The 53,992-nt window shown below is 66.6% G+C and carries 61 protein-coding genes and 4 tRNA genes (2 of these 65 running past the window's edge); 37 read left to right on the forward strand and 28 right to left on the reverse strand.

The window, feature by feature from the left end:
- Positions 1-335: the final stretch of a phosphoribosylformylglycinamidine cyclo-ligase gene (purM, locus tag ACRCUN_RS18415; protein ID WP_462143063.1), read on the forward strand. The gene continues 739 nt to the left of window position 1, outside the view; the window shows 335 of its 1,074 coding nt (coding positions 740-1,074); the start codon falls outside the window, past its left edge; it ends in the stop codon at positions 333-335.
- A gap of 30 nt (positions 336-365) precedes the next feature.
- Here the strand turns inward: purM and ACRCUN_RS18420 are convergent, their stop codons facing one another.
- Positions 366-539 (reverse strand): DUF3073 domain-containing protein, encoded by a 174-nt coding sequence (locus ACRCUN_RS18420; RefSeq protein WP_462143064.1) that lies wholly within the window; start codon positions 537-539, stop codon positions 366-368.
- Between the two features lie 88 nt (positions 540-627).
- Here ACRCUN_RS18420 and ACRCUN_RS18425 point away from each other — a divergent pair, with 88 nt between their 5' ends.
- Positions 628-807, forward strand: a complete 180-nt coding sequence (locus ACRCUN_RS18425) for a hypothetical protein (RefSeq protein WP_462143065.1) — start codon at positions 628-630, stop codon at positions 805-807.
- A 39-nt stretch (positions 808-846) separates the two neighbouring features.
- Here the strand turns inward: ACRCUN_RS18425 and ygfZ are convergent, their stop codons facing one another.
- Positions 847-1,917: a CAF17-like 4Fe-4S cluster assembly/insertion protein YgfZ gene (gene ygfZ, locus ACRCUN_RS18430; protein WP_462143066.1), complete on the reverse strand. Its 1,071-nt coding sequence runs from the start codon at positions 1,915-1,917 to the stop codon at positions 847-849.
- A gap of 33 nt (positions 1,918-1,950) precedes the next feature.
- Between ygfZ and ACRCUN_RS18435 the strand changes: the two genes are divergently transcribed.
- Positions 1,951-2,826, forward strand: a complete 876-nt coding sequence (locus tag ACRCUN_RS18435) for an aminodeoxychorismate lyase (RefSeq protein ID WP_462143067.1) — start codon at positions 1,951-1,953, stop codon at positions 2,824-2,826.
- A gap of 318 nt (positions 2,827-3,144) precedes the next feature.
- Here the strand turns inward: ACRCUN_RS18435 and ACRCUN_RS18440 are convergent, their stop codons facing one another.
- The 9 genes from ACRCUN_RS18440 to lmeA all read right to left on the reverse strand — a co-directional run bounded on the left by ACRCUN_RS18440 (position 3,145) and on the right by lmeA (position 7,791).
- Positions 3,145-3,396: a hypothetical protein gene (locus tag ACRCUN_RS18440; RefSeq protein WP_462143068.1), complete on the reverse strand. Its 252-nt coding sequence runs from the start codon at positions 3,394-3,396 to the stop codon at positions 3,145-3,147.
- Positions 3,396-4,052 carry a heme-binding beta-barrel domain-containing protein gene (locus ACRCUN_RS18445; protein WP_462143069.1) on the reverse strand — a complete coding sequence of 219 codons (657 nt, stop codon included), beginning with the start codon at positions 4,050-4,052 and terminating at the stop codon, positions 3,396-3,398. The genes ACRCUN_RS18440 and ACRCUN_RS18445 overlap by 1 nt, the downstream gene beginning before the upstream one ends.
- Before the next feature lie 105 nt (positions 4,053-4,157).
- Complete coding sequence (locus ACRCUN_RS18450; protein ID WP_462143070.1) at positions 4,158-4,505, reverse strand: DUF732 domain-containing protein; 348 nt, start codon at positions 4,503-4,505, stop codon at positions 4,158-4,160.
- Positions 4,506-4,689: 184 nt separating this feature from the next.
- A complete protein-coding gene (locus ACRCUN_RS18455) occupies positions 4,690-4,992 on the reverse strand; it encodes a DUF1416 domain-containing protein (RefSeq protein WP_003884652.1) in 303 nt (100 codons plus the stop codon).
- 1 nt (position 4,993) lies between these two features.
- Entirely contained in the window at positions 4,994-5,827 is an 834-nt protein-coding gene (locus ACRCUN_RS18460) for a sulfurtransferase (RefSeq protein WP_462143071.1), read from the reverse strand.
- A 48-nt stretch (positions 5,828-5,875) separates the two neighbouring features.
- Positions 5,876-6,358: a DUF4395 domain-containing protein gene (locus ACRCUN_RS18465; protein WP_462143072.1), complete on the reverse strand. Its 483-nt coding sequence runs from the start codon at positions 6,356-6,358 to the stop codon at positions 5,876-5,878.
- Between the two features lie 91 nt (positions 6,359-6,449).
- Positions 6,450-6,539, reverse strand: a complete 90-nt coding sequence (locus ACRCUN_RS18470) for an Ms5788A family Cys-rich leader peptide (protein WP_350222965.1) — start codon at positions 6,537-6,539, stop codon at positions 6,450-6,452.
- Positions 6,540-6,568: 29 nt separating this feature from the next.
- Positions 6,569-6,991, reverse strand: a complete 423-nt coding sequence (locus tag ACRCUN_RS18475; RefSeq protein ID WP_462143073.1) for a thioredoxin family protein — start codon at positions 6,989-6,991, stop codon at positions 6,569-6,571.
- On the reverse strand, positions 6,988-7,791 hold the full coding sequence (gene lmeA, locus ACRCUN_RS18480) for a mannan chain length control protein LmeA (protein WP_462143074.1): 804 nt from the start codon (positions 7,789-7,791) through the stop codon (positions 6,988-6,990). The genes ACRCUN_RS18475 and lmeA overlap by 4 nt, the downstream gene beginning before the upstream one ends.
- A gap of 176 nt (positions 7,792-7,967) precedes the next feature.
- Here lmeA and ACRCUN_RS18485 point away from each other — a divergent pair, with 176 nt between their 5' ends.
- From ACRCUN_RS18485 to pstB, 6 genes are all read left to right on the forward strand, one after another.
- A complete protein-coding gene (locus ACRCUN_RS18485) occupies positions 7,968-8,771 on the forward strand; it encodes a winged helix-turn-helix transcriptional regulator (RefSeq protein ID WP_462143145.1) in 804 nt (267 codons plus the stop codon).
- On the forward strand, positions 8,768-9,658 hold the full coding sequence (gene mshD, locus ACRCUN_RS18490; protein WP_462143075.1) for a mycothiol synthase: 891 nt from the start codon (positions 8,768-8,770) through the stop codon (positions 9,656-9,658). Before ACRCUN_RS18485 ends, mshD begins: the two co-directional genes overlap by 4 nt.
- A gap of 121 nt (positions 9,659-9,779) precedes the next feature.
- Positions 9,780-10,904 carry a phosphate ABC transporter substrate-binding protein PstS gene (pstS, locus tag ACRCUN_RS18495; RefSeq protein ID WP_462143076.1) on the forward strand — a complete coding sequence of 375 codons (1,125 nt, stop codon included), beginning with the start codon at positions 9,780-9,782 and terminating at the stop codon, positions 10,902-10,904.
- 48 nt (positions 10,905-10,952) lie between these two features.
- Complete coding sequence (pstC, locus tag ACRCUN_RS18500; RefSeq protein ID WP_462143077.1) at positions 10,953-12,011, forward strand: phosphate ABC transporter permease subunit PstC; 1,059 nt, start codon at positions 10,953-10,955, stop codon at positions 12,009-12,011.
- Entirely contained in the window at positions 12,008-12,922 is a 915-nt protein-coding gene (gene pstA / locus ACRCUN_RS18505) for a phosphate ABC transporter permease PstA (protein WP_462143078.1), read from the forward strand. The genes pstC and pstA overlap by 4 nt, the downstream gene beginning before the upstream one ends.
- A 9-nt stretch (positions 12,923-12,931) precedes the next feature.
- Complete coding sequence (pstB, locus tag ACRCUN_RS18510; protein WP_085141796.1) at positions 12,932-13,708, forward strand: phosphate ABC transporter ATP-binding protein PstB; 777 nt, start codon at positions 12,932-12,934, stop codon at positions 13,706-13,708.
- Position 13,709: 1 nt separating this feature from the next.
- Here the strand turns inward: pstB and ACRCUN_RS18515 are convergent, their stop codons facing one another.
- Positions 13,710-14,684, reverse strand: coding sequence for a quinone oxidoreductase family protein (locus ACRCUN_RS18515; protein ID WP_462143079.1), 975 nt, complete (start codon positions 14,682-14,684; stop codon positions 13,710-13,712).
- Between the two features lie 79 nt (positions 14,685-14,763).
- Here ACRCUN_RS18515 and ACRCUN_RS18520 point away from each other — a divergent pair, with 79 nt between their 5' ends.
- The gene (locus ACRCUN_RS18520; protein WP_462143080.1) at positions 14,764-15,273 is read left to right on the forward strand and encodes a MarR family transcriptional regulator; all 510 of its coding nucleotides are present in this window, start codon (positions 14,764-14,766) and stop codon (positions 15,271-15,273) included.
- A gap of 4 nt (positions 15,274-15,277) precedes the next feature.
- Here ACRCUN_RS18520 and phoU read toward each other — a convergent pair whose 3' ends face one another.
- The 4 genes from phoU to ACRCUN_RS18540 all read right to left on the reverse strand — a co-directional run bounded on the left by phoU (position 15,278) and on the right by ACRCUN_RS18540 (position 20,674).
- A complete protein-coding gene (phoU, locus tag ACRCUN_RS18525; protein ID WP_462143081.1) occupies positions 15,278-15,946 on the reverse strand; it encodes a phosphate signaling complex protein PhoU in 669 nt (222 codons plus the stop codon).
- A 76-nt stretch (positions 15,947-16,022) separates the two neighbouring features.
- Entirely contained in the window at positions 16,023-18,254 is a 2,232-nt protein-coding gene (locus ACRCUN_RS18530; RefSeq protein WP_462143082.1) for an LCP family protein, read from the reverse strand.
- Between the two features lie 243 nt (positions 18,255-18,497).
- Complete coding sequence (gene dusB / locus ACRCUN_RS18535) at positions 18,498-19,673, reverse strand: tRNA dihydrouridine synthase DusB (RefSeq protein WP_462143083.1); 1,176 nt, start codon at positions 19,671-19,673, stop codon at positions 18,498-18,500.
- Entirely contained in the window at positions 19,670-20,674 is a 1,005-nt protein-coding gene (locus tag ACRCUN_RS18540; protein ID WP_462143084.1) for an acyl-ACP desaturase, read from the reverse strand. Before ACRCUN_RS18540 ends, dusB begins: the two co-directional genes overlap by 4 nt.
- Positions 20,675-20,900: 226 nt before the next feature.
- On the opposite strand from ACRCUN_RS18540, the gene ACRCUN_RS18545 reads away from it, so the two are divergent.
- The 3 genes from ACRCUN_RS18545 to ACRCUN_RS18555 all read left to right on the forward strand — a co-directional run bounded on the left by ACRCUN_RS18545 (position 20,901) and on the right by ACRCUN_RS18555 (position 22,504).
- Entirely contained in the window at positions 20,901-21,335 is a 435-nt protein-coding gene (locus tag ACRCUN_RS18545; RefSeq protein WP_462143085.1) for a hypothetical protein, read from the forward strand.
- 143 nt (positions 21,336-21,478) lie between these two features.
- Positions 21,479-21,907: a hypothetical protein gene (locus ACRCUN_RS18550; protein ID WP_067846464.1), complete on the forward strand. Its 429-nt coding sequence runs from the start codon at positions 21,479-21,481 to the stop codon at positions 21,905-21,907.
- 156 nt (positions 21,908-22,063) lie between these two features.
- Positions 22,064-22,504, forward strand: coding sequence for a hypothetical protein (locus ACRCUN_RS18555; protein WP_462143086.1), 441 nt, complete (start codon positions 22,064-22,066; stop codon positions 22,502-22,504).
- A gap of 6 nt (positions 22,505-22,510) precedes the next feature.
- Here ACRCUN_RS18555 and ACRCUN_RS18560 read toward each other — a convergent pair whose 3' ends face one another.
- Positions 22,511-23,095: a TetR/AcrR family transcriptional regulator gene (locus tag ACRCUN_RS18560; protein ID WP_462143087.1), complete on the reverse strand. Its 585-nt coding sequence runs from the start codon at positions 23,093-23,095 to the stop codon at positions 22,511-22,513.
- A gap of 82 nt (positions 23,096-23,177) precedes the next feature.
- Between ACRCUN_RS18560 and ACRCUN_RS18565 the strand changes: the two genes are divergently transcribed.
- Both ACRCUN_RS18565 and ACRCUN_RS18570 read left to right on the forward strand, forming a co-directional pair.
- Entirely contained in the window at positions 23,178-24,182 is a 1,005-nt protein-coding gene (locus ACRCUN_RS18565; protein WP_462143088.1) for an oxygenase MpaB family protein, read from the forward strand.
- Between the two features lie 66 nt (positions 24,183-24,248).
- The gene (locus ACRCUN_RS18570) at positions 24,249-24,572 is read left to right on the forward strand and encodes a hypothetical protein (RefSeq protein ID WP_462143089.1); all 324 of its coding nucleotides are present in this window, start codon (positions 24,249-24,251) and stop codon (positions 24,570-24,572) included.
- Here ACRCUN_RS18570 and ACRCUN_RS18575 read toward each other — a convergent pair.
- The 3 genes from ACRCUN_RS18575 to ACRCUN_RS18585 all read right to left on the reverse strand — a co-directional run bounded on the left by ACRCUN_RS18575 (position 24,569) and on the right by ACRCUN_RS18585 (position 25,649).
- Positions 24,569-24,925 carry a DUF732 domain-containing protein gene (locus tag ACRCUN_RS18575; RefSeq protein WP_462143090.1) on the reverse strand — a complete coding sequence of 119 codons (357 nt, stop codon included), beginning with the start codon at positions 24,923-24,925 and terminating at the stop codon, positions 24,569-24,571. The genes ACRCUN_RS18570 and ACRCUN_RS18575 overlap by 4 nt on opposite strands.
- A gap of 104 nt (positions 24,926-25,029) precedes the next feature.
- Complete coding sequence (locus tag ACRCUN_RS18580; protein ID WP_462143091.1) at positions 25,030-25,530, reverse strand: SRPBCC family protein; 501 nt, start codon at positions 25,528-25,530, stop codon at positions 25,030-25,032.
- A 46-nt stretch (positions 25,531-25,576) separates the two neighbouring features.
- Positions 25,577-25,649, reverse strand: a tRNA-Lys gene (locus ACRCUN_RS18585).
- 156 nt (positions 25,650-25,805) lie between these two features.
- On the opposite strand from ACRCUN_RS18585, the gene ACRCUN_RS18590 reads away from it, so the two are divergent.
- From ACRCUN_RS18590 to ACRCUN_RS18615, 6 genes are all read left to right on the forward strand, one after another.
- A tRNA-Glu gene (locus ACRCUN_RS18590) sits at positions 25,806-25,878 on the forward strand.
- Between the two features lie 35 nt (positions 25,879-25,913).
- Positions 25,914-25,990 (forward strand) — tRNA-Asp (locus ACRCUN_RS18595).
- Between the two features lie 41 nt (positions 25,991-26,031).
- Positions 26,032-26,105: transfer RNA gene (locus ACRCUN_RS18600), tRNA-Phe, on the forward strand.
- Positions 26,106-26,374: 269 nt separating this feature from the next.
- Entirely contained in the window at positions 26,375-26,899 is a 525-nt protein-coding gene (locus ACRCUN_RS18605; RefSeq protein WP_462143146.1) for a YdcF family protein, read from the forward strand.
- Positions 26,900-26,921: 22 nt separating this feature from the next.
- Entirely contained in the window at positions 26,922-27,170 is a 249-nt protein-coding gene (locus tag ACRCUN_RS18610) for a hypothetical protein (protein WP_462143092.1), read from the forward strand.
- A gap of 34 nt (positions 27,171-27,204) precedes the next feature.
- On the forward strand, positions 27,205-27,804 hold the full coding sequence (locus ACRCUN_RS18615) for a TetR/AcrR family transcriptional regulator (protein ID WP_462143093.1): 600 nt from the start codon (positions 27,205-27,207) through the stop codon (positions 27,802-27,804).
- On the opposite strand, the gene car is transcribed toward ACRCUN_RS18615, so the two are convergent.
- Positions 27,801-31,319, reverse strand: coding sequence for a carboxylic acid reductase (gene car / locus ACRCUN_RS18620; RefSeq protein WP_462143094.1), 3,519 nt, complete (start codon positions 31,317-31,319; stop codon positions 27,801-27,803). The two genes, ACRCUN_RS18615 and car, sit on opposite strands and share 4 nt — an antisense overlap.
- A 199-nt stretch (positions 31,320-31,518) precedes the next feature.
- On the opposite strand from car, the gene ACRCUN_RS18625 reads away from it, so the two are divergent.
- The 3 genes from ACRCUN_RS18625 to ACRCUN_RS18635 are packed head-to-tail and all read left to right on the forward strand — an operon-like array spanning position 31,519 to position 34,627.
- The gene (locus ACRCUN_RS18625) at positions 31,519-32,877 is read left to right on the forward strand and encodes a cytochrome P450 (RefSeq protein WP_462143095.1); all 1,359 of its coding nucleotides are present in this window, start codon (positions 31,519-31,521) and stop codon (positions 32,875-32,877) included.
- On the forward strand, positions 32,874-33,779 hold the full coding sequence (locus ACRCUN_RS18630; RefSeq protein WP_462143096.1) for an alpha/beta fold hydrolase: 906 nt from the start codon (positions 32,874-32,876) through the stop codon (positions 33,777-33,779). Before ACRCUN_RS18625 ends, ACRCUN_RS18630 begins: the two co-directional genes overlap by 4 nt.
- On the forward strand, positions 33,776-34,627 hold the full coding sequence (locus ACRCUN_RS18635) for an SDR family NAD(P)-dependent oxidoreductase (RefSeq protein ID WP_462143097.1): 852 nt from the start codon (positions 33,776-33,778) through the stop codon (positions 34,625-34,627). The genes ACRCUN_RS18630 and ACRCUN_RS18635 overlap by 4 nt, the downstream gene beginning before the upstream one ends.
- Positions 34,628-34,630: 3 nt before the next feature.
- On the opposite strand, the gene ACRCUN_RS18640 is transcribed toward ACRCUN_RS18635, so the two are convergent.
- Complete coding sequence (locus ACRCUN_RS18640; protein WP_462143098.1) at positions 34,631-35,107, reverse strand: DUF2834 domain-containing protein; 477 nt, start codon at positions 35,105-35,107, stop codon at positions 34,631-34,633.
- An 82-nt stretch (positions 35,108-35,189) separates the two neighbouring features.
- On the opposite strand from ACRCUN_RS18640, the gene ACRCUN_RS18645 reads away from it, so the two are divergent.
- Together ACRCUN_RS18645 and ACRCUN_RS18650 are read left to right on the forward strand one after the other, a co-directional pair.
- A complete protein-coding gene (locus ACRCUN_RS18645) occupies positions 35,190-35,789 on the forward strand; it encodes a TetR/AcrR family transcriptional regulator (protein ID WP_462143099.1) in 600 nt (199 codons plus the stop codon).
- Positions 35,790-35,841: 52 nt separating this feature from the next.
- Positions 35,842-37,398, forward strand: coding sequence for a phytoene desaturase family protein (locus ACRCUN_RS18650; protein WP_462143100.1), 1,557 nt, complete (start codon positions 35,842-35,844; stop codon positions 37,396-37,398).
- Here the strand turns inward: ACRCUN_RS18650 and ACRCUN_RS18655 are convergent.
- On the reverse strand, positions 37,395-37,742 hold the full coding sequence (locus tag ACRCUN_RS18655; protein WP_462143101.1) for a UBP-type zinc finger domain-containing protein: 348 nt from the start codon (positions 37,740-37,742) through the stop codon (positions 37,395-37,397). The genes ACRCUN_RS18650 and ACRCUN_RS18655 overlap by 4 nt on opposite strands.
- A 32-nt stretch (positions 37,743-37,774) precedes the next feature.
- Here ACRCUN_RS18655 and ACRCUN_RS18660 point away from each other — a divergent pair, with 32 nt between their 5' ends.
- Positions 37,775-38,215: an SRPBCC family protein gene (locus tag ACRCUN_RS18660; protein ID WP_462143102.1), complete on the forward strand. Its 441-nt coding sequence runs from the start codon at positions 37,775-37,777 to the stop codon at positions 38,213-38,215.
- Here ACRCUN_RS18660 and ACRCUN_RS18665 read toward each other — a convergent pair.
- A complete protein-coding gene (locus ACRCUN_RS18665) occupies positions 38,202-39,884 on the reverse strand; it encodes an alpha-keto acid decarboxylase family protein (RefSeq protein WP_462143103.1) in 1,683 nt (560 codons plus the stop codon). The two genes, ACRCUN_RS18660 and ACRCUN_RS18665, sit on opposite strands and share 14 nt — an antisense overlap.
- An 18-nt stretch (positions 39,885-39,902) precedes the next feature.
- On the opposite strand from ACRCUN_RS18665, the gene ACRCUN_RS18670 reads away from it, so the two are divergent.
- The 8 genes from ACRCUN_RS18670 (at position 39,903) to ACRCUN_RS18705 (ending at position 47,384) form a co-directional block, all read left to right on the forward strand.
- Positions 39,903-40,985 (forward strand): CaiB/BaiF CoA transferase family protein, encoded by a 1,083-nt coding sequence (locus ACRCUN_RS18670; RefSeq protein ID WP_462143104.1) that lies wholly within the window; start codon positions 39,903-39,905, stop codon positions 40,983-40,985.
- A gap of 48 nt (positions 40,986-41,033) precedes the next feature.
- The gene (locus tag ACRCUN_RS18675; protein ID WP_462143105.1) at positions 41,034-41,933 is read left to right on the forward strand and encodes a universal stress protein; all 900 of its coding nucleotides are present in this window, start codon (positions 41,034-41,036) and stop codon (positions 41,931-41,933) included.
- Positions 41,933-42,814 (forward strand): universal stress protein, encoded by an 882-nt coding sequence (locus tag ACRCUN_RS18680; protein WP_462143106.1) that lies wholly within the window; start codon positions 41,933-41,935, stop codon positions 42,812-42,814. The genes ACRCUN_RS18675 and ACRCUN_RS18680 overlap by 1 nt, the downstream gene beginning before the upstream one ends.
- 49 nt (positions 42,815-42,863) lie before the next feature.
- Positions 42,864-43,307, forward strand: a complete 444-nt coding sequence (locus tag ACRCUN_RS18685) for an SRPBCC family protein (protein ID WP_462143107.1) — start codon at positions 42,864-42,866, stop codon at positions 43,305-43,307.
- Positions 43,308-43,346: 39 nt separating this feature from the next.
- On the forward strand, positions 43,347-44,261 hold the full coding sequence (locus ACRCUN_RS18690; protein WP_462143108.1) for an LLM class F420-dependent oxidoreductase: 915 nt from the start codon (positions 43,347-43,349) through the stop codon (positions 44,259-44,261).
- Positions 44,262-44,333: 72 nt separating this feature from the next.
- Positions 44,334-45,035: a GntR family transcriptional regulator gene (locus ACRCUN_RS18695; RefSeq protein ID WP_462143109.1), complete on the forward strand. Its 702-nt coding sequence runs from the start codon at positions 44,334-44,336 to the stop codon at positions 45,033-45,035.
- An 82-nt stretch (positions 45,036-45,117) separates the two neighbouring features.
- The gene (locus tag ACRCUN_RS18700; RefSeq protein ID WP_462143110.1) at positions 45,118-46,671 is read left to right on the forward strand and encodes an NCS1 family nucleobase:cation symporter-1; all 1,554 of its coding nucleotides are present in this window, start codon (positions 45,118-45,120) and stop codon (positions 46,669-46,671) included.
- A complete protein-coding gene (locus ACRCUN_RS18705) occupies positions 46,668-47,384 on the forward strand; it encodes an aspartate/glutamate racemase family protein (protein ID WP_462143111.1) in 717 nt (238 codons plus the stop codon). The genes ACRCUN_RS18700 and ACRCUN_RS18705 overlap by 4 nt, the downstream gene beginning before the upstream one ends.
- On the opposite strand, the gene puuE is transcribed toward ACRCUN_RS18705, so the two are convergent.
- The gene (puuE, locus tag ACRCUN_RS18710) at positions 47,381-48,283 is read right to left on the reverse strand and encodes an allantoinase PuuE (protein ID WP_462143112.1); all 903 of its coding nucleotides are present in this window, start codon (positions 48,281-48,283) and stop codon (positions 47,381-47,383) included. The two genes, ACRCUN_RS18705 and puuE, sit on opposite strands and share 4 nt — an antisense overlap.
- Positions 48,284-48,450: 167 nt before the next feature.
- Here puuE and ACRCUN_RS18715 point away from each other — a divergent pair, with 167 nt between their 5' ends.
- Positions 48,451-49,875: an NAD(P)/FAD-dependent oxidoreductase gene (locus ACRCUN_RS18715; protein ID WP_462143113.1), complete on the forward strand. Its 1,425-nt coding sequence runs from the start codon at positions 48,451-48,453 to the stop codon at positions 49,873-49,875.
- A 6-nt stretch (positions 49,876-49,881) separates the two neighbouring features.
- On the opposite strand, the gene alc is transcribed toward ACRCUN_RS18715, so the two are convergent.
- The 3 genes from alc to ACRCUN_RS18730 are packed head-to-tail and all read right to left on the reverse strand — an operon-like array spanning position 49,882 to position 53,247.
- Positions 49,882-50,844, reverse strand: coding sequence for an allantoicase (alc, locus tag ACRCUN_RS18720; protein WP_462143114.1), 963 nt, complete (start codon positions 50,842-50,844; stop codon positions 49,882-49,884).
- Positions 50,837-52,057 carry a DUF6986 family protein gene (locus ACRCUN_RS18725; RefSeq protein ID WP_462143115.1) on the reverse strand — a complete coding sequence of 407 codons (1,221 nt, stop codon included), beginning with the start codon at positions 52,055-52,057 and terminating at the stop codon, positions 50,837-50,839. The genes alc and ACRCUN_RS18725 overlap by 8 nt, the downstream gene beginning before the upstream one ends.
- Positions 52,058-52,074: 17 nt before the next feature.
- On the reverse strand, positions 52,075-53,247 hold the full coding sequence (locus ACRCUN_RS18730) for a pyridoxal phosphate-dependent aminotransferase (RefSeq protein ID WP_462143116.1): 1,173 nt from the start codon (positions 53,245-53,247) through the stop codon (positions 52,075-52,077).
- A gap of 54 nt (positions 53,248-53,301) precedes the next feature.
- Here ACRCUN_RS18730 and ACRCUN_RS18735 point away from each other — a divergent pair, with 54 nt between their 5' ends.
- Positions 53,302-53,992 carry the 5' portion of an alkene reductase gene (locus ACRCUN_RS18735; RefSeq protein WP_462143117.1) on the forward strand. Its footprint extends 425 nt past the window's final position, so 691 of the gene's 1,116 nt are visible here — the first part of the coding sequence; the start codon lies at positions 53,302-53,304; its stop codon lies beyond the right edge, outside the window.

A 53,992-nucleotide genomic window follows, 5' to 3' on the forward strand; every position in this document is an offset into this window, starting at 1 on the left:
TCAGGACGTTCTGCCATGTCACCGGTGGTGGTCTCGCGGGCAACCTCGAACGCGTCATCCCGCACGGGCTGACCGCAGAACTCGATCGCGGTACGTGGACCCCGGCGCCCGTCTTCCAGATGATCGCTCAGCGCGGGCGTATCGAACGCGCAGAGATGGAGAAGACGTTCAACATGGGTGTCGGCATGGTGGCCGTCGTCGCGCCCGAGGACACGGACCGCGCGCTGGCCATCTTGACCGCTCGGCACCTGAACTGCTGGACGCTGGGCACGGTCAAGAAGGGCGGCAAGGACAGTGTGCGCGCCCAGCTGGTCGGCCAGCACCCGCGGTTCTAGGAGAAATCGGGTGCGGGGAGACTGGTCGGCTTAACGCCGCCAGTCGTCCTCGCTGGCCCAGTCGTCGTCGGCGCCGTTGACATCATCGGCGTCGGGAGTTCCCGACAGCTCACGCTGGAGCTGAGAGAAATCGGTCTGCGGTGAGCTGTATTTGAGCTCACGTGCAACCTTGGTCTGCTTTGCCTTAGCCCGGCCGCGGCCCATGGGGGGACCCCCTCGCGCAATAACGGAGCGGCCCAATTACTAGGCGGCTCCGATCTGTGTGTCTTTATTGTCCTGCCAACACTTTACCGTGCCCGCCCGCGAAGTGCTGGCAGGCCCTGCCTCGAGGTATGCGGCGGCGATCGGCTATGTGCCCTGTCACCGCGCCCCGTTGCGCAGCAGCACGACTATCACCAGGATTGCGGCGGTCGACGGGCGTCCGCTCAGCGATTCCGCAGTGATCGTCGTCACGTGTCTGGTGACCGGGTGAGTTTACGCGCCCGCGAGTCGCGGTGCCGGCAACTGCCGCCTATCCGCCGCCGCGCAGGCGCTCCACCGCGACCCGCCCGGCACCGGCGGTGTCCGGCGCCGGCATGGAATCCGGATCGATGGCCGCCGAAACCTCGACGGCGCCGCCCGTGACCAATGCGGTGTCGGCAGGTAGAGCCCGTTTGAGCAGAGCCAACGCGATGGGGCCGTCGTCGACGTGGTCGACGACGGTGCCGAGCCGTCCGACCGTGCGGCCACCGGCCAGCACCGGATCACCGACGGCGGGCCGTTCCGATGCGCCGTCCAGCTGTAAAAGCACGAGCATCCGGGGCGGCCGGCCGAGGTTGTGCACCCGCGCGACGGTCTCCTGACCGCGGTAGCAGCCTTTGTCCAGGTGGACGGCGGTGCCGATCCAGCCGACCTCGTGGGGGATGGTGCGCTCGTCGGTGTCGAGCCCGAGCCTGGGCCGCCGAGCCGCCACTCGGTGGGCCTCGTAGGTCCACACTCCGGCGAGGCGGACCCCGGCCTCGGCCAGGCGGGCCTTCCACGCCTCGATCTGATCCGGCGGAACGATCAGGTCCAACTCGGTGCCAGGGGCCGCGAGCCGCCGGGCGAACCCACCGCCCGGCAGGGCGACGGCCGTCAGCTCATCCGGCAGGGTCGCCAAACCGAGTGCCTTGAGCACCGGACCCTTGGCGACTGCCGGGCCCAGCAGCGACAGGACCGCGAGATCGGCCGGCTCCACCTGCACATCGGCCCAGAACACCATCTTGCGGAGATAAGCCAGTAGCGGCTCGCCCCGCCACGGCTCGGTGTCCAGATACGTCGTGCCGCCGAGCTCGGTCTGCAACCAGTGATCCTCGACGCGGCCCTGCAGATCGAGGCTCAAGTTCTCGGTGACCGCGCCGTCGGGCAGTGCGCTGACGTGTTGTGTGGAGATGCTGTGCAGCCAGGTCTGACGGTCCTTGCCCGTCAAGGTGAGGACTGCGCGGTTCGATCGGTCGACGAGAACGGCATCATCGGCGGCGGCGCGCTGCTCACCCAGCGGATCGCCGTAGTGCCACACGGCACCGGCGTCCGGGCCCGTCTCCGGCGCGGGAACTGCTGACATACCTCCAACTTTACGGCGCTACGCTTTGGGCCCATGGCGAGCCAACCAGCAGTGCTGGTCACCCTTGACGGGCAACTGCACGATCCCGACCTGCCGCTGCTGCACGCCGACGATCTGGCCGCCGTGCGCGGCGACGGTGTGTTCGAGACGCTGCTGGTTCGCGACGGCAGGCCATGCCTGCTGGAGGCCCACCTGGCCAGGCTCGGCCAGTCCGCCAAGATGATCGACCTGCCCGAGCCCGACCTGGCGGCCTGGCGTGCTGCCGTCGCGCTCGGCACGCAGCGCTGGGCGGCCGACCACGACGGCGAAGGCGTGCTTCGGCTCGTGTACAGCCGGGGCCGCGAAAGCGGGGGACCGCCGACGGCGTTCGCGACGATCGGCGCGCTCGCCGACCGCGTGGCCGGTGCCCGACGCGACGGGGTCGCCGCCATCACCCTGGACCGCGGGCTGCCGGTCGGTGCGAGCGAGATGCCGTGGCTGGCGGCAGGCGCGAAGACGCTGTCCTACGCGGTGAACATGGCCGCGCTGCGGCACGCCGAACGCCACGGCGCGGGTGATGTCATCTTCGTCAGCTCCGACGGCTATCTGCTCGAAGGGCCGCGTTCGACGGTCGTGATCGCGACCGAGGAGGGCGGCGAACCGGTGCTGCTGACGCCGCCGCCCTGGTACCCGATTCTGCGTGGAACCACCCAGCAGGCGCTGTTCGAGGTGGCCCGCAGCAAGGGGCTGGATTGCGACTACCGTGCCCTGCGCCCCGGCGATCTGCTTACCGCACAAGGTATTTGGCTGGTGTCGAGCATCACCCTCGCGGCCCGCGTGCACACTCTCGACGGCACGCGGTTGCCTGCCGCCACCGCGGCGGCCGACGTCGCAGGGCTTGTCGACGCCGCGATTCTCAGCGATCGCTGAGGGTGAGAAAAATCGCTGGCAGCCCTTTCCCGGTCGGTGGTAGCTTCGTCTCTACACAGGGAAGGAGGTGGTCCGACAAATTGATTGATTTATGGACATGTGAGGTGGCTGCCCGCTAGCAGCACCGGGTGAATTGCCTGCGCGCGCTGGCGAATTCCCCGCAGCCACCCGGCCCCCGAGCCCCTCGGTCAGTCCAACCAGGATCTACGGCTCGGGGGCCGCCCCATATCTGGGGTCGGCTACCTGGGCTCGATTCGACCTACTGTGGCGGCCTGCCGAAATCTTGTGATGCGGCGGGCATTCCGTGATCCCGCCTGGCTAGCTGGGGCCAGGAGCCAAAGTCGAGCAGGCCTGCATGGCCTGTTGCCAGATGCTCGGGTCGACGCCCGGCGGGGCGCTTGCCGCGGGTCCGGGGGGCGCGGGCACGCCGTGCTCGCTCAGACAATGCGCATAGGAGCCGTGCTCGGCGGGGGCCTCAGAGGTCGGTGCGGGCTCGGGGTCACTCGACGAACACGCGGCCAACGCGGTCGCGGCGGCCAGCGTGGCGGCCGCCATCCAGACACGCCGCATCAGCCGACGAACCTCGACAACCGGGCCGACAGATGCGGCACGAGGCCGCCGTCGGCGTCGACGCGTTCCTCGACGTAACCCAGATCGCCACCCTCGACGATGCCGTAAAGCCGTTTCGCTCCACCGACGAGCACTCCCGACTTGCTGCGGGCCAGTGCATCGGTGACCAGTTCCCACGAGGACTGATTGAGCGGCCGGCCGTAGAACAGCTCGACGTAGCCTGCCGAATGGGCGAGCAGCAGCTCGATCGCCTGCGTTTCCGACGGATCGGCCGGGTCGTTCACGAACCGCCAGAACCCGGTCTCCCGCAGGCCCGGGGAGTCGTAGCCGCCGGATTCGTCCAAGCGCCAGGACCTGGCTTCCCAGTTCAGGTAGTCCCCGCCGTCGTGAGAGACCACGATCTGCTGGCCGAACCGGTAATCGCCGTGCGCGTCACGCCCCTCGCCCTCCCCGCGCCACACGCCGACCAGCGGCAGCAGCGCGAGCAGCGCATCGTTGAGGCCGACGCCATCGCGCAGATTGGCCGTGTCGGCGGGCAACGGAAGATCGTCGAACACGGGGATGTTGCGGGCGCCCGTCTCCTTCGCGCGTTCGGCAGCCGCAGCTACAGCTCGATCGCCGGAGCCAAGTTCAGGGACATCCTCGGAGGACGTCACGACTCGTCGGTGACGAGGCGGTACACCGCGTACAACGCGAACCATGTGATGACCACGACGGCCGCGACAAGCAGGATCTCGAAGAACAGCACCACGAAACGTAGTCTAGCCGCCCAGCGTCTCCGCCTCTGCTATGGCCCGTTCCAAGTGCTGAGGGCAATACTGAGCGGCCGCGGCGCCGAGAAAGAACCCGGTCTGCGTGGGAGTCCAGCCGGTGGCATCGGCTCCCTCGGTGATCACGTCGGCCGCCGAAACGCCGCTCTCGAGATCCGCGCATATGCCGTGCGCGGCGTTGATGAGTATCTGCGCAGCCGCATCGTCGGGCCAGGAGAAGCCCCCGGCTTCGAGCGTGGCGAGGAATTGCTCGTCAGAGTCAGCCATCGCCGGAGTAGCCATTGCCAACGCAATGACCGCAAATGTCGTAGCGGCGAATCCGACGATAGAGGTCTTCATTGTCGGTCCTGATGGAAGAGGTTTCCCGCGCCCGGTTGGCGCGGGAGATAAGTCCATCATTCGCCGCTACAGCAAAGCCCGCAGCGTTTTCACAGCGAAAACGCCGCGGGCTTTGCCTTCGGTCGTCGTTAGGCGCGATCCATGGCCGAGCTCCTCATCGGCTCGTGCCTCGCCTTGATCGTCGCTAGGCGACCTTGACGTCGACCTCGTGAATCCCCGCACCGGTCGGCGCGACGCTCGCGTCACCGTTTCCAGCGGGTGAGAGCGCACGAAGGGTCCAGGTGCCGGGTGCGGCGAAGAACCGGAAGTCACCGGTTGCCGACGCCACCACCTCGGCGGTGAACTCGTCGCTGGAATCCAGCAGACGCACGAACGCGCCGCCGACAGCCTGGCCCGAACCGTCGACCACACGACCGGTGATCACGGTTTCCTTCTCCAGGTCGACGCCGGCCGGCAACGTCAGCCCTTGCTTAGGTGCAGAGCACATATCAACTTCCCAACTCGATCGGGGCCCCAACGAGGGAGCCGTATTCCGTCCAACTGCCGTCGTAGTTCTTGACGTTCTTGTGTCCCAGCAGCTCCTGCAGCACGAACCACGTGTGCGACGAACGCTCACCGATCCGGCAGTAGGCGATGGTTTCCTTCTCGCCGTCCAGGCCGGCGTCGGCGTAGATCTTGGCCAGATCTTCGTCCGACTTGAACGTGCCGTCTTCGTTGGCCGCCTTGCTCCACGGAACGTTGATGGCGCCGGGGATATGCCCGGGACGCTGGCTCTGCTCCTGCGGCAGGTGCGCGGGCGCCAGGATCTTGCCGGAGAACTCGTCGGGGGAGCGCACGTCCACCAGGTTCTTGGCGCCGATCGCGGCGATGACCTCGTCGCGGAATGCCCGGATGTTGTTGTCGGGATCCTTGGCCGTGTAGCTGGTCTGCGGCCGCTCGACCTTGTCGGTCGACAGCGGCCGGGCGTCGAGCTCCCACTTCTTGCGGCCACCGTCGAGCAGCTTGACGTCGTTGTGGCCGTACAGCTTGAAGTACCAGTAGGCGTAGGCCGCGAACCAGTTGTTGTTGCCGCCGTAGAGAATCACGGTGTCGTCGTTGGCGATGCCGCGCTCGGACAGCAGCTTGGAGAACTGCTGGGCGTCGACGAAGTCGCGGCGGACCGGGTCCTGCAGATCGGTCTTCCAGTCCAGCTTCACCGCACCTTCGATGTGCCCGGTGTCGTAGGCGGAAGTGTCCTCGTCGACCTCCACGAATACGGTCTTCGGCGCATTGAGATTGCTCTCGGCCCAGTCCGTGGTGACCAGGACGTCGGAGCGTGCCATGTACGAAATCCTTTCGGTTGCTTGCTTTTTGAGCGGGTAAAGCGGTTTTCAGATGGGGCTTGGGGTGCGGCGGAACCGCACCACGTTGGGGTAGAGCAGGCAACCCAGGCAGATGCCGAAGGCGGCGTTCAGAAACGCGGCTGCCAAGGCGAACGCCGTGGCAACCAGACCCAGAGCGGTGACGCCGAGCGCGAAGCCGACCGCACCGGCGGCGGCGAATACGAAGCCGACGAACTGGGCGAACTTCAGCGGTGCAACGGGCTCGCGGTCCGTGACCGGGCCGAGCCGTGGCGCCACGAATGTGGCGAACACCTGGCCGTAGGGATGCCTGCGCGGACCGGCGATGGCGCCGACGGCGAAGACCACGGCCTGCGCGGTGAGCAGAACCGCCGCGGCCGGGCCGCTGACACCGGATACCAGCAGGATGCCGGCCAGCACCCCGGTGGTGACCCAGGCCGTGAACCGGGGACCGCGCACGTCCACCTGGTCTGGCCGGATCAGGCCCGGCGACCTGGTGATTGACGATGACATGTGCACAAACTCCTGTTGTCGTTGAAGGTCTGGTGGTAGGCAGCCTCGATGCACAGGGCCCGAGCGAGCGCGTCAAAACGCGCGGCTGCGCTCAACAGCAACAACAACAGCAACAACCCGCAACGCGGCACAGATCGACTGCGCGACGCTTGGTGAGCACAAGCTCAAGGCGGGCTGACACGTGCCACAGCTTACCCAATGACCCGGGCCTCAAGCCAACAGCGGTTCCAGCGCCGAGCGCAGGTCAGCGGCACTGGGGACGCCGCTCGTGCGGTACCGCTGGCGTCCCTCGATGTCGAAGATGAACGTCGTCGGCAACGAAAGCACCGAAAGGCGCCGCGCCGCCGTGGGATTGGCGTCCATGTCGATCTCCACATGCGCGACCGCGGGCAGTTCGGCACACACCTGGTTCACCACGCGACGGACCCCGGCGCAGGGGCCGCACCAGACGGCGCTGAAGTGCACGATGGTCGGTCCGGTGGTCGACAGGCCGAGGTCGGTGGTGTCCACCTCGATGGGTTCGGCGGCCGCCTTCAGCATGCCCGCGCGAAGCGTCATCAACCGCCCGACCACGTATCCCAGGCCGAGCACCGCGATCAGGATCGCGATCACCGCCACCATCGAGGAACTCATGTCTGTCTGAACCCTTCGAGGTCGATCGTCGCATCCTCGGCGATGCCCTCGATGATGACATCGGAGCCGCGGGCACCCGCACTGGTCGGCGCTATCCCGAAGGGCAGCTTCTGGCCCGTGATCGTGCTGCTGAACTCGGCCAGCACGGCGGCCGTCTTGTCGGCGGGCACCGGTTCGTCGGCGGTGCCGGGCCCGGTCAGGATGCCGGTGGCGGTGAGCACGAGCGTGGTCTGGTCGGGCCCGGCGATCGACAGGTCCACCGCGACACTGACCCGTTCGTCCAAGCCGGAAGCCCTCGGGGTGCCGGTGAACACCAGACCTTTGTTACTGGAGATTCCCGACTCGGTGGTGCCGCCCGTCGCGTCGTTGGTCTCGCGGGATGGCGCCTCGACCAGTAGGTCCTCGATACCCATGAATCGGCCGACGTGCGTGGAGTCGATGATGATGCGGCTCTCGGCCTTGCTGACCCGCATCGGCGCATCAGGCCGGATCAACCAGGACGACTCGGTGATGTCGATGTCGTGCAGGGTGGCTTCCAGCGAGGCTTTGCCGACGACGGGATGCTCGACCGCACCGGCCCTGATCTCGATCTCCTTGTACTGATGGTTGCGGACCTGCGTGATGAAGGGGAAACCGAGGATCGCCACGGCCGGGTCCCAGGTCAGGCCCGCTGCGCTGCGCACGTTGCGAGCGAGTCGGTATTCGGCGTAGATGGCCGCGCCGAAATCGGTGCCCACCGCACCCACAACGACCGCGGTGACGGCTGCGACAAGCCCGATCAGCAGTTTGCGCACCGGCATATTGTTGCCCACCGCCGAACGGATGAGCCGCTCGGCGCGGCTAATCAGCAGGTGAGGCGCTATCGTTAGATGACTAATAGCCGGTAACGGCTACATGTCAGTCATGAATCTGGGACATCACTAGACACCGGCGTCCGTGGTTTCCCGCCGTGATTCCCGGCGCGCCGGAGGACCCGTTGGATCTACTGCTACTGACCGTCGACCCGCATCCCGAGTCAGTCCTGCCCTCCCTGTCGCTGCTGGCCCACACCGTTCGGACCGCACCGACAGAGGTGTCGTCCCTGCTTGAGGCCGGTAGTGCGGATGTCGCCATCGTCGACGCGCGCACCGATCTGGCGGCTGCCCGCGGCCTGTGTCGCCTGCTCGGCACGACCGGCACATCGGTTCCGGTGGTCGCGGTGATCAACGAGGGCGGGCTCGTCGCCGTCAACCACGAATGGGGTCTCGACGAGATCCTGCTGCCAAGCACCGGCCCGGCCGAGATCGACGCCCGGCTGCGGCTGCTGGTCGGCCGCCGCGGCGGCAGCGCCAATCAGGAGAATGTCGGCAAGATCACGTTGGGTGAACTGGTCATCGACGAGGGGACCTACACCGCACGTCTGCGCGGGCGTCCGCTCGACCTCACCTACAAGGAATTCGAGCTGCTGAAGTATCTCGCGCAGCACGCCGGCCGGGTTTTCACCCGGGCCCAGCTCCTGCAGGAGGTGTGGGGCTACGACTTCTTCGGCGGCACCCGCACCGTCGACGTCCACGTCCGACGGCTGCGCGCCAAGCTGGGCACCGAATACGAGTCACTGATCGGCACCGTCCGCAACGTCGGCTACAAGGCGGTACGGCCGTCGCGCGGGCGGACGCCGGCGGCCACTGCACCAGGGGATGCCGTCGACGACGAGGGCGAGGACGGCGACCTCGATGACGCCTACGACCCGGCACTCGACGACGTCGACGGTCCGCTGGCCGGGCGGCTTCCCACCCAGTGACGGCCATCGATTGGCGCACCGGGCTGTCCGGTGCCGATCACGCGCAGATACGTGAGGTCATCGCGGCGGCTGCCGACCAGGACGGCATCGCGCCCGTCGGCGATCAGGTGCTCCGCGAACTCGCTCACGACCGCACGCGGCACCTGCTGGCCACCGACGACGACCGCGTGGTCGGGTATCTGAATCTCGCTCCGGCCGGGGGAGACGATCCGGCGATGGCCGAGCTCGTCGTGCATCCGCGGTTCAGGCGGCACGGCGTCGGATCGGCGATGGTGCGCACGGCACTGGCCGAAGGGGGCGCCGGGGCCAGGATCTGGGCCCACGGCAACCTGGGGCCGGCGCGGGCGCTGGCGTCGTCGCTCGGCCTGGTTGTGGTCCGAGAGCTACTCCAGATGCGTCGCCCACTCGTCGACCTGCCGCCGCCGCGCGAGGTTCCCGGCGTGCGGATGGCCACCTACTCCGGTCCGGACGACGATGCTGAGATTCTGCGAGTGAACAATGCCGCGTTCGCCTGGCACCCCGAGCAGGGTGGGTGGACCGAACGGGAGATCGACGAGCGCCGCAACGAACCGTGGTTCGATCCCGATGGTCTGTTCCAGGCATTCGACGAGCAGACCGGCCGGCTTCTCGGCTTCCACTGGACGAAAGTTCACGACGCCGATGTCGGTGAGGTTTACGTCGTCGGCGTCGACCCCGAAGCGCAGGGTCGCGGTCTCGGCGCGGCGCTCACACTGATCGGCCTCCACCACCTCGCCGACCGCCTGACAGCAAGTTCACAGCCTACGGTCATGCTTTACGTCGAGGCAGATAACTCGGCCGCGGTCAACACGTACCGAAAATTGGGTTTCGAGGTGTTCGGCGTCGACGCCGCGTACGCCGCCGGTTAACCCGGCTAGCTGTGAAATCCCTGAACCTGTTCACTGCTCGTTCACCTTCTGTCCGCGATCTGTCCACCGTGGCCGAATACGTTGCCGGGGAGTCTGAAGCCGTCAACTGAAAGTGGGACAAGTGAAGCTCTACAGCATCGGCAGGGGTATCGGCACGGCGCTCTCGGCGACGGCCATCGCAGCGCTCACGCTGACCGCGTGCGGCAGCGACAACAACGCCGGAACCTCATCGCCCACCAACGGCGACGCCGCGGCCTCTTCCGCGGAATGCGGCGGCAAGAACTCCGTCACCGCCGAGGGCTCGACGGCTCAGCAGAATGCCATCGCGGAGTTCAACAAGGCCTGGGGCCAGGCCTGCCCGGGCAAGAACCTGTCCTACAACCCGACCGGTTCGGGTGCGGGCCGTGAGCAGTTCATCGCAAAGCAGGTCGACTTCGCCGGTTCCGACTCGGCGCTGAAGGGCGACCAGGTCAAGGCTGCCGCCGACCGCTGCGGTGGCAACCCGGCGTGGAACCTGCCGCTGGTGTTCGGTCCGGTCGCCATGGCCTACAACATCGAGGGCGTCGACAAGCTCGTGCTCAACGCCGACCTGCTCGCCAAGATCTTCCAGGGTCAGATCACCAAGTGGAACGACCCGGCCATCGCGGCGCTCAATGCGGGTACCAATCTGCCCGACGCCGACATCAAGCCGATCTACCGCTCGGATTCGTCGGGCACCACCGACAACTTCCAGAAGTACCTGGCCGCCGCCGCGCCGCAGGCGTGGACCAAGGGTGACGGCAGCGAGTTCAACGGCGGTGCCGGTGAGGGCGCCCAGAAGTCGTCCGGCGTCGTGCAGGCCGTGCAGGCCACCCCGGGTGCCATCGGCTACGTGGAGAAGGGCTTCGCCGAGCAGGCTCAGCTGCCGTTCGCACAGATCGACAGCGGCGCCGGTGCGGTCGAGCTGACCGACGAGTCGGCTGCCAAGGCCATCGACGCCGCCAAGTTCGCCGCCGAGGGCAACGACCTGACGCTGGATCTCAACTCGCTGTACGGCACCAAGGAGGCCGGCGCCTACCCGCTGGTCCTGGCGACCTACAACATCGTGTGCTCGAAGGGGTACGACGCCGACACCGCCGCCGCGGTGAAGTCGTTCCTGACGGTCGCGGCCAACGAGGGCCAGGCCAACCTGTCCGCCGCCGGCTACGTGCCGCTGCCGGACGCCTTCAAGGAGCGTCTGCTGACCTCCGTCGAAGCAATCAGCTAGTCGGCTGGCATATCAGAACGAATCTGGTGAGGATGGATTTCGGACCACATGACCGACAGGGTCCCCGACGGGATAACAGTGACCACACCTAACCCAGCCGACTCAGGGTCCGGCGAAGCGCTCGCTTCGCCGTTCCCCGAGCCGGAACCCATCTCCACCAACCCCTCCAAGGGAGCCAAGGTCCGCCCCGCGGACCGGATCTTCCAGGGGCTTGCCGAGGGCTCGGGCATCCTGATCGTCGCGCTCATCGCGGCGATCGGGGTGTTCCTGCTCTGGCGCGCGATTCCGGCGCTCGCCCGCAACGAGGAGAACTTCTTCCTCTACGGCGGCAACTGGATCACCACCGACACCTCGGCGATGCACTTCGGCATCCTCGACCTGCTGCAGGTGACGGTGTTCGTCTCGGTGTTCGCGCTGCTGCTGGCGATGCCGGTGGCACTGGGCATCGCGATCTTCTTGACGCAGTACGCCCCCAAACGCCTGTCCGGCCCACTGGCCTACATGGTCGACCTGCTGGCCGCGGTGCCGTCCATCGTCTACGGCGTATGGGGCCTGTACGTACTCGCCCCGGTGCTCAAGCCGTTCGCGGTGTGGCTCAACGAGAACATGTCGTGGCTGTTCTTGTTCAAGACGGGCAACGCGTCGGTGGCCGGCGGCGGCACGATCTTCACCGCGGGCATCGTGCTCGCCGTGATGATCCTCCCGATCATCACCGCGGTGACCCGCGAGGTCTTCATCCAGACCCCGCGCGGCCAGATCGAAGCGGCCCTCGCGTTGGGCGCCACTCGCTGGGAAGTCGTGCGCACCACGGTTCTTCCGTTCGGTATGTCCGGCTACATCAGCGGCGCCATGCTCGGCCTGGGCCGAGCGCTCGGTGAGACCATCGCGCTGCTGATCATCCTGCGCGGCACCCAAACCGCGTTCAGCTGGTCTCTGTTCGACGGTGGCTACACCTTCGCGAGCAAGATCGCCGCCACCGCAAGCGAATTCAACGACCAGTACAAGGCGGGCGCCTACATCGCCGCCGGCCTGGTGCTGTTCATCCTCACGTTCATCGTGAACTCGTTGGCCCGCGCCGCGGTCGCCGGAAGGGGCGCGAAATCATGACCTCCACACTCGAACAGCCGGTCAAAGCGCCTGCGTTCCAGGGCGTGAGCTTGCGCCGCAAGATGACCAACAACCTTGCGACGGTGCTCGTCTCGGTGTCCGTGCTGATCGCTCTGGTGCCGCTGCTGTGGGTGCTCTACTCCGTGATCACCAAGGGGCTGGCGGCTATCACGTCGCCGACTTGGTTCACCAACTCGCAGGCCGGCATGACGGCGTTCTCGCCCGGCGGCGGTGTGTACCACGCGATCGTCGGAACCCTGCTACAGGGCATCGTCTGCTCGCTGATCTCGATCCCGGTCGGCGTCATGGTGGCGGTGTACCTCGTCGAGTACGGCGGCGGCACGCGGCTGGGCAAGATCACCACGTTCATGGTCGACATCCTGACCGGTGTGCCCTCGATCGTGGCCGCGCTGTTCATCTACGCCCTGTGGGTCGCGACCCTCGGGTTCGAGCGGTCGGGCTTCGCGGTGTCACTGTCGTTGGTGCTGCTGATGATCCCGGTCATCGTGCGGGCCACCGAGGAGATGCTGCGCATCGTTCCGATGGACCTGCGCGAAGCCAGTTACGCACTGGGTGTGCCGAAGTGGAAGACGATCGTGCGCATCGTGATTCCCACAGCGCTCTCGGGCATCGTCACCGGCATCATGCTGTCGCTCGCCCGCGTGATGGGTGAGACCGCGCCGCTGCTGATCCTGGTCGGCTACGCGCAGGCCATGAACTTCGACATGTTCGGCGGTTTCATGGGGTCGCTGCCGGGCATGATGTACGACCAGATCTCGGCAGGCGCGGGTGCGAACCCGGTCCCCACCGATCGACTCTGGGGTGCGGCGCTGACGCTCATCCTGCTGATCGCCCTGCTCAATGTCGGCGCGCGTGTGCTGGCAAAAGTCTTTGCCCCCAAGAAGGTTTAGGAGCTACCCATGGCCAAACGGCTAGATCTCAAAGACGTCAACATCTACTACGGGGCTTTCCACGCGGTCGCCGACGTCGCGTTGTCGGTGCAGCCGCGCAGCGTGACCGCGTTCATCGGTCCGTCGGGCTGCGGCAAGTCGACCGTGCTGCGCACGCTCAACCGTATGCACGAGGTCATCCCCGGTGCTCGGGTCGAGGGTTCGGTGCTGCTCGACGGCGAGGACATCTACGGCGCGGGCGTGGACCCGGTGGGCGTGCGTAAGACCATCGGCATGGTCTTCCAGCGCCCGAATCCCTTCCCCACCATGTCGATTCGCGACAACGTGGTGGCCGGCCTGAAGCTGCAGGGCGTGCGCAACAAGAAGACCCTCGACGAGGTCGCGGAGCGTTCGCTCAAGGGCGCCAACCTGTGGAACGAGGTCAAGGACCGCCTCGACAAGCCCGGTGGTGGCCTGTCCGGTGGTCAGCAGCAGCGGTTGTGCATCGCCCGTGCGATCGCCGTGCAGCCCGACGTGCTCCTCATGGACGAGCCGTGCTCGGCGCTCGACCCGATCTCCACGCTGGCGATCGAAGATCTGATCTCCACGCTCAAGCTGGATTACACGATCGTCATCGTCACGCACAACATGCAGCAGGCCGCGCGCGTGAGCGATCAGACGGCGTTCTTCAACCTCGAGGCCACCGGCAAGCCCGGCAGGCTCATCGAGATCGACGACACCGAGAAGATCTTCTCCAACCCGAACCAGAAGGCGACCGAGGACTACATCTCCGGCCGCTTCGGCTGAGTCAGGGCGTCAACACCACCCGCGTGCCCGAAGGCCCGGCAGCTGTCCACACCTGCTCGACGTCGGACAGTGGCCGGGCCTGCGTGCGTAATTGGAGTTCGCCCGCCGCGACCATGGCGAACAGCTTCGGCAATGCATCGGCGCGCGTCTGCACCAGCACTTCCGGCGGAATGCTGCCGATACCCACGCCGCACAAGGTGATTCCGGTGCTGCGCAGCACACCCGCATCGAGGTTGAGCGTCGAGCCTGCCATCGAGCCGATCTGGACGAAGCGGGTGGCGTGATGGTGCGCGGCCGGGTGGCTGCTGGCGAGGGCGGTCAGCGTCTGTTCGGCGGGCCGGCCCCACAGATAGTCGAGCACGGCGTCGAATGGCCGTTGCGCGTGTAGCTCGGCCACCCGCGCGCCGAGATCGTCTGTGCCAAGCGCGATCGCGTCGTGTGCGCCTGCGGTTCGCAGCCACTCCAGGCGGCCGGTGTCGCGACCGGCCACCACAACCCTGGCGGCGCCGAACACCGAACCGGCCAATTGCACCGCCACCGAGCCGGTCACGCCGGTGGCGCCGAGCACCAGGATGTGGTCGCCGGGTTTGACCGCGGCGGCGTGCGACAGCGCCATCCATGCCGACATGGCCGGATTCGGAACTGCCGCCGCGAGCACCGAATCGACGTGTTCGGGTATCTCGACACCGCCTGTGGGGTCGACCAGCGCGCGCTGCGCCATCATGCCGTAGGGGGCGAGTGCGCCCGTGTAGATTCGGCGCCCGTCGGCCAGGCGCGCGACACCGTCCACACCAGGGATGGCCGGCAGTTGGATTTCCTTGCTGGCGTAGTGCTTACCGGACATCAGACCCCGCGTCAGATTGGTCAGTGCGGACGCTTCGACGTCGGCAACCTCGGCGCCGTCGCGTGGCTGAGGGTCGGGAACATCGGTGTATGAGGGGGTTTCGCCCCACTGGGTGACTACCGCGGCTTTCATGTCCGCTCCTTGGTTTCCGTAGGTATTGTTTCCATGGAAACGATATACCGGGTCGCGGCGGGGTGGCAATATAGTTTCCATGAAAACCAAGACGGCGCTGGTCGATGACATCACCGGGCTGCTCGCCGCGGTGGCGGACAAGTTCGACGGTGACGAGGACGGCGACGCCGAGCGCGACTTCATGGCGCAGCGGTGCCCGGCCAAGTTGTCAGCCGCCGTGCGGTCGCTGCCGACGCTGTCGATGCATCTACTGGCGGCCATCGCCGACGGACCGGTGAGCGTCGTCGGCTTGGCCGCCAGGTCTGGTCACCTCAAAGGCACGGTGTCCAAACATGTTCAGCGCCTCGTCGAGGCCGGACTGGTGACCCGGACGCCAATCCCGGGAAACCGCAAGGAAATCGAGCTTGCGCTCAGTGCCGATGGCGAACTGGTCGCAGAGCTGCACCGGCAGCTTCACGACGAGATGAACCGGGGATTCGCCGATTTCCTGCTGCGCTACAGCACTGCCGAACTGCAGGTGCTGACGAAGGTGCTGCGTGATCTGGCGGCCGCGCAGAAAGTGGGAGTCCGCCTGGTGCCGGCGGACTGACCCGTCAGTTCTGGTTGGCGACCTTCTCGCCGTCCGGATAGGTTCCGGTGACCTGGAAGATGACTCGGCGGGCCACCTCGACCGCGTGGTCGGCGAACCGCTCGTAGAACCGGCTGAGCAACGTCACGTCGACCGCGGCGGTCACGCCGTGCTTCCACTCCCGGTCCATCAGCACCGTGAAGAGATGGCGATGCAGATCGTCCATCGCATCGTCTTCCTCCTGGATCCGAGCGGCCTTCTCCGGATCCCGGGTGATCAGCACCTCGCGGGCAGCGTGGCCCAATTCAACTGCGACGCGGCCCATCTCCGAGAAATAGCCGTTGACCTCTTCGGGCAGCGCGTGCTGCGGGTGCCTGCGGCGCGCGATCTTGGCCACGTGCAGCGCCAGTGCCCCCATGCGGTCGACATCGGCCACGATCTGAATCGCGCCGACGACCGAGCGCAGATCACCGGCCACCGGTGCCTGCAAAGCCAGCAACACGAATGCGGATTCCTCGGCCTGCGTGCTGAGCACCGTCATCTGGTCGTGGTCGGTGATGACCTGCTCGGCCAGCACCAGATCGGCTTGCAGCAGCGCCTGGGTTGCGCGCTCCATCGCGGTACCCGCCAACTCGCACATCGCGCCGAGCTGGTCCGTGAGTGAATCCAATTGTTCGTGGTACTGGGTACGCATGCACCAAGATTAGGCGGTCAGAGGCCCGATAGTCACGACGCCATGAGTGAACGGACAGTGAATGCCCTTCACTGGACTATTCGCAGGTCGTGTCCGCCGCGTTCGTGACGTTCAGATCCTCCGGCAGATGCGTGGGCGGGCTGTTGGTGCCGTGCACGACGCTCACCTGTACGGCCGAACCGCTCGGGGTGGGAGCGTTCACGGCGTTGAAGTCGCTGCCAAGCACAACCTGAACGACATCGCCCATCCCGCCGACCCGTTCGATGGTCGGATTCGGGAACGAGGACGCCACCGTCGCGGCCGCCTCCTCGTTTCCGGGGGAGAAGAACACCGTGGTCGAGGCAAGCGGGCCCGGGTAGTCATCCGGCGTGTTGACGTTGAATCCATGCTGCTGCAGCTCGGTGGCCGCGGTTGCCGCGAGCCCGCTCTGACCGGTCGAGTTCGAGACCTGGACCGTGACCTGCTGCGGTTCGGTCGTGACGGCGCTGACCAGCTCGGCGGGTTCCGGCGCTGAGGGTGCCGGGGCCTCGGCGGTCGTCTCTGGTGCCTGCGACGCCTGCGCGGACGACGTGGCGGATTCGGGCGTCCCGGGGACAGGCGTGTTGTCCGGGTTCTTCTCGCCGGGCAACGGGTCGTCGTTGATGATCGCGTCGAACAGCGCCTGCATGTCCTCGATGCGGGGCTGCTCATTGCCCCATTCGTCGGCGTACCCGGTGGTCGGGACCGTGACGAAGGTGATCCGCCCGGCATTGACGCCCTGCACCGACTGGCCGAGGTCGACGAGATCCTTGGTCTTGATGTTGTCGACGTAGCTGTCGGCGATGAACATGTTGACGACGTTGTTGAGCTTGTTCAGCGAGAAGAACGTGTCCTTGGAGATCAGCGAACGCAACAGCGACGACAGGAACAGTTGCTGGCGTTTGATACGGCCGTAGTCGCCGTTGAATTCGGTGGTGACCTGGCGCGCACGCACGTAGTTCAGCGCGGTGTGGCCGTCGACGGTCTGGCGGCCTGCGTTCGCCAGGACGGTGCCGAGCTCGTAATCCTCAAGCGGGGTGGTGCTGCACACCTCGACGCCGCCGAGCGCGTCCACCATCTTCGCGAATCCGGCGAAGTCGACGGCCATGAAGCGGTTGATCGACAACCCCGACATCTTCTGAATGACCTTCACGAGGCACTTCGGGCCGCCGAACGCGAACGCCGAGTTCAGCTTCGTCTCGGTATAGACCTGGTCCGGGCCGTATGTGCCGGATTCCTCGTCGTAGAGCGGGCCGTACGTCGCGGTCTCGGCGTTCCACGGCTCGCACTCGATCGGGCTGATCTCCAGGTCGCGGGGGAACGACACCGCGACAACCCGTTCCCGGTTGGCGGGAATGTTGACCAGCATGATCGTGTCCGAGCGCGCTCCGCCTGCGTCCTCGGTGTTGCCCGCACCCATGCCGGCGTTCTCACCGAACCGGCTGTCGACACCGACGATCAGGAAGTTCTCGTCACCGAATTGGGCGTTCGGGTCGATGATGTCGCGCGAGTTCGGGTCGAGCGCGGCGACCTTGTTGAGTGAGTTGTTCTTCGACGTCTGCCACTGCCACGCGCCGCCGGTCAAGACGAGCGTCAGCACCGCGATCAGGGCCGCGATCGCCCGGCCTGCCAACATGACCTTGCGGCGCGCTGCCGGGTCGCGCTCTTCGAAGTCCTCGAACTCGTCGAACTCGTCGGTCGGATCCGCCGCCTGCGGCGACCGGCCGGGCCGCCACGAGGGCCGATGCGTGCCCAACAGGTCGGGCTCGTCGCGGACTGCCGGGATGATCTCGGTGTCCATCGCGTCCGGGTCGCGCACGGGTTCGGGCGCCGGTGCGAACTCTTCGGGCGCGAAGCCCTGGGATTCATCGATGTCGGACGGGTAGTCCTGCGGATAGTCCTCGGGCTCGTACCGCACGGGCTCCAGAACCTGGGTCCGTTCCGCAGGTCGTTCGGGTGCCGGTTCGGGCATCGGCACCGGCACCGGAGCTGGCGTGGGCTCCGGCTCGGGTTCCGGTTCTGGCTCGAGGCGGTGGCGGGATCGCCTTGGCGCAGTCTCGGGCGCGGTTCCGGCGACCTTGGCGATGAGGTCGGCGACGGTGACGCCGTCGGCATGGTTTCCGGTCGGCTCGTCGGGCGTCAGGTCGTCGGGTTGCACGCGATCACTGCGTTCCCACGGCGCGGCGCCTGGTAAAGGCTGGGGAGATCGGGTAATCCATTGGTTGTCGGAGCCGTCCTCAGGGGCACGGTGACGCCGACGGTCAGGAGTGGCGTTGTCGCCGTCACTCATGTCCTATCGGCCTCCGACTCATTGGATGGTGCGCGTCGGTGCGCGTCAATCTGCCTGGCGCTGCTAGTACTTGCCCCTAAGTCTTCTAGCAGCAGTGTGCGTGGCTGCGCTACTTGAGAGTCAAACGTGTCAGCCGCGACAAGATCATCATCGTACTGAGCGATCCTGAGAGACAGCCAGTCACAAGAGATGACAGGCGCGTCTCGAAGTTGTCTCGACGGTCGGCTCGATCGCTGATTTCGATCAGCCTCCCGAGTGCATGACGTCGGCTCCGGCAGGTACCGCGCAGTCGTCGGGGTCGTCGAGCCAGCCCTCCGGCAACGAGACCGACGCGGCCGAGCCCTGCCTGCCCCGCGGGCCGGTGGCGGCGGGCGGGAACGGTGCGTCGCGATCCACTTGGTCGAGCAGTTCGTCGAGTTCGCGCAGTGTCTTGACCAGAGCCAGGGATCGACGCAAGTCGGCACCGGCGGGGAAGCCGTGCAGATACCACGCGACGTGCTTGCGGATGTCGCGCATGCCCTTGTCCTCGCCGAAGTGCTCGCTCAGCAACTCACCGTGGCGGCGAACGATGTCGGCGACCTCGCCCAGTGTCGGCGGAATCGGAATCGGCCGACCGTTGAAGGCCGCGGACAGCTCGGCGAACAGCCAGGGCCGCCCGAGGCAGCCGCGTCCGATCACCACGCCGTCGCAGCCGGTCGCGGCCATCATGGCCAGCGCGTCGTCGGCTTCGAAGATGTCGCCGTTGCCCAGTACCGGAACCGTCGTGACGTGTGCCTTGAGGGCCGCGATCTGGTCCCAGTCGGCGGTCCCGGAGTACCGCTGCGACGCCGTACGGGCGTGCAGGGCGACGGCTGCGGCACCCTCTTCGGCGGCGATCCGGCCGGCGTCGAGATGCGTGTGGTTGGCGTCGTCGATACCGATGCGGAATTTCACGGTCACGGGAATGTCGGTGCCCACGGTCGCGCGCACGGCCGCCGCGACGATCTGGCCGAACAACCGCCGTTTGTACGGCAGGGCCGCGCCACCGCCGCGCTTGGTGACCTTGGGCACCGGGCAGCCGAAGTTCATGTCGATGTGATCGGCCATGCCCTCGTCGGCGATCATCTTCGCGGCCCGGTAGGTGGTCTCCGGGTCGACGGTGTAGAGCTGCAGCGACCGCGGTGATTCGTCGGGCGCGAACGTCGTCATGTGCATCGTCACCGGATGGCGTTCGACGAGCGCGCGCGCCGTCACCATCTCGCACACGTACAGGCCGCTGACGGTGCCCGCGCGTGCCACTTCGAGTTCGCGGCACAGTGTGCGAAACGCAACGTTGGTCACGCCGGCCATCGGCGCGAGGACGACTGGACTGCGCAATGCGATCGACCCGATCTGGAGGCCAGATCGGGTCGTATCGGCAGGCGGTGCCGTCAGCGTCATACCGTCGACGAGGTCGTCACCAACAGGTTCTTCATGGCCTTCTTCTCGGCGACCTTGCGCTCGCGCTCGAGCCGGCGCTCCTTGGCCACCTCGAACTTGTCGCAGGCGTCCTCGAGCTCCTCCACCAGCCGGCCCAGGTCGTCACGCAGCCGCGCGCCTTCGCCGGTGAAGTCCTCGCGTTCGAAGATGCGCCACTTCTTGAGCACCGGCATCACGACGTCGTCGAGGTGAATTCGCGGATCATAGACGCCACCGACGGCGATGACGACGGCCTTGCGGCGGAAGTCAGGGACGGTGTAGCCAGGCATCTTGAAGTTGTCGAGCACCCGGTGCAATGAGGCCATCGCCTGGTTCGGGGCGATGTCCAGGCCGGCCGCGCTGACATCGCGATAGAAGATCATGTGCAGGTTCTCGTCACCGGAGATACGTTGCAGCAGCTGATCGGCGATGGGCTCGTCGCAGGCCTTGCCGGTGTTGCGGTGCGATACGCGGGTCGCGAGCTCCTGGAAAGTCACGTAGATGACGGAGTCGAACAGGCTCTCGGCAAACAGGTCGCCCTGCATGTTCTGGCCGGGCGAGAAGCCGCGGGTGACCTGCTCGACGCGCAGTTCTTCGAGCTCGACGGGATCGACTGCGCGGGTCACGACGAGGTAGTCACGCAGGGCGATGCCGTGCCGGTTCTCCTCGGCGGTCCAGCGGTTGACCCACTGGCCCCAGGCGCCGTCCATGCCCATGTTCATCGCGATCTCGCGGTGATAGGAGGGCAGGTTGTCCTCGGTGAGCAGGTTCTGCACCATCGCGGTCTGCGCGACCTCGGAGAGCTTCGACTGCCCGGGCTCCCAGTCCTGACCGCCGAGTGCGTAATAGTTCTTGCCGTCGGACCACGGGATGTAGTCGTGCGGGTTCCAGTCCTTACGCATCCGCATGTGGCGGTTGATGCTGGACTCGACGACAGGCTCAAGCTCATGCAGGAGCTGTAGGTCGGTGAGTTCCTTCGTCATAGGTCCTTACCCTCCTCGCGTCCGGAGACGCCGCCCAGTTATCTGTACCTGTTGGTTGCAGTCAATATATCTGTGTAACCCGGTGACATCAAGTTACGCCGACCGGCGTCACATCAGCCCTGCGCCACGCGGGGGATGACGGTACGATCCGCGGGAACGTTAAGAGATCACAACCGAACGTTCATCGAACAGACATCGAATACCCAGACTCGGAGGTTGGGCACACGTGAAGAAGCTCATCGTTCTCGGGGCCGGAGCGGCGGTTGCTGCCAGTGCGGCCGTGTCGTCCCTCCTCGGCGCCGGTATTGCCGCCGCGGCACCTGATGTCGTGGGCCAGACCTACTCGGATGCCGCGACGGCGATCGAGGACGACGGCGGCACCCCCAAGGTCGCGGTCACGGTGGGCAGCAAGCTGTCGCAGGACGATTGCATCGTCACCAACGCCTGGGACGCGCCGTTCATGCGCGATGACGGCGGCGAGTTCGCGCACGCCGACGGTGAGGTCATGGTCGCGCTGAACTGCGACGGCGACCACGCCACGGCCACCAACCCCGGTGCCTCGATCGCGAGCCCGGCCGGACGCGAGGCCAAGGCCGCCGCCGACGAGGCCGCCGCCGCTGAGGAAGAAGAACTCGCCGAGGCCAGCACTCCCGACGAGTAGGGCATCGAGCCCGCTCCTCTCGCACTGAGCGTTCACGCACAGTTCCCTTCTGCGCAACCGTCTTTCGTGCGGTCCGCTCGGTAATCTCCTCGCGGACTGCCGTTTGGCGCAGTGGTGGGATTACCGTGAGGAGCCGGGCGCATATGAAGAAGCTCGTCGTTGCCGGGGCTGGAGCAGCCATCGCTTTCGGGGCGGCCGGCCTGTTCGGAGCAGGTATCGCGGCTGCCGCCCCTGATGTCGTGGGTCAGACGTACGAAGACGCCGCATCGGCGATCGAGGATGACGGCGGCGAGCCGAAGGTCGCCGTCACGGTCGGCAGCAAGTTGTCGCAGGACGAGTGTGTGGTTACCAACGCCTGGGATGCGCCGTTCGTGCGCGATGCCGGCGACGAGTACGAGCACGCCGACGGTGAAGTGATGCTGTCCCTCAACTGCGACGGCGGGTACGCCTCGGCGACCAACCCGGGTGCTTCGCTGGCGAGCCCGGCCGGACGTGAGGCCAAGGCCGCTGCCGACGAGGCCGCGGCTGCCGAGGAGGAAGAACTCGCCGAGGCCAGCACACCCGACGAATAAAAGTTCCGGTTCGTCGGCCGTCTCGACGGCTAGAATTCGGTTAGCTCCTGGAGTCCGCGACATTCGTCGCGGGCCGTGGGGCGACTGAAGGCACTATCGAAGGCGCTGGCCGCCCCATTTCCGGGAGAGATCACCGGATGGGGAAGGTCGGGCCAAATGAAGATCGTCAGGGTGCTCGGAAGTGTTCTCGGCACGTCAGCCGCGGGATTCGCAGTCGCAGTGGCCGGAGCGGGTGTTGCGTCGGCAGCACCGGACGTGGTGGGGCAGCCATACGCCGATGCCGCCTCGGCAATCGAGGACAGCGGTGCCACGCCACGCATCGCGGTGACCGTCGGCGGCCGTTTGCCGAAGGACGAGTGCATCGTCACCAACGCCTGGGACACCAGGCCGCTCGTCCCGATGACCGACGATGTCTACTGGGAGTACACCGAGGACGTCGTGCAGTTGTCGCTGAACTGCGCGGGTGACCATGCCACGGCCGTCAATCCTGGTGCGTCGATTGCGAGCCCGCTCGGGCGCGAGGCCAAGGCCGCCGCCGAGGTGGCCGCGTCCGACGAGGAAGGCGAATTGGCCGAGGTCAGCACTCCTGACGAATAGGCCGGCTCAGAAACTCGGTACCCGGCCCAGCAGCATGTCCACGCAATAGTCGATGAACTGCTCGCGGGTGGCCGGCAGCCGGTCGTTGAGATAGGCGGTGAACAGCGCCGTCAGTGCGCCGATGAGGCTGGTCGCGACCATTGCCTGGCGCACCGGGTCGGCGATGCGGGTGAGTTTGCGCTGCAGCAGATCGATGAAGTTCGGCATCCACTCGGCGCCGGATCGCGTCAGCACCGGCTCGGATTCGGGAGCCAGCAGAAGCACCCTGCCCCGCGCGGGGTCGTCGACCATCAGCGCGACAAACCGTTCCACCGCCTCTCTGGGGGTGACCGCCGAGGTCAGCGCCGACATCGCCCTGGCGCAGACGTCGTCATAGACGGCCCGTACGAAACCGTCGCGATCGGTGAAACTCTCGTAGAAGTACCGTTCGGTCAGCTCGGCCTCACGGCAAACCGCGCGAACCGTAAGTGCCGGACCGTCGGCGTCGCCGAGCAATTTCACCCCGGCAGCGATCAGTTCGTCGCGGCGAAGGGCCGTGCGCTCGCGCAGGGGAACGCCCGACCATCGGCCGCGTCGTTGACCGGACGGCACATGTACTCCTAAGCTCTGGGTGACAACGTATGTAGTCAAAATCGGATCAGACTGGCTGACCCTGCCGGCAGAAAGTGCATCTGTGACACAAGATACTTCTGAGACGTGCCCGGTGACCAGCGGTTCCGCTCCGATGGCGGCGGGATGTCCCGCGTCGGGCGGCTATGAGGCGCTGCCCGACGTCCTGGGGCCGGATTCGCTCACCTGGCGGATCTTCGGAGACTGGCGCGGTCTGTTGCAGGGCCCGTGGGCCGGCTCGATGCAGAACATGCACCCGCAGCTCGGCGCTGCCGTCGAGCAGCATTCGATCTTTTTCCGCGAGCGCATCCCGCGGCTCCTGCGGTCCTTGTATCCGATCGGCGGCGTGGTGTTCGACGGCGACCGCGCCCCGCAGACGGGCGCGCAGGTGCGCGACTATCACATCGGCATCAAGGGCGTCGATTCCATGGGGCGCCGTTACAGCGCACTCAACCCCGACGTTTTCTACTGGGCGCATTCCACGTTCTTCATGGGCACGATCCTCACCGCGGAGCATTTCGGCGGTGGTCTCACCGAGGACCAGAAGCGCCAGCTGTTCGACGAACACATCACGTGGTATCGCCAGTACGGCATGAGCATGCGGCCGGTTCCCGAGAGCTGGGAGGAATTCCAGGTCTACTGGGACCACATGTGCCGCAACGTGCTCGAGAACAACTACGCGGCGCGTGAGGTGCTCGACCTGTCGACAATGCCGAAACACCCGTCGCTGGAATGGATTCCGGATCCCCTGTGGAAGCTCAATCTGAGACTGTTGGGACCGTTCGCCGTTTGGGTGACCGTCGGTCTCTATGACCCGCCCGTGCGCGAGTTGATGGGCTACACCTGGTCCGGGCGTGACGAGAAGCTGCACCGACTGTTCGGCAGACTCGTGCACTACACGTTCAAGATGCTGCCCAAGCGCCGACGCATGCACCCGCGCGCCCGGGCGGGCTGGGACCGTGCGACCGGCCGCCTCCCGGCCGATGCGCCGCTGCGCGAGACGCCCCCGCGCAACCTGCCGCCGCTCGACGCTCGCGGTAATCCGTGGCACTACTGCCCCGAGGTCTGATGTAGCGAATGCGTTAACCGCTGTACCTCGCGCCGTGAGTTGGTGCAGGATCACTGTGTGGTGCGAATGAAGATTCGCCGGGGGGCCGTTCTCCGCACTACTCGGTCAATCGGTGTTGCGTTTGCCGCGGTGCTCAGCGCCGCGGTCGTCGCGCTGGGCGCAGTGACCGCGACAGCGCATCCGGCATACCTGCCGCAAGCGGCCAGCACGCACATCGTGCCGGTGCTGGGAAGTCTTGCGTTCCAGAGTGTTTGGTCACATCCGGTGGGATTCGTTCCGCAGCGGGCCAGGGAATTATTCGACGCCACCCGCTCGGCCGTCGACAATGCGCTCGGGGTCATGGGATCGCCGCCGGAGGTCCGCGTCCCGGCCCACCATTCGGGCGGCTAGCGTCCGACGATCGAGCTGTACTGGGGGCAGTAGACCTTGACGGCGCCCCAGACCAGATTCGCGGCCTGGCCCTTGTCGATGCCCGCCTGAGACATCAACTGGTTCATGATGCTGCGTACCGTGCGCGCAGGTTCGATCTTGCCTTTGTCGACCGCATCGCAGACTCCACGCCCGACCGTGCCTGCCTCTTCTGGCGAATTCGTAGCGACGCCCAGGTCTTTCACGATGGCGAAGAACTTGTCGTCCTCGGGAGTGGCGTGCGCCGGTGCGATACCGAACGTCATGGCTGCCGCCAACGCGGCGGCGCTGACCGAGGTGGCGAGAGCACGGGTGGCAAGGCGCCGGGACGACATTAGCGACTCCTTCGTACGACCAGTCTGTTCAACCAGCGACCCCCCGGAAGACACCATAGAGGGCATTCCTGTGCGGCGCCCACTGATGTTGACAGGCGTCGCGACTAGGCGCGCTCGGCCATCTCGGCCAGATGCCGCAGCGAGTTGTCCAGATGCTCGGGGCCGAACGGCGGGAACTCGATGTCGCGGTGGTGTGGCGGCACATTCGACCAGTCGTAGGTCAGGGTGACCTCGGTTCGATCCGTGCCGATTGGTTCGAGGTCATAGCGCCAGATCCAACCCCCGTACTCGACCGTGGAGTCGTCGGAAGCGTCGCGGCCCGGAATGTGTCGCGGTTCGGTTCCCGGCAGCCAGGCGATCGCCCGCGGCCAGTCGAACACCTCGACGCGGTTCGCCATCTCGTAGTGCTTGTTCGGGTGCAGGTCGTGATACATCGCCATCCGGAACACCTGTCCGGTGCCCGTCACACGAGTCGCATCGACGGGCTGGCGCACCCAACCGGTGCCATCGATCGCCGCGTGCGTCGACGGATCTGCCAGCAGGTCGAAGACAGCCTCTGCAGGTGCATTGACGACGGTCTTCGCGACGACGGTTTCTTCAGTCATGCCAATACCGACTGCCGACGGCGAGAAACTCATCGGACGTTGTTTGTGCCCCCACCAGGGCTCGAACCTGGGACCTGCGGATTAAAAGTCCGTAGCTCTACCAACTGAGCTATAGGGGCGCGGTGAAACAGGATACTTGGTGGCGGCCGAGGTGTGTGCAAGCACCGGCTCAACGGCCTGTGACCATTGGGTTTGAGGAATTCGGCCTTTGTACCCTAAGCTATCGAAGCTCCCAACGGACAACGTCGCGAGTACCCCGGAGAGATTCGGATTAGGCCCCCATCGTCTAGTGGCCTAGGACGCCGCCCTTTCACGGCGGTAGCACGGGTTCGAATCCCGTTGGGGGTACGCTACGCGGTAACGCGGAGTACGCAGGAAAGCAAGGCCCTGTGGCGCAGTTGGTTAGCGCGCCGCCCTGTCACGGCGGAGGTCGCGGGTTCAAGTCCCGTCAGGGTCGCCATCACGGCGAGGCACTTCGGTTTGCAAGAGCCGAGGCCTTCCGGCCAGGTAGCTCAGTTGGTATGAGCGTCCGCCTGAAAAGCGGAAGGTCGCCGGTTCGATCCCGGCCCTGGCCACTCAGATTTGCGGTTGACGCGTGTCGTCATTTTCCGGCGAGGCTCTCGCCTGTTCTTGCAATGAATTCCATCGACGTCTTGGTCGGTGGTTATCTCGGCTGCTCAATTCCCGTTCGCCTAACAGTAGGCACACTGCACCACAAGAACCATATCTGTAACATCATCCCCAAACGCACCGATAAACACGCGTGTCGCAATTTTCTCGGGGGTGGATTGTGGGGAAACGGCTGAGAGTCGCACTCGGGGGCGCTGCGCTCGCGTTGGCGGTGATGTGCGGCGGGTTGGCGCCCTCCATTGCCCAGGCCGCCCCACCGGTCGCGAGCAAGGACTTCTCGAAGCCGGCCATCGTCATCCTCGGCTACGGCCTCAAGCCCGATGGCTCGATGCGCACGATCCTCTACCACCGCGTACTCACCGGTCTCGTCATCGCGCAGTCGTTCCCGCAGTCGCCGATCATCGTGACCGGCGGCAACCCCCAGAACGGCCAGACCGAAGCCGGGCAGATGCGCAATCTGCTTCTGCTGCTTGGTTTTCCGGCCAACCGGATCATCGTCGAGGACAGGGCGAACAGCACCGTCCAGAACGCGCAGTTCTCGGTGCCGCTCGCGAAGAAGGCGGGCACGTCGGGCATCATCCTGGTGACCTCGTCGACGCATCAGGGCCGCGCCGACCAGAATTTCGCCGACGCGGGCGGCAACATCCTGGCCACCGTGAGCTTCCCCGACGGGAACCCGTCGGTGAACATCGCCCAGTTCGTGCGCGATGTGCTGAGTCCGTTGACGCCGATCGGCTGATGAGCAGGGCTACCCTGGCGCTATGTGCCGGATCGTGACGGCCTGTTTGGCGCTTGCGGCAGGCGCCGCGGTGATGTTCGCACCGTCGGCGGTGGCCGAACCCGCCTACCGCGATCCCACCGGGGTGTACTCCGGCGGGCCCGTGCCCACGATGAACGGCGTGCCCTGTGTGGCCGGGCACCTCGGGACGTGCCTGGCGTTCCAGCAGAACCAGCCCCGCGGCTCGGGCCCGAGGTCCACATTCGGCCACAGCCCGACGGTGCGCCGCTGAAGCAGCGCCACGGTCAGTACGATTGCAGCCCGATATGAACAGTGCCGCTACCGCCGTTGAGGCCGACAAGAGTGCCTTTCGGCTCCGCCTGCTCGACGCACTCGAGGCGTCGATCATCGAGGACGGCTACCAGAAGACCACAGTCGCCGATATCGTCCGCCGCGCCCGCACCTCGCGGCGGACGTTCTACGAGCACTTCGCCGATCGTGAAGAGTGCTTCGTGGCGCTGCTGACCAACGCCAATGCCGAACAGGTCCGTCAGATCTCGGCCGCCGTCGACCCGCATGCGCCGTGGCGCGATCAGGTTCGCCAGGCCATCGAGGCGTGGATCGCGTCGGGTGAGGCACATCCCGAGCTGATGCTGAGCTGGATCCGCGACGTGCCGTCGCTGGGCACCTCGGCGCGCGCCCTTCAGCGGGAGGCGATGGAGAACTTCATCGCGATGGTGCAGACGATCAGTGACACCGAGGAGTTTCACGCCGCGGGCGTCGAGGTGTCGCGCCAGCGCGTGATCATGGTGCTTGGCGGTCTGCGGGAGCTGACCGCCATCACGGTCGAGAGCGGCGGCCGGATGAGCGACATCACCGAAGAGGCCGTCGACGCGTCGATCGCACTGTTGGAACCCCGCGGCTAGAGCAGGCCCAGCCGGCGCAGATCGGTCACGTACTTGCCGAGCAGCCCGGGCTCGATGTGCGGGATGTCGCCGACGGCGCCCACCTTCGCGGTCCGCACCGCGGCACGGAACACGGCCGTCGGGGCGGCGGCGCCGCGCGTCGGCTGCTCCGGCTTGGCGTAGGCGTGCAGCAGCGGAAGCACGGTCTGGACCCGTCGTTTCTCGGGCAGCGCGGTGAGCGCGGTCTCGAAGCGACGCAGCCAGTCGTCGTAGTCGTCGACGCGTTCGATCGGGTTGCCTGCCCGAATCAGCCAGTCGACGAAGACATCCAGTGAGATACCGTCGTCGTGCGGGTTCATCACGTCGTACGAGACGTAGCCGTCGCGGGCCCGCGCGCCGAGCGTGGTGATGGCCTCGGCGATGAAATCGACCGGAAGACCGTCGTAATGGGCCCGCGGCCGGTTGCCCAGCCCGTCACCGACGTAGAACGACCGCGGGGCGATACCGGTGATCAGCAGGCTCAGGATCAGCCGGGTGAACATGTCGGGCACGTTGAGCTGACCGCCGTAGCGGGTGTGGGCCAAGATCATGTCGGAGCGGAACGTCGAGACGGGCAGGCCGCACAGGTCGTGCGCCTCACGTAGCAGTACCTCGCCGGCCCACTTGCTGTTGCCGTAGCCGTTGGCGTAACCGTCGTCGATCGGCCGTACCGGGCTGACCGCGCGGATGTCGCCGTCCTCCTCGAAATCGTCGATCCCCGTGGCCACCGCGATGGTGGACAGGTACGTGACCGGCTTGATCCGCCGGGTGATGGCCAGCTTGATCAGTTCGGCGGTGCCGACCACGTTGGGGCCGAACAGCTGCTGGTACGGCAGCACGTGATTGACCAGCGCGGCGGGATGGACGATGAGGTCGACGTCAGATGCCAGCTTGTCCCACTGTGCCGGTGCCAGGCCGAGATTCGGCTCACCGATGTCACCGGCCAGCACCTCGAGGTGGCCGGCGGCGAGTTCGGTGAAGCGCTGTGACAGCGCAGGGTCGGAGTCGAATGCGCGCAAGAGCCGAACTCTGGACTCGGCGTCGTCGCGGCCGCGCACGATGGTGATGAGCGTGCCGCCGACGGTGGCGAGTCGCTCCAGCCACTGCAGTGCCAGGAAGCGTCCGAGCCAACCGTTGGCTCCGGTGAGCAATACGGTCGTGGGTTCGCCTGTGGCGCAGGGCAATCCGGGCGCGGCGGTGAGCGTTGAGGCGTCGATGAACTTGTCGAGCGTGAGATCGGACGCGCGGACCTCGGTCGAGTCGGCCCCGTGCACCGTGGCGAAGGTCGGGCGGTGGGTGCCCGTGACGCGTTGGGTTTCGATGTGCGCGGCGAGCTCGGCGAGATTGCTGGCCGGGTTGACGATCGTGCCGACGGGGACCTCGATGTCGAAGAGCTCACCCAGCAGGTTCGACAGTGTCAGTGCCGAGAGCGAATCGCCGCCGAGATCGGTGAAGTGGGCTTCGGGCGACACCTGACCCGTGCCGAGGATCGTTGCGGCCGCGCGGGTCAACGTGTCGATCACGGGTTGGTCGGCGGCAGATCGGCGTAGTGCTCGCAGGTCGTCGGCCTGTGCGGCCGCGATGTCGGCATACATCTGTTCCAGGCGCCGGCCGTAATGGTCTTTGAGATTGGGCCGCAATAGCTTTCCGACGCCGGACAGCAGACCGTTGGCTGCACTGAACGGCTCGGTCTCGACGATGAAATCGGCGGGCACCTCATAGGACTGCAGCTCGGCCTCCTTGGCGGTGTGCTGCAGCGACTCGGCCAGCGCGGCCTTGAGTCCGTCGGCGTCGTAGGCGGCCAAGGCCTCCGGAGTGGGGACCACGACGGCGAGCAAAGATGCGCGTTCGCTGTTGCCGTACACGAAGATCTGGCGCACCAGTGCCGCACCCGCATAGACAGCCTCCAAGTGTGCGATCGCGACGAACTCGCCCTGTGAGAGCTTGAGCACGTTGTTGCGGCGGTCGACGTAGACCAGTCGGTCGGGCTCGATCTCGGCCATCACGTCGCCGGTGCGGTAGTACCCGTTCTCGTCGAATACGCTTGCGGTGACCTCGGGACGCTTGTAGTAGCCGGGCGTCAAAGTGGCTGACTTGACCAGCAATTCGCCGCGTGGATACGGCTTGTCGGTGCTGAAGTAGCCGAGCTCGGGCACGTCGATGAGTTTGTAGTCGATGACCGGGGGACGGGCCACCACGCCGTCCTGTGTGACGGCCCCCGTCTCGGTGAGACCGTAGCGGTCGGCGATGTGGACACCCAGGACGTCGTCGAGGAATTCGCGCATCTCCGCCGCCAGCGGTGCGGTCGAGACGAACCCGCTGATCACGCGGCCGCCAAGGACGTGCTCGCGTAGTTCGGTCGCGGCGTGCTTCTCGGCGGTCAGCTCGTCGGTGCCGTCTGCGGTCAGGCGGTCCACCGCCGCGCGGTAGCGCTGGAAGAGCATGTCGACGACGCGGGGCACGAGGCCGAGTTCGGTGGGACGCACCAGCGCCAGATCGTCGAAGAGAGTGGACATGTCGGATTCGGGTACGAAGTAACTGACGCCGCCGTTCTGGATGGACGACGTCAGCGGGAGACGTCCGCCGAGGTGATTGAGCGGCATGAAGTTCACGTTGAGCACCGGTGTCGTGTTGTCGGAGATGAACGACGACGTCCACAGGTTGATCAGCATTGCCTCGGTGTACATCGCGCCCTTGGGCGCCCCGGTCGACCCGGAGGTGTACAGGATCATCGCGAGACGGTCGTCGCTGCCATCGGTGTAAACCGGTTCCGTGCGCAAAGCCGCACCCCGGTCGACCGCATCATCCAGCGTCGTGACGGTGATGGCGGTGTCGGCCAGCCGGCTGCGGGTCCGCGCGAGGACATCGCGGTGATCATCGATCTCGGGCCGGTAGTCGAACACCACGACCTGGCTGATCGACGTGCTGTCCTGGATGGATTCGACTGCCAGGTCCAGGTATTCGGCGCTCACGGCCAGCACCCGCGGCTCGACCTCGGCCAGGATCGGCGCGAGGCGTGACACCGGAGCGTTGTGCTGGAGCGGTACGGTCACGAGCCCGAGGTACGCGCACACGAAATCAATGGTGAGGTAGTCGGCACTCGCGAAACCGATTGTGGCGACGGCGTCACCGGGGTTGACCGGATCTGTGGCGTCCTGGCGCCAGGCCGACGCGATCGCCCGGACCCGCGACCACAACTCTCGGTAGCTGATCGTGTCGAAGCGTGGCAGCAGCCGTGCGACCGTTCGGCCCGTGGCGGGATCGGTGGCCAGTTGGGTCGCGCGGTGGCCAAGGGCCGGTCGATCGGCGTAGCCGGTGAAATACGTCTGCAGGATCTGTGACAGCCGCAGGCCGGGCACGCGGGCGGCCTCGACCACCGCGGGCAACGGATCGGCGGCGCTGAATTGCGGATCGGTGGCGTAGAGCTCGGCTATGCGCCGGGCCAGCCGACGGTCGTCGAGGCTCTCCAGGTCGTCAACGTGGATTTCGCTCGTCATGACGGGTAGGACGTGACGGGCGCCCAGGAAATTCGATCCTGTGAATGTGAGTCGTCCCACACCCAGCGCCACCTGGGTATATCGGACTATTCTCAGGGGCCTCCCAGTCGGCGGCAAGCAGGCCCGCGCCTTGCCGTAGCCGGTACCACGGCGTACCGTACGTCTGGTACATCGCGGTACCGGTGCGAGAGGGGCAGTCATGGCAGAGGCGACGACCGATCCTGTGCGGCTGCCGCCGGGGCCCCGCATACCCAAGATCGTCACCGGCATCGCGTTCCTCGCCGCACGTCACCGGGCGGTCGCGGCGGTCGGGAAGCGCTACGACGGGGCGTTCACGGTCGACCTGCCGATCTTCGGCGAAGCCGTCGTGGTCAGCGATCCGGCTCTGCTCAAAGATCTGTTCACCACGAACGGTGACCTCGTCGGCCGCGCCGCCAACCTCGGCACGGTGCTCGGGCCCGGCTCGACCTTCAGCCTCGACGGGGACGAGCACCGGGCTCGCCGCAAGCTGCTCGTACCTCCGTTTCACGGCAAGCGCATGGCGGCCTACGAGAAAATCGTCGAAGAAGAGGTGCTGCACGAGAGTGCCGCCTGGCCTGAGGGGCGCGAGTTCGCGACCTTGGAGCCGATGATGCGGATCACCCTCAACGCGATCCTGCGCACCGTGTTCGGGGCACAGGGGCAATCGCTCGACGAGCTGCGCGAGTTGCTGCCGCCCATGGTGCCGCTAGCGTCGCGCATGGCGGTGTTGCCCGCGGCGCTGCGCCGTGACCTCGGCCCGTGGAGCCCGTGGGGCCGAGTGCAGCGCTCGCGCCGCCGCTATGACGAGATCGTCGCGTCCCTCATCGCCGAGGCCCGTGCTGACCCCTATTTCGACGAACGCTCAGATGTGCTGGCGCTCATGCTGAATGCGCGTTACGAGGACGGCTCGCCGATCTCCGATGCGCACGTGGCCGACGAGTTGCTCACCCTGCTGGCCGCAGGTCACGAGACCACCGCAACCACACTGTCCTGGGCGGTCGAGCGGCTGCGCAGGCATCCGCGGCTGCTGGCCCGGCTGGCCGCGGAGGCCGACGCCGGAGGATCGGAACTCCGGCAGGCGACCATTTGGGAAGTCCAGCGCACCCGCCCGGTGATCGCCGCGACGAGCCGTGTCGCGCGGCAGCGATTGCGGTTGGGGGAGTGGGTGATCCCCGAAGGGCATGTGGTGATCGCGAGCATCGCCCTGTCACACGATTCCGAACGCAATTTCCGCAACGCCAAGAATTTCGATCCGGACCGGTTCCTTGGCGCCAACCCGGACACCCATACCTGGATTCCCTACGGCGGCGGTATCCGCCGCTGCATCGGCGCCGCGTTCGCCAACATGGAGATGAATGTCGTACTCCGCACGCTGCTGCGGGAATTCGACTTCCGTACCACGTATTCGCCGGGTGAACGGTCGCATTCCCGTGGCATCGCGACGGCGCCGGGCCGCGGCGGCCTGGCAGTCGTCTACCGCAGAAGGGACAGATCACCAGTGACCATGAGCCACGCCGCCGAGGAGGTCAGCGCATGACCGAGCAGCGCATCGTCGACGTCGGACGCGGAATCCGGCTGTGCTACGAGCAGTTCGGCGATCCGGATTCACCGCCGATCGTGCTCATCGCCGGACTGGGCCAGCAGTTGCATTCGTGGCCCGACGGATTCGTCACGGCGCTGGCCGGCCGGGGATACCGCGTGACCCGGTTCGACAACCGCGACGCCGGACGGTCCACCCACATGGCGTATCCGCCACCACATCCGCTGGCGATCCTGCGCGGTGGCAATCACCCCGACCAGTATCACCTCGGTGACATGGCTCGAGACACCGTGGGTCTCCTCGACGCACTGGGTTACGAGCGGGTGCACGTGGTCGGGATATCGATGGGCGGCATGATCGCCCAGACCGTTGCCGCACACCATCCGGGCCGGGTGACGACGCTGACCTCGATCATGTCGAACACCGGTGCGCCGCGCATCGGAAGGCCGGCCCCGTCGACGTGGTGGCGCATGGCGACGGCACGCCCGCCGAGGAACCGTGCCGAAGCGACCGACGCCGCGGTGAAGATGTTCCGGCACATCGGTTCTCACGGCTATCCTTTCGACGAAGACTGGGTGCGAGAGAAATCCGGCATCGACTGGGACCGGGATCCCGCCGCGCCGAAGGGAACAGCCCGGCAACTGGCAGGCATATTCGCGTCCGGCGACCGCACCGCAGAACTCGCCCATATCGACGTGCCGGCGCTGGTGATCCACGGCGACCGTGATCGTATGGTGCATCCGACCGGTGGCGCCGCGACTGCGAGAGCGATTCCCGGTGCCCGGCTGCAGACCATCACCGGCATGGGACATGACCTACCGGTCGGGGCGTGGTCCACGCTGCTGGATCTGATCACCGCCCACACCGCCGTCCACGCCGAACTCGAGGAGCAACAGTGAGCAAGCGTCGAACCATCAGCGGACGCACCGTCGTCATATCCGGCGCGGCATCGGGTATCGGACGTGCGCTCGCTCACCGGCTTTCGGCGCATTCGTGTCCCGTCGCGATATCCGATGTTGACGCCGACGGGCTGAAGGAGACGGAGGCCGGCCTGCGGGGTCCGGTGTTGACTCGCGTCCTCGATGTACGCGAGGCCGACGCCCAGCGCGATTTCGCGGCCGAGGTGCGCGAGTGGGCGCCACAGCCCATCGGTGCGGTGTTCAACAACGCCGGTGTCGCCGTCTCGTCGAGTGTGCTCGACTCGGTGCCGGAAGACGACAACTGGTTGTGGGACATCAACTTCCACGGTGTGGTCAACGGCACGCGGGCGTTCCTGCCCATCCTGGTCGAACAGGACGAAGGTGCGATCGTCAACACGTCGAGTGTGTTCGGACTGGTGGGCATGCCGAACCAAAGTGCCTACTGTTCGGCTAAATTCGCGGTACGCGGGTTCACCGACTCGCTACGGCAGGAACTGCGCGGGACGGGCGTAACGGCCGTCAACGTCCATCCCGGCGGAATCAACACCAACATCGTGCGCAATGCCCGGTTCCGCAAGGACCCCGAGGGTCGTGGGCGCAGCCATGAGCAGATGGCAGACGAGTTCGCCGCGATCACGATGACCCAGCCCGACAAGGCCGCCGAGATCATCCATCGTGGGGTGGAGGCCGGTAAGGCCCGGATCCTGGTGGGGCCGGACGCGTACGTGTTCGACGCGCTGGCCCGCATCGCCCCCACGCGGTACTACGACGTGATGGGCCTTGCCATGTCGCGGTTGCGCGGACGGGCCGCCGTCCCGACCGGTTAGCGGTCAGCCGACCGGCAACCCGGCCTGCTGGTGACGGCGCTGGCGCTCGATGGTCGCGAAGTAGAACGCGAACGCGAAGGCGAAACTCGTGAACAGGCTGGATATGAAGAACAGCCAGGGATGGCGGATGCCACGCCGGAGTCCATCGACGATCGTGAAGAGCGGCAACAGAATCACATTCGCGATGGTGTAGTCCGCGCTGGCCGAACTTGCCGCCGGGTTGGTGTAGCCGAGTTGGATGAACTCGGTCCAGCTGCCCGGACCCCAGATCGGATTGCCGCCCGCAACGGCGTACTGGGCCACGAACTGTGAGTTGAAGTACCAGCACAACGGGATCGATGCGATGCCGACGACGTAGAACGCCAGCTCCATCCTGGAGAACTGCGGACCCGGCGGACGGGTGAAGATCTGTGGATTCAAGCGGACCACGAGCACGATGACGGCGATACCCAGTACGGCGTGAACGATGAGAGACACCATGGCGTGAGCACACTCGCTGACCGATGTTTTGTCAATATTGACATTTGATGGGGGCCGTTCGGGAGTGCGGTAACTTACCGGCATGGCCAGGCAGGCGCAGACCGCACGCAGCGAACGCACTCGCGAGGCGTTGCGCCAGGCCGCGCTCGTGCGTTTTCTCGCGCAAGGGGTCGAGGACACCTCGGCCGAGCAGATCGCCGCCGACGCCGGGGTGTCGCTTCGGACGTTCTACCGGCACTTCAATTCCAAGCACGACCTGCTGTTCGCCGACTATGACGCGGGCTTGCACTGGTTTCGCGCCGCGTTGGCCGGTCGGCCGGCCGGTGAATCGATCCTCGACTCGGTGCAGTCGGCGATCCTGGCATTTCCGTACGACGTTGACGCCGTCACGAAGATCGCCGCCATGCGCGCGTCCGAACTCGACCCCGGCCGGATCGTGCGGCACATCCGCCAGGTCGAGACGGATTTCGCCGAGGCGGTCGCCGACCACCTGTCCCGGCGTGAACCCGCTTCGCCGCAGGGCGATGATCTGCTGCGGGTCGTGGTCACCGCGCGGTGTGTGGCCGCCGCGGTGTTCGGTGCCATGGAGCTGTGGATGGCCGGCGACGAGGAACGGACCCTGCCGGAGCTCGCGCGGCTGTGCCGGACCGGACTGGAATCGCTGCGTTCCGGTCTGACCTGACACGGTTTTGTCACTATTGACAAAACTTTGGGTGCCATGTCAGCCTCAGCCGATGGCGGATTTCGACGCGATCGTGATCGGTGCCGGCCACAACGGTTTGACTGCTGCGGCTTTGTTGCAGCGCGCGGGTCTGCGCACGCTGTGTCTGGAGGGCAAGCGTTACGCCGGTGGAATGGCCTCGACCGTCGAACTGTTCGACGGCTACCGGTTCGAGATCGCCGGATCGTTGCAGTTTCCGACGTCGGCCGTGGTCAGCCGCGAGTTGGGCCTCGACGACCTGCCGACAATCGACCTCGAGGTCATGTCGGTGTCGTTGCGCGGCGTCGGCGATGCGCCGGTGGTCTATTACGCCGACCCGATGAAGATGCTGACTCACCTCGGTGAAGTGCACGGAGCGGATGCGGTGACCGGCATGGCCGGTCTGATGGCCTGGAGCCAGGCCCCAACACGCGCGCTGGGTCGGTTCGACGCGGGCCGCCCGCCGCGCACCCTCGACGAGATGTATGCCTGCGCCACAACAGAACCCGAACGGGCGGCGATCAGCGATCTGCTGTTCGGTTCGGTCAGCGATGTGCTCGACCGTTACCTGCCCGACCGCGAGAAGCACGGCGCGCTGCGCGGCATGTTGGCGTTCCTCGCCGTCAACACCACCTACCGCGGACCCGAAACGCCGGGTAGTGCAGCCGCACTCGCCTTCGGGCTCGCCGTCCCCGACGAGAACGCGGTGTTGATGAAGAAGCTGGCAGGTGGGATCGGCGCGCTCACCGATCATCTGTGTCAGCTGCTGATCGGCACCGGCGGCGAGCTTCGGTTGCGCAGCAGCGTCGAACGGATCCTGATCGAGAACGGCCGAGTTACCGGGGTGCGGCTGGCGGACGGTTCGACGGTCACCGCGCCCGTCGTCGTCTCGGCGATCGCGCCGGATCTCACGGTGACCGAACTCGTCGACCCCGCGGTCCTACCCAGCGAGGTCCGGGATCGATTCGGTCACACCGACCACCGGGGCAGCTACCTGCAGATGCACTTCGCCCTCGATGGCGCGCCGACGTTCGACGCGCCCTACGAGCTCCTCAACGATCCCGAGATGCAGGCGGCCATCGGCATTTTCAGCACGCCCGAGGAGCTGCAGCAGCAGTGGCAGGACTCGAAACGCGGCATCGTGCCCGCCGATCCCGCCATCGCGTTCCAGATACCGTCCGCGCACGATCCGAGCTTGGCGCCCGCGGGCAAGCACGCCGCGTCGGCATTCTCACTGTGGTTCCCGGTCGAGGAATCCACCTCCGGCTACGGGGATATGAAGGTCGAGATGGGCAGGCGCGTCATAGAGAAGATCACCAGGCTGGCACCGGATTTCGAGCGTCGGATCCTCCGCCACACCACGTTCACGCCGAAGCACATGGCCACGATGTTCGGCGCACCCGGCGGCGACTACTGCCACGGGCTCATCCATCCCGAACAGATGGGACCGAACCGCCCAGGGCCCAAAGGCTATGTCGACCAACCGATACCGATCGACGGGCTGTACCTGGGCAGCGCGGGCTGCCACGGTGGCCCCGGCATCACCTTCATCCCCGGGTACAACGCCGCCAAGGCGGTGCTGGCCGGCTAACGACGGCGTAGCTGCGCGGCCCAGTCGGACGGAACACGGCCCCGCGGACCTGGCACCGGCTGGTCGGCAGGCCGGTGCTGCGGCGCGGCGAGCTCGGGCCCGTCGGCGTAGGCATTGGTGTCGAAGTTCCAGAACCAGTCCTCGCCCGGCTCGAAGGAGCGGATGATCGGATGTCCGGTGTCGCGCCAGTGGGCCGACGCGTGGCGGGCCGGCGAATCATCACAGCAGCCGATGTGCCCGCAGGCCGCGCAGCGTCGCAGGTGCACCCACCAACCACCCACCGCATCGCATTCCGCGCATCCGGTGCCGCTCGGCGGCGCGGTCGGATCGACGGTATCGCTCATGGCGCCGAGCCTAGCCCGATAGGGTTCGCGGCATGGCAACCAGCGATTCCCGAGAAGTTGTGATCGAGGCGACGCCGGAGGAAATACTCGACGTCATTGCCGATGCCGAGGCGACACCCAGCTGGTCGCCGCAGTTCCAGCGCGCCGAGATTCTCGAGACGTTCGACAACGGCCGTCCACGCCGGGTCAAGATGACGGTCAAGGCCGCTGGGCTGACCGACGAGCAGGTGATCGAGTACACCTGGTCGGACAACAAGGTCAGCTGGACGCTCGTCAGTGCCGGCCAGCTCAAGGCCCAGGACGCCAGCTACACCTTGACGCCCGACGGTGACAAGACCAAGGTTCGGTTCGACATGTCGATCGACCTGTCGGTGCCGCTGCCCGGCTTCATCCTCAAGCGGACCATGAAGGGCGGTATGGAAACCGCCACGGACGGTCTGCGCAAGCAGGTGCTCAAGGTCAAGAAGGGCTGACCTCGCCGGAGTTGGCAGCCGACGCGGACTGCGCGAGCTCGGTCAACAGCGGCGGGATGTCCATGCGGCCCAGTAAGACCTCGATGAACACCATGCGGTCCTGCGCGTCGGCGCCTGCGGTCAATGCGTCGTCGAGCTCGCCGTAGGTACTGACCCGGAACGTCAGGGCATCGGACACCCCGAGTGCGGCGGGCAGTTCGGTCCAGCGCCACCCGCTGATGTCGTTGTATTCGGCTGTGGCGCCGTGGATCGCGCGCTCGACCGTGTATCCATCGTTGTTGACGACGGCCACGACCGGTGCGAGTCCTGCGCGGCCGAAGGCGCCGAGCTCCTGGACTGTCAATTGCGCGGCGCCGTCACCGATCAACAGCACCGTGCGGCGGTCGCGGTCAGCCAGGCCCGCGCCGAGTGCGGCGGGCAGCGTGTAGCCGATCGACCCCCACAGTGGCTGGCCGATGAACGTGACGCCGGAAGCCAGCCGGTGCCCTGCCATGCCGTAGAACGACGTCCCTTGGTCGGCCAGCACCACGTTGCCCGGCGTCAAGGCGTCGGAAAGCCTGTCCCACAACGTTTCCTGCGTCAGGGCAGCGTCGCGCGCCGGAGGTGTTGCGGGCTGGCGGGCGGGGGCCGGCGCCAACGCAGGCGATGTCACACCGCGGCCTTTCAGGATCGAGGTGACGGCGTCCAGCGCGGCTCCCATGTCGAGCGGGGCGAACACCTGCCCCGCGACCAGGCTCTGGTTGACGCCGATGTCGATGGTGCGGGCCGGGTCGATGCGCTGACTGAAAAAGCCGCTGACCATGTCGGTGAACAGCACGCCCGCGGTCACCAGTACCGGTGCATCCTCGATCACCTCACGCACCGAATCCTCGCTTGCCGCACCGGCATAGATACCGAGGAAGTTCGGTGAGCTTTCGTCCACCAGGCTCTTGCCCCACATCAGGGTGGCGTGCGGGACGGTGTCGGCGGCGAGCAGATTGTTGAGTTCGTCGACGCAGTCCATCCGGTGCACCAGGAAATCTGCGAGCACGGTCAGCCGGTGCTCACCGATGAGCCGCGTGGCGGCTTCGGTGAACATCGACAGCGCCCGCGGGCTGGTACCGCCGGTGTAGCGGGGCAGCGGCGCGGTCGGCGGCTCGGTGGGAAAGCGCGCGACATCGGTGGCGATCAGCAGGTAGCCCGGCCGCTTCTGCTCACGGACTTCCGAGAGCACGCGGTCGATCTCTCGGGTTGCCGTGGCGGGCACCAGATTGGCCTGGGCGCAGGTGATTTCGCGACTCATACGCAGGAAGTGCTCGAAGTCGCCGTCACCGAGCGTGTGGTGCACGATGCGTCTGGCCGCCTGGGAGTCCTTGGACGGCGCACCGACGATATGCACAACCGGAACGTGCTCGGCGTAGCTGCCCGCGACCGCGTTGGCTGCCGAGAGTTCGCCCACGCCGAACGTCGTGACCAGCGCGGCCATCCCGCGCAGCCTGCCGTAGCCGTCGGCGGCGTAGCCGGCGTTGAGTTCGTTGGCGCCGCCGATCCAGGTCATGCGCGGATGGGCCAGGATGTGGTCGAGAAACTCCAGCTGATAGTCGCCGGGGACACCGAAGATCTCGGTCACGCCGAGTTCGGCGAGACGGTCCAGGAGATAGTCACCGACCGTGTAGGCGTTTTCCGTCACCCAGCTAGTGTGCCTCGCATGACGAACACGGGACCCCTGGCCGGGGTGAGGGTTATCGAGCTCGGCGGCATCGGCCCCGGGCCGCACGCCGCGATGATGCTGTCCGATCTGGGCGCTGACGTGGTGCGGGTACGCCGTCCGGGCGGGCTGACCATGCCCGCCGAGAACGTCGATCTGCTGCACCGTGGCAAACGCATCGTCGACCTCGACGTCAAGGCCGAACCCGGTAAGTTGCTCGATCTCGTCGCCAAGGCCGACGTGCTGCTGGATTGTTTTCGCCCCGGCACCTGTGAACGGCTGGGCATCGGGCCGCAGGACTGCGAGGCCGTCAACCCGCGCCTGATCTTCGCGCGCATCACCGGGTGGGGCCAGGAGGGGCCGCTCGCACAGACCGCGGGACACGACATCAACTACCTGTCGCAGACCGGTGCGCTGTCGGCGATCGGCTACCGCGACCGGCCGCCCGTAGCGCCGCTGAACCTGGTCGCCGATTTCGGTGGCGGGTCGATGCTCGTGCTGGTCGGGATCGTCACGGCGCTCTACGAGCGAGAGCGGTCCGGCAAGGGGCAGGTGATCGACGCCGCGATGGTCGACGGGGTCAGCATGCTCGCGCAGATGATGTGGACCATGCGGGCCACCGGAACGCTGCGTGACGAGCGGGAGTCGTTCCTGCTCGACGGCGGGGCGCCGTACTACCGCACCTACGAGACCGCCGACGGCAAGTACATGGCCGTCGGCGCGATCGAACCGCAGTTCTTCGCGCAGTTGATCGCCGGGCTTGGCCTCGGTGCCGACGAGATCCCCGGGCAGTTCGAGTTGGCCCGCTACGACGAGATGCGCGAGGTCCTCGCGGAGCGATTCAAGTCCAAGTCCCGCGACGAGTGGACGAAGATCTTCTCCGGCACCGATGCCTGCGTGACGCCCGTGCTGACGTGGGGCGAGGCCGCAGGCAACGAACACCTGCGCGCCCGTTCGACGCTGGTCGCGGTCGATGGTGTCGACCAGGCCGCGCCCGCGCCGCGCTTCTCCCGCACCCCGGCCGCGCCGCCTGGCACCCCGCCGCAATCCAGCACCGGCATCGAGGACGTCGGCTGGGAATAGGGTCTTTGGACCATTGCCGCGAGCACAGGGGCTGGCCAGGATTGAGGTATGACTTCCTCGACAGCACCGGTAGTGGTCGGAATCGACGGCAGCGACAGCGCGGTGAACGCCGCGCGCTGGGCGGGGGCGGTCGCCGAGAAACTCGGTACGCCGCTGCACATCCTGCACGCGCTGCCGACGATCGGCCGCAACCTGACCCAGACCGCCGGTGCCATGGTCGCGGCGATGATGACCTATCAGCAGGACTGCGCCGAGATTTTTCTCAAGGCCGCGGTCGAGGCGGTCAGGGCTGAACGCCCCGGTTTGGAGATCACCACGGCCTCGGTCAACGAACCGGCCGATGAGGCGCTGGTCGCGGCGAGCGCACACGCGCGGCTTGTGGTTCTCGGTGGCAAGGCGGTCACCCGGGCCGCGGCGTTGCTGATCGGCTCGACGGCACTGGCCGTGACCACCCGCGCTGCGTGTCCGGTGGTCGCCTTCCGTGGCGACCGCGTCGCGCCCGGCGACGGCCACGTCGTGGTGGGAGTCGACGACAGTCCGGCCGCCGAGAATGCGCTGGCGACGGCGTTCGAGTTGGCCGATCGCCTCGGGGCTCCGCTCAAGGCCGTGCGGTCGCTGTCGTTTGCGGTACCTGCCGAGACAGGTGTCACGATCCCGTTCGTGATCGACTGGGAGGCTCTGGAGCTTGCCGAACTCGCGGCGCTGACCGAAACCGTTGACGCGCAGAACAAACACCATCCCGGTGTCGAGGCGAAGTGCTTCGTCGAACCGGTCTCACCCGGTAAGGCCATCATGCGGCACGCCGACGGAGCCGAACTCGTCGTGGTCGGCACCCGCGGCCGCAACGCGCTGGCCGGCGTGGTGCTCGGGTCGACGAGCCTCAACATGCTGCACCACAGCCCGGTGCCGGTATTGGTGTGCCGCGCCGGCAGGCAAGGAGACGAGTGATGAAGTCACCATCCGAACGTCGCGGCATCGTCGTCGGGATCGACGGTTCGTCGTCATCCGACGCGGCGGTGCGGTGGGCCGCGCAGGATGCCGCACTGCGGCATGTGCCGCTCATCCTCGTCTACGCACAGGGCACCGCCGCGGCCCCGGTATGGCTGGATGTGCCACTGTCCGAACAGTATTGGCAGGTGCAGGAGCAACACGGCCGGGATGTGCTGGCCGCGGCGCGCCGGACTGCGCAGGAAGCCACCGCCGCGAGCGAGCCGCTGCACATCGTCGAGAAGCTGACCCAGGCCCACGCGGTCGCGACACTCATCGACTGCTCGCGCGAAGCCGATCTGGTGGTGGTGGGATCGCGCGGCCTCGGGAAGTGGGGCAGGCGCGTCCTCGGGTCGGTGAGTTCCACGCTGGTGCTGCACGCCAACGGCCCCGTCGCGGTCATCCACGACGGCGTATCCCTATCGGACTCCGCGCCGGTGGTGGTCGGGCTCGACGGATCGCCCGCCTCTGAACTGGCCACCGAGATCGCCTTCGACGAGGCGTCGCGGCGGGGTGTGGAACTTGTTGTGGTGCATACCTGGAACGATCTGGACTACGAGTTTCCCGACGTCCGCTGGACCGATCTCAAACCGCGTGAAGAGCGGGTGCTCGCCGAACAATTGGCGGGGTGGGCCGAGCGGTATCCGGACGTCGCGGTACGGCGCGTTGTCACGCGCGACAAGCCGGAACGGCAAATCCTCGAACAGGCGGAGTCCGCACAGCTCGTCGTGGTCGGCAGCCGTGGACGCGGCGGTTTCACCGGGATGCTCCTTGGGTCGGTGAGTTCGGAGGTCCTGCACTCGGCCAAGATCCCGGTGATCGTGGCACGGCGACAATCCTGATCGCCCCAAACCGCCGTCTGCGGTCGACCGCCGCACTAGATTTGCTGGCATGGCTGTCCAAGCCTCCAGGGAAGTGGTCTTCGACGCGCCGCCGGAGGCGATCATGGATGTGCTCGCCGACGTCGACGCGTTGCCGGCGTGGTCGTCGCTGCACCGGCATGTCGAGGTCATCGACCGTTATCCCGACGGTCGTCCGCACCACGTCAAGGCCACCATGCGCCTGCTCGGCATCACCGACAAGGAGCTGCTCGAATACCACTGGGGCGAGCACTGGATGGTGTGGGATGCCGAAGCCAATCTGCAGCAACGCGGACAACATGTCGAGTACAACCTGACACCCGAGGTCGACAGGACCCGGGTCCGCTTCGACATCATCGTCGACCTGGTGATGCCGATACCCGAGTTTCTGATCAAGCGGGCCAAGAAACTCGTGCTCGACGTTGCCACCGAACAACTGCGTCGGCGCGTCATGAGTAACGCTCAGCGTGAGTAGAACGGAATAGCCCGGCGGCCGCGAGCGGTTGGTGCGGGTATGTCCACCGGAATCGTGCTTGCCGTGAACTTGTCCGCCCCCAATGTCGTCGACGACGCGATTGCCCAGGCTCGCAGTGCCTTTGACGCCGGCGTTCGGCAGGTCTGGCTGGCGCAGCGGTTCGACGTCGACGCCATCGCGCTGGCCGGTCTGATCGGTGCGGCGGTTCCCGGCCTCGGCGTCGGCACGTCGGTGGTCCCGATCAATCCTCGCCATCCGCTGCTGGTGGCGTCCGCGGCCCAGACCGCGCAGGCGGCCGCGCACGGAAACTTCAGCCTCGGGCTCGGCCTTGGCGCGCACGCAGTCGAACAGCGCGGATTCGGCACCGTGTGGCCGAACCCGGTCGGCCGGTTGCGCGAACATCTGCAGGTGCTGCGTGCCGTCTTCGATGACGGCGAAGTCAGTTACCGCGGCAGCGAGTTCACCGTCGAGCCCGAGTGGCCGGTACACATCCCTGGCGGAACGCCCGTGCCCGTTTACGTTGCCGCGATGGGTCCCAAGGCCTTGCGTGTCACCGGTGAACTCGCCGACGGGACGCTGCCGTACCTGGCCGGGCCACGTACCGTGGGCGAGTTCATCGTGCCGACGATCAGCGAAGCCGCCGCGGCAGCGGGGCGGCCCGAACCGCGGGTCACCGCAATGGTGCCCGCACTGGTGTCCGATGATGCCGACGCCGCTCGGGAGCTGGCCGCGCAGCAGCTGGCGTTCTACGAGTCCATTCCGTCGTATCAGAAGGTCATTGCGCGCGAGGGCGTCTCCAGCGTCGCCGATCTGGCTGCCGTCGGCTCGGCTGACGAGGTGCGCGCCAAACTTCGGACTTATCTCGACGCCGGTGCAACCGACGTTGCGCTGAGCCCACTACGTACGGAACAGTCCGACCTGCAAGCGCTTTGGGAAGTCACGGCGGCACTCTGACGGTCGTATCCCCACACGGGCGAAACTTCCGTGACCGGCGCAGGCAACATCCGTGCCCTAATCTGGCCGGTTATGCGGCCCCACCGGCGATCGGCTCTGCTCGAACAGCTGATGGCCGATCCGGCTTCGCCGTCCCAGCAGGCCGTACTCGGCGAGCTGCGCCGGGCGATACTCGACGGCGGCGTACCGCCCGGGACGCCGATCCCGCTCGCCGAGGTGGCCGAGGTGTTCGGGGTCAGCCAGATTCCGGTGCGCGAAGCACTCAAGACCTTGATCGGCGAAGGCCTGGTGGCGCACCGGCGCAACGCGGGATACACCGTCGCACGGTTGACGGCGCAGGAGCTGCGCGAGATGTACATCGTGCGCGAGACGCTGGAGTCGGCGTCGTTGATGGCTGCGGTGGCCAACGCGTCCGAAGCCGACCGCGCAACCGTGATCGAGGTGAACCGGCTGCTCGAGCAGGCTATCGCCGAGGACGACGCGGCGGCCTACCACCGGCAGAGCCGGCAGTTCCACGCCGCATTGACCCGGCCGTCGCGCATGCACCGCCTGCTGCACATGCTGGAGGCGGCATGGAACGTCACCGAGCCCGTGCAGTCGATGGTGCACGTCGGTCCTGCGGACCGCGCCCGGCTGCACGCCGATCATCGCGAGATGCTCGACGCGTTCCTCGCCCGAGACCCCGAACGTCTGGTCGCCGCATCCGAGGAGCATGCGGTGCGGCTCAACGCGGTGATCGCGACCCTGCCGACCGACACCGGCCTGCTGGCCTGACGACGACGAATATATTTCTCCCGAAATAGCGGCATAGCGCTGGGGAAATGCGGCCGAAACACTGCGTTCCTAGCGTCGGCCCATGACAGAAACCGCAGTTCCCAACACCACCGGCGATTTGCCGCCGGGAGCCGTGGTCGGGGCAGGAGATCTCATCGAGGCGGCCGGTCATCCGGTCGGCAGCGGCGACATCAAACCCGGTTACGATCCGCGGCTGACCAACGAGGACCTCGCACCGCTGCGCAAGCAGACGTGGGGCTCCTACAACATTTTCGCGTTCTGGATGTCCGACGTGCACAGCGTCGGCGGCTATGTGACGGCCGGCAGCTTGTTCGCCCTCGGCCTGGCCAGTTGGCAGGTGCTCGTCGCACTGCTCATCGGCATCACGATCGTGTACTTCTTCTGCAATCTGGTCGCGAAACCGAGCCAGGCCGCGGGCGTGCCCTACCCGGTGATCTGCCGGACGGTGTTCGGGGTGCTCGGCGCGAACATCCCGGCGATCATCCGCGGGTTGATCGCGGTCGCGTGGTACGGCATCCAGACTTTCCTGGCGTCCGCGGCGCTCGACATCGTGCTGATCAAGCTGTTTCCCGCACTGGCCCCGTACGCGGTCGTTGCCGACTACGGCTTCGCGGGCCTGTCGCTGCTGGGCTGGGGCAGCTTCCTTCTGCTGTGGGTCCTGCAGGCGTGTGTGTTCTGGCGCGGCATGGAGTCGATCCGTAAGTTCATCGACTTCTGCGGGCCGGCTGTCTACGTCGTGATGTTCCTGCTGTGCGGATATCTGATCTACAAGGCCGGTTGGGGCGCAATCGATCTCAACCTCGGGGACGTGACATACACCGGGTGGGCCTCGGTGCCGGTCATGCTGGGCGCGATCGCCTTGGTGGTGTCCTACTTCTCGGGACCGATGCTGAACTTCGGTGACTTCTCGCGCTACGGCAAATCGTTCGCGGCGGTGAAGAAGGGTAACTTCCTCGGTCTGCCGGTGAACTTCCTGGTGTTCTCGGTTCTGGTGGTGGTGACGGCCTCGCTCACGCTTCCGGTGTTCGGCGAACTGATCACCGACCCGGTCGAGACGGTGGCCCGCATCGACAGCACATTCGCAATCGTGCTTGGCGCGTTGACGTTCACGATCGCCACGATCGGAATCAACATCGTCGCCAACTTCATCAGCCCGGCATTCGACTTCTCCAACGTCAGCCCGCAGCGCATCAGCTGGCGCGCAGGCGGCATGATCGCGGCGGTCGGCTCGGTGCTGATCACGCCGTGGAACCTCTACAACAATCCGGAGGTCATCCACTACACCCTCGAGACGCTCGGCGCGTTCATCGGACCGCTGTTCGGTGTGCTGATCGCCGACTACTACCTGGTGCGCAAGCAGAAGGTGGTCGTCGACGACCTGTTCACCATGGACGAGACCGGAAAATACTGGTACAGCAAGGGTTACAACAGAATGTCGGTGATCGCGACCGTGGTCGGCGCGACGCTGGCCGTCATCCCGGTGCTGCTAGGGGGAACCGTGGTGGGCATGCACACCGCGGCGCAGTACAGCTGGTTCATCGGCTGCGGTGTCGCGTTCGCGCTGTACTACCTGTTGGCCAAGCGGGACACGCTCGTCACCGCGTCGGTGTCGTGATTCGCATCTGGGTGGTCAACCCGAACACGACCGAGACCATGACCGCCGGGATCGGCCGCTGCGCACAAGCAGTGGCCGGTTCCGGCGTCGAGATCACCCCTGTCACATCACCGTTCGGGCCGTCGTCAATCGAGAGCCACTACGACGAGGCGATGAGCGTGCCGGGACTGCTCGACGCGGTCGGTCGCGGTGAGCGGGCCGGTGCCGACGGCTATGTGATCGCGTGCTTCGGCGACCCAGGTCTCGACGCGGCCCGCGAGCTCGCGGCGGGCCCGGTCATCGGGATCGCCGAGGCGGCCATGCACACCGCGAGCCATCTGGGTCGCGGGTTCTCGGTGGTGACCACGCTGGCCCGGACCACCGGGCGTGCCGCCGAGCTGGCCGAACGGTATGGGATGCAACGGTTCTGCCGCGGAATCCACGCCTGCGAGATACCTGTGCTCGACCTCGAGACCGACCCGACGGCGCAGAAGGTCGTCACCGAAGCGTGCCGCGAGGCGGTCGAGCGCGACGGCTCCGACGCAGTGGTGCTTGGCTGCGCGGGCATGGCCTCGATGTGCCGTGCGATCTCCGACGAGATCGGAGTGCCGGTGGTCGACGGGGTATCCGCGGCGACGTTGACCGTGCGGTCGCTCGTGACGATGGGTCTGCGCACGTCGAAGATCGGCGAGTTCGCGACGCCGCCGGCCAAGGAGTACGTCGACCGGCGTTAAGGCGCTGGATGCACGGCGCGCCAGTGCTCGGCTATCTCGATTCGCCGGGCCAGCCATACGTTCTCGTGAGACTGCACGTGGTCGAGAAACCGCTCCAGCCCCGCGGTGCGGGCGGGCCTGCCCACGATCCGGCAGTGCAGACCGACCGAGAGCATCTTGGGGCTGCCGGCCATGCCCTCGGCATACAGCACGTCGAACGCGTCGCGCAGGTGTGCGAAGAACTCGTCGCCGTTGGAAAACCCTGCGGGGGAGGCGAACCGCATGTCGTTGGTGTCCAGCGTGTACGGCACCACCAGGTGATCGGTCTGGGCGACCCGCACCCAATACGGCAGATCGTCGGCATAGGAATCGGAGTCGTAGGCGAATCCGCCGTGCTCCACGACGAGTTCGCGCGTGTGCGGCGAATCCCGGCCGGTGTACCAGCCCAGCGGGGCCGCCCCGGTGAGCTCGGTCAGGATCCGTACCGCCTCGGCCATGTGCTCACGTTCGGTGTCACGGTCGGTCAGCTGATAGGACTTCCACCGCAACCCGTGGCACGCGATCTCGTGGCCCAGCTCGGCGAACGCCGCGACCGCCTCGGGATTGCGCTGCATCGCGCGGGCCACCGCGAAGATCGTCAAGGGGATCTGTCGACGCTCGAAAACTCTGAGCAATCGCCATAATCCGGCGCGTGAGCCGTACTCGTATAGCGACTCCATACTCATGTGGCGATTGGGAAACGCCTCGGCGGGCGTCATCTCGGACAAGAATGTCTCCGAGGCCGCGTCACCGTCGAGCACGCAGTTCTCGGCGCCCTCCTCATAGTTGAGGACGAACTGCACGGCGATCGCCGAATCTCCCGGCCACTGCGGGTCTGGTGGGGTACGGCCGTAGCCGACCAGATCTCTCGGGTAACTCACGCAGCTATCGTCACAGATGTCGCATCGGTTAGCTGGTCGGGCGGGAATCGGAAGTGACACAGTGTCACATCAAGGCATCGATCCTTTACACAATGGCACGGTTGCAGAAATGTCCCGACTGGCAGGATGACTGCCACAATCCATTTCTCGCTAGAGGTCGATAAGTCGTGTCCGGCACAGTCTTCGAACGTCAATCCCCATCGCAACATGTTGTGCGCCAAGCCCTCAGCGAATCCGAGCTGGGCTGCTTCTGGATTTCGGACAGCGGTGCGGGCACTCAATACCCCGCGGTCACCCGGACGGCGCACTACGACCTCGTCATCGTCGGCGGCGGCTACACCGGGCTGTGGAGTGCGCTGCTCGCCGTCCAGCGCGACCCCGGCATCCGCGTCGCGCTCGTGGAAGCCGCCACGATCGGCAGCGCCGCATCGGGCCGAAACGGCGGATTCGTCGAAGCCAGCCTCACCCACGGCGAGTCGAACGGCCGCAGTCGGTGGCCGGAGGAATTCGACACGCTGCAGCGGCTCGGTCACGAGAACCTGGACGCCATCGAGAAGGCCGTGCTCGAGCTCGGTCTCGATTGCGATTTCGAACGCAACGGTGTGCTCAACGTTGCGGTTGAGGATTATCAGGCTGCCGAACTGCGATCGCGGCCCGCACATTCCGACAGCACGTTCCTCGACCAGAGCGCCGTGCGCGAGCAGGTGAATTCGCCGACGTATCTGGCCGGTCTCCACTCGCCACGTGAGGCCGCGACCGTACATCCGGCGAAGCTGGCCGCCGAACTCGCGCGCGTGTGTGCGCGCAGCGGCGTCGAGATCTTCGAGAACACCCCTGTGACCGGGCTGACCGGAGCGCGCGGGCTCGCCCCGATCTGCGTCACGACCGCGGTCGCGCCGCTCTACGCCGACCGAGTCATCCTGGCCACCAATGCCTTTCCGTCACTGCTCAAGCGATACCGATACCACACCGTGCCGGTGTACGACTACGTGTTGATGACCGAACCGCTGTCGGATGCACAGCTCGATTCCATCGGATGGCGTGGCCGGCAAGGCATCTCGGACATGGCCAACCAGTTCCACTACTACCGGTTGTCAGCCGACAATCGCATTCTGTGGGGTGGATACGACGCGGTGTATCACTTCGGACGCCGGATCGATCCCCGGCTCGAGGACCGGCCCGACACCTACGCGAGGCTCGCGAGTCACTTCTTCACCACGTTCCCGCAGCTCGAAGGTCTCAGGTTCAGCCACCGCTGGGCCGGGGTGATCGACACGTCGACGCAATTCTGTGCCTTCTTCGGCGACGCGAACAAGGGCCGCATCGCGTATGCGGCTGGGTTCACCGGTCTCGGTGTCGCGGCCACCCGGTTCGCCGCGAATGTCCTGCTCGACAAAGTCCAGGGACAGCACACCGAACGGACCGAGCTGGCCATGGTGACGTCCAAGCCGTTGCCCTTCCCACCGGAACCATTCGCCTGGCTGGGTGTCACGGCCACCCGGTGGGCGCTCGACCGGGCCGACCATCGCGACGGCAAGCGCAACCTGCTGTTGCGTGCGCTCGACGCCGCGGGGCTCGGCTTCGACTCCTGAGAACCGTCAGGCCAGCTCCCCGAACAGTCGTAACCGGGCCAGCCCGCCATCGGGATAGATATCCAAACGAGCTTGGGACACAACGTCGTCGGATTCGATGAGAAATCGGTGGCGGGTATCGGGCAGCAGCTCGGTGCGCGGCAGCAAGTCGACCCACGTCCCATCGGCGCGCAACCCGGACAGCGCGGCCGCGCCCGGGCAATTGCCGATGAAGTAGGACGTGTCGATCTCGGCCAGGTGCACCCGGCCCGGGCCGGCCAGCCGGATCTGCACCCAGTCGTTGGAATCGTCACGCCGGCGCGCGGTTTCCCAGCCGTCACCCATCACCTGGGCGAGTCCAGGGAAGATGAGGTTCTGCGGCGAGCTGTAGAAGCGATTCGAGCAATCCAGCACCAGCCCACCGTTTTCCAGTGCGGCGAGATCGAGCGGGCCGATGCCGATGAACCGCTTGTCGGGTCGGCCCTCACCGTGCACACGCAGCCGCGCCACACCACCGTCGGGATAGATGTTGAGCCGTACGTGAGTCCAGCGGCGCTCGGAGTTGACCTCGAAGTTGTTGCGGCTGTCGCCATACGCGCGGGTCCGGTCGATGAGCGGCTCCCACCCGGAATCGGCGGCCAGCTGCTCGGCTGTCGGGTAGCCGTCCACTTCTAGTGCGTCGACGGAAACCGATGGCGGGTAATTGCCCTTGAACCATGCCGTGTCGACCACGATGCCCCGAATTACGCCGGGCACCCCGAGGCGCACGATCGCGGTGTCATGGCCGGGTTCGCGGCGGCGCCGGGTTTCCCAGCCGTCGTAGACCTGTCCTTTATGCCCGAACGACGCCGGCCGGTACGTCGACGGGCCGGGCGAGATCAGGTTCTCCTTCTCGGCGAAGGTCTCGTCGTTCGCCCACACGACGGAACCGCCGAGCGAGCGCAGAGCCAAGTCGGGCAGCCAGGTGAAATCTGGAGGTGTCTCAGTCATTTCCGATCCGGTTCTTGAGGTTACGCAGCACCGGCACGGTCGCGCTCGGTGCGATGGCCAGTACGTCGTCGGCGCTGAATGCGCCACAGTCCAGTCCGCGCAGGACGACCGTCGCCAGCGCTTCCGCGGTCGCGGGTTCGTCGACGATCGCGCCGCCGCGCCGGTCGAGATAAGCCTGCAAGCGCGGCGCCGCCGCTGTCATCGCGGTGCGGAAGAACGTGAAGGTGGCCAGCCAGCGGGTCACCAGATGGCCGGGATGCATGTCCCAGCCTTGATAGAAACCGCGCTGCAGCGACCGCGTCACGAGCCGGTGATGTCGCCGGATCGCTTGGGCCACTTCGTCCTCGGTGCCGATCGGGGCGACTTGGGTTGACCCGTCTGCCACCCACACCCCGGTCTGGGCGGCGGCGGCCTGCATGACGGCCTTGGCGTGGTCGGCTGTGGGGTGGTCGAGTGCCTGGTGCTGCGGCGCGATGCCGCATGCCGCGCTGTAGTCGTATGTCCCGTAGTGCAATCCGGTGCAGCGGTGGTCGGCCAGGTGGATCGCGCGCGCCACGGTGGCGGAGCCGTCCGGGCCGAGCACTGCCTGCGGGCTTTCGATCTGTAGCTCGAATCGCAGCGTGCGGTCGGGCAGCCCATGCGCGCCCTCCAGTGCCTCACACAGCCATACGGCGGCGGTAACCTGTTCGGCCACACGTATTTTCGGCACGGTGAAGACGAATCCATCGGGTACGCCGCCGTCGAGCACGAGCTCAAGCGTCCGCAGCGCGCGGCGCTGTTCGGCCGACGTCAGGCCCTTGATGCGAACACCCGAGCTCGCCAGCCCCAGGTTGCGCAGTGTCGTGCCGGCACGCAGCGCGTCAGCGTCTTCGACGTCGTCGTCACGGCGGCCGTAGCCGTCCTCGAAATCGAGACGGAGATCCTCGACCGGAGTTTCGGCGAGGCGCAGGCGCACCAACGCCACGGTGTCCTCGGCCGCCAGTTCGGTGAGCAACTCCTCGTGGCGGCCGAGCAGTTCGAGCGCTGAGGTCCCCCACTCCCGTGGGGTGTTCTCGTGCGCGTCAGCAGCGCTGATGTAGACGGTGTGCACGGGCTGGGTGGCGCCCCTTTCGCCCGGGAAAGCGGCGGCCAATCGTGCGTCGACCTCGGCCAGCAGGGTGCCGATGCGGCGGTGGACGTCCTCGGGAACGTGATGTCGGGGTGGTGCTGGCATCCACCCATCGTCTCGCGTCAGCGCCGTCTCAGCACTTCAAGTCGCCGGATCGCCTCGTCGATGGTGGCGTCACGCTTACAGAATGTGAAGCGCACCAAGTGATTCCACACGTCGGCATGGGGTGCCTCGGGATCGCAGAACGCCGACATCGGAATCGCGGCCACCCCGGCCTTGTGGGGCAGTTCGGCGCAGAATTCGGTGCTGTCGGAATAGCCGAGCGGTCGCGGGTCAGCGCACAGGAAGTACGTGCCGTGGCTGTCGTGCACTTCGAAGCCCAAGTCGGTCAAAGCCGTGCCGAGCCGGTCCCGCCTGGTTTGGAAGGTATCCCGCAGGTCGGCCACCCACCCGTCCTCGTTGTTGAGCGCATGCGCCACGGCCGGCTGGAACGGTGCCCCGCCGACGTAGGTCAGGTACTGCTTGGCCGCGCGGACCCCGGCGATCAACTCGGGTGCCCCGCACGCCCAGCCGATCTTCCAGCCCGTGACGTTGAACATCTTGGCCGCGCTGGAAATGGTGACGGTGCGCGCCGCCATGCCCGGATAGCCGGCCAGCGGCACGTGCCGATAGCCGTCGAACACCAGTTGCTCATACACCTCATCGGTGATCACGAGCAGGTCGTGCTCGACGGCCAGTGCGGCGATCGCGCTCAGTTCGGCGTCTGACGCGACCGCGCCCGTGGGGTTGTGTGGTGAGTTCAAGATCAGCGCCCGGGTTTTCGGTGTGACGGCCCGCCGCAGTGCGTTGATGTCGATGACGAATCCGCCGCCGTCCGGAATCAACGGGACCGCCCGGCGGACACAACCCGCCATCGCGATCACGGGGGAGTAGGAGTCGTAGAACGGCTCGATCACCACAACCTCGGAGCCCGGTTCGACCAGGCCGATGACCGAAGCCGCGATGGCCTCCGTGGCGCCGACGGTCACCAGCACCTCGGTGTCGGGGTCGTAGTCGATGCCGTAGTGACGTTTGCGTTGCGCCGCGATCGCCTGGCGCAACTCGGCGATGCCCAGCCCGGGCGGGTACTGGTTGGCGCCATCGGCGATTGCGTTCTGCGCCACTTTCAGCATCGCGGCCGGCCCGTCCTCATCGGGAAAACCCTGGCCCAGATTCACCGCGCCCAGGCGCGTGGCCAGCGCCGACATCTCCGCGAACACTGTGACGGCGTAGGGCTGCAGCCTTGTGACGGTCATGTTTCTAGAGGCTAGTGCGGGAATGAACCGCGCACCTGAGGCGCTTAGTGCGGCGTGACCGACAAGACTTTCCGGCTCGACGCCGACGCCGCTCTGCTGCAGCCCATTCAGGTGGGTGACACCGCCGCGACCAACCGGCTGTTCATGGCGCCGCTGACCCGCTCGCGCGCCGATGCCGACGGCACACCGTCCCCGCTGGCCGCCGAGTACTACTCGCAGCGTGCCTCGGCGGGACTCATCATCAGCGAGGCGACTGCCATCGCCGAGACCGCCAACGGCGCCTACATGAACACCCCGGGCATCTACACCGACCGGCATCAGGCCGGATGGGCCGAGATCGCCGATGCGGTGCATGCGGCGGGCGGCAAGATGTTCGTGCAGTTGTGGCACGTCGGCCGGATGGCGCATCCCGAGATCAGCGGGGTCGAGTCGGTCGCGCCGTCGGCGATCGCCGCCGACATGCTCAGCCACACGCCCACCGGCAAGAAGCCGCTGGAGACGCCGCGGGCGCTGCGTACCGATGAGCTGCCCGGCATCGTCGATCAGTTCCGGGCGGCCGCGCGCCGGGCGATCGACGCAGGCATGGACGGCGTGGAGATCCACGCGGCCAACGGCTACCTGCTGCATCAGTTCCAGTCCGATGTGATCAACCAGCGCACCGACGCGTATGGCGGGTCGCCGGAGAACCGGGCGCGGCTGACGGCCGAGGTGGTCGAGGCCGTCGTCGCCGAGATCGGTGCGGGCC

This window comes from Mycobacterium venezuelense (assembly GCF_054919535.1).

What these genes read in the sequence shown, in the direction of transcription:
- ACRCUN_RS18645 (WP_462143099.1), top strand. Translation starts at nt 35,190, where the DNA reads ATGGCCAGGCAGGCGCAGACCGCACGCAGCGAACGCACTCGCGAGGCG.
- ACRCUN_RS18615 (WP_462143093.1), top strand. Translation starts at nt 27,205, where the DNA reads ATGAACAGTGCCGCTACCGCCGTTGAGGCCGACAAGAGTGCCTTTCGG.
- ACRCUN_RS18650 (WP_462143100.1), top strand. Translation starts at nt 35,842, where the DNA reads ATGGCGGATTTCGACGCGATCGTGATCGGTGCCGGCCACAACGGTTTG.
- ygfZ (WP_462143066.1), bottom strand. Translation starts at nt 1,917, where the DNA reads ATGTCAGCAGTTCCCGCGCCGGAGACGGGCCCGGACGCCGGTGCCGTG.
- pstB (WP_085141796.1), top strand. Translation starts at nt 12,932, where the DNA reads ATGGCCAAACGGCTAGATCTCAAAGACGTCAACATCTACTACGGGGCT.
- ACRCUN_RS18660 (WP_462143102.1), top strand. Translation starts at nt 37,775, where the DNA reads ATGGCAACCAGCGATTCCCGAGAAGTTGTGATCGAGGCGACGCCGGAG.
- ACRCUN_RS18675 (WP_462143105.1), top strand. Translation starts at nt 41,034, where the DNA reads ATGACTTCCTCGACAGCACCGGTAGTGGTCGGAATCGACGGCAGCGAC.
- ACRCUN_RS18555 (WP_462143086.1), top strand. Translation starts at nt 22,064, where the DNA reads ATGAAGATCGTCAGGGTGCTCGGAAGTGTTCTCGGCACGTCAGCCGCG.
- ACRCUN_RS18570 (WP_462143089.1), top strand. Translation starts at nt 24,249, where the DNA reads ATGAAGATTCGCCGGGGGGCCGTTCTCCGCACTACTCGGTCAATCGGT.
- ACRCUN_RS18520 (WP_462143080.1), top strand. Translation starts at nt 14,764, where the DNA reads ATGAAAACCAAGACGGCGCTGGTCGATGACATCACCGGGCTGCTCGCC.
- ACRCUN_RS18450 (WP_462143070.1), bottom strand. Translation starts at nt 4,505, where the DNA reads ATGAAGACCTCTATCGTCGGATTCGCCGCTACGACATTTGCGGTCATT.
- ACRCUN_RS18435 (WP_462143067.1), top strand. Translation starts at nt 1,951, where the DNA reads ATGGCGAGCCAACCAGCAGTGCTGGTCACCCTTGACGGGCAACTGCAC.
- pstC (WP_462143077.1), top strand. Translation starts at nt 10,953, where the DNA reads ATGACCGACAGGGTCCCCGACGGGATAACAGTGACCACACCTAACCCA.
- ACRCUN_RS18605 (WP_462143146.1), top strand. Translation starts at nt 26,375, where the DNA reads ATGTGCGGCGGGTTGGCGCCCTCCATTGCCCAGGCCGCCCCACCGGTC.
- ACRCUN_RS18640 (WP_462143098.1), bottom strand. Translation starts at nt 35,107, where the DNA reads ATGGTGTCTCTCATCGTTCACGCCGTACTGGGTATCGCCGTCATCGTG.
- ACRCUN_RS18670 (WP_462143104.1), top strand. Translation starts at nt 39,903, where the DNA reads ATGACGAACACGGGACCCCTGGCCGGGGTGAGGGTTATCGAGCTCGGC.
- ACRCUN_RS18610 (WP_462143092.1), top strand. Translation starts at nt 26,922, where the DNA reads ATGTGCCGGATCGTGACGGCCTGTTTGGCGCTTGCGGCAGGCGCCGCG.
- ACRCUN_RS18540 (WP_462143084.1), bottom strand. Translation starts at nt 20,674, where the DNA reads ATGACGAAGGAACTCACCGACCTACAGCTCCTGCATGAGCTTGAGCCT.
- ACRCUN_RS18695 (WP_462143109.1), top strand. Translation starts at nt 44,334, where the DNA reads ATGCGGCCCCACCGGCGATCGGCTCTGCTCGAACAGCTGATGGCCGAT.
- ACRCUN_RS18455 (WP_003884652.1), bottom strand. Translation starts at nt 4,992, where the DNA reads ATGTGCTCTGCACCTAAGCAAGGGCTGACGTTGCCGGCCGGCGTCGAC.
- car (WP_462143094.1), bottom strand. Translation starts at nt 31,319, where the DNA reads ATGACGAGCGAAATCCACGTTGACGACCTGGAGAGCCTCGACGACCGT.
- pstA (WP_462143078.1), top strand. Translation starts at nt 12,008, where the DNA reads ATGACCTCCACACTCGAACAGCCGGTCAAAGCGCCTGCGTTCCAGGGC.
- ACRCUN_RS18725 (WP_462143115.1), bottom strand. Translation starts at nt 52,057, where the DNA reads ATGCCAGCACCACCCCGACATCACGTTCCCGAGGACGTCCACCGCCGC.
- ACRCUN_RS18475 (WP_462143073.1), bottom strand. Translation starts at nt 6,991, where the DNA reads ATGAGTTCCTCGATGGTGGCGGTGATCGCGATCCTGATCGCGGTGCTC.
- ACRCUN_RS18680 (WP_462143106.1), top strand. Translation starts at nt 41,933, where the DNA reads ATGAAGTCACCATCCGAACGTCGCGGCATCGTCGTCGGGATCGACGGT.
- ACRCUN_RS18625 (WP_462143095.1), top strand. Translation starts at nt 31,519, where the DNA reads ATGGCAGAGGCGACGACCGATCCTGTGCGGCTGCCGCCGGGGCCCCGC.
- ACRCUN_RS18655 (WP_462143101.1), bottom strand. Translation starts at nt 37,742, where the DNA reads ATGAGCGATACCGTCGATCCGACCGCGCCGCCGAGCGGCACCGGATGC.
- ACRCUN_RS18440 (WP_462143068.1), bottom strand. Translation starts at nt 3,396, where the DNA reads ATGCGGCGTGTCTGGATGGCGGCCGCCACGCTGGCCGCCGCGACCGCG.
- ACRCUN_RS18515 (WP_462143079.1), bottom strand. Translation starts at nt 14,684, where the DNA reads ATGAAAGCCGCGGTAGTCACCCAGTGGGGCGAAACCCCCTCATACACC.
- ACRCUN_RS18465 (WP_462143072.1), bottom strand. Translation starts at nt 6,358, where the DNA reads ATGTCATCGTCAATCACCAGGTCGCCGGGCCTGATCCGGCCAGACCAG.
- ACRCUN_RS18460 (WP_462143071.1), bottom strand. Translation starts at nt 5,827, where the DNA reads ATGGCACGCTCCGACGTCCTGGTCACCACGGACTGGGCCGAGAGCAAT.
- dusB (WP_462143083.1), bottom strand. Translation starts at nt 19,673, where the DNA reads ATGACGCTGACGGCACCGCCTGCCGATACGACCCGATCTGGCCTCCAG.
- ACRCUN_RS18550 (WP_067846464.1), top strand. Translation starts at nt 21,479, where the DNA reads ATGAAGAAGCTCGTCGTTGCCGGGGCTGGAGCAGCCATCGCTTTCGGG.
- ACRCUN_RS18685 (WP_462143107.1), top strand. Translation starts at nt 42,864, where the DNA reads ATGGCTGTCCAAGCCTCCAGGGAAGTGGTCTTCGACGCGCCGCCGGAG.
- alc (WP_462143114.1), bottom strand. Translation starts at nt 50,844, where the DNA reads ATGACTGAGACACCTCCAGATTTCACCTGGCTGCCCGACTTGGCTCTG.
- ACRCUN_RS18575 (WP_462143090.1), bottom strand. Translation starts at nt 24,925, where the DNA reads ATGTCGTCCCGGCGCCTTGCCACCCGTGCTCTCGCCACCTCGGTCAGC.
- ACRCUN_RS18530 (WP_462143082.1), bottom strand. Translation starts at nt 18,254, where the DNA reads ATGAGTGACGGCGACAACGCCACTCCTGACCGTCGGCGTCACCGTGCC.
- ACRCUN_RS18630 (WP_462143096.1), top strand. Translation starts at nt 32,874, where the DNA reads ATGACCGAGCAGCGCATCGTCGACGTCGGACGCGGAATCCGGCTGTGC.
- ACRCUN_RS18690 (WP_462143108.1), top strand. Translation starts at nt 43,347, where the DNA reads ATGTCCACCGGAATCGTGCTTGCCGTGAACTTGTCCGCCCCCAATGTC.
- ACRCUN_RS18700 (WP_462143110.1), top strand. Translation starts at nt 45,118, where the DNA reads ATGACAGAAACCGCAGTTCCCAACACCACCGGCGATTTGCCGCCGGGA.
- lmeA (WP_462143074.1), bottom strand. Translation starts at nt 7,791, where the DNA reads ATGCCGGTGCGCAAACTGCTGATCGGGCTTGTCGCAGCCGTCACCGCG.
- ACRCUN_RS18730 (WP_462143116.1), bottom strand. Translation starts at nt 53,247, where the DNA reads ATGACCGTCACAAGGCTGCAGCCCTACGCCGTCACAGTGTTCGCGGAG.
- ACRCUN_RS18420 (WP_462143064.1), bottom strand. Translation starts at nt 539, where the DNA reads ATGGGCCGCGGCCGGGCTAAGGCAAAGCAGACCAAGGTTGCACGTGAG.
- ACRCUN_RS18580 (WP_462143091.1), bottom strand. Translation starts at nt 25,530, where the DNA reads ATGACTGAAGAAACCGTCGTCGCGAAGACCGTCGTCAATGCACCTGCA.
- phoU (WP_462143081.1), bottom strand. Translation starts at nt 15,946, where the DNA reads ATGCGTACCCAGTACCACGAACAATTGGATTCACTCACGGACCAGCTC.